The 55,740-nt window shown below is 59.4% G+C and carries 54 protein-coding genes and 7 pseudogenes (2 of these 61 only partly in view); 37 read left to right on the forward strand and 24 right to left on the reverse strand.

Translation table 11 applies throughout. The features are described from left to right. Both E3W21_RS30690 and E3W21_RS30695 read left to right on the forward strand, forming a co-directional pair. Positions 1–453, forward strand: the 3' portion of a protein-coding gene (locus tag E3W21_RS30690) for a response regulator transcription factor (RefSeq protein WP_134423528.1). It extends 216 nt beyond the left edge of the window; the window shows 453 of its 669 coding nt (coding positions 217–669); its start codon lies beyond the left edge, outside the window; the stop codon is at positions 451–453. Further along, positions 450–1,763 carry a sensor histidine kinase gene (locus E3W21_RS30695; protein ID WP_134423530.1) on the forward strand — a complete coding sequence of 438 codons (1,314 nt, stop codon included), beginning with the start codon at positions 450–452 and terminating at the stop codon, positions 1,761–1,763. Before E3W21_RS30690 ends, E3W21_RS30695 begins: the two co-directional genes overlap by 4 nt. Before the next feature lie 125 nt (positions 1,764–1,888). Here the strand turns inward: E3W21_RS30695 and E3W21_RS32480 are convergent, their stop codons facing one another. Together E3W21_RS32480 and E3W21_RS32485 are read right to left on the reverse strand one after the other, a co-directional pair. Beyond that, positions 1,889–2,644 (reverse strand): methyl-accepting chemotaxis protein, encoded by a 756-nt coding sequence (locus tag E3W21_RS32480; protein WP_371927187.1) that lies wholly within the window; start codon positions 2,642–2,644, stop codon positions 1,889–1,891. 102 nt (positions 2,645–2,746) lie between these two features. Then, positions 2,747–4,036: pseudogene (locus E3W21_RS32485) on the reverse strand (HAMP domain-containing protein); the annotation flags it as partial. Positions 4,037–4,359: 323 nt separating this feature from the next. Here E3W21_RS32485 and E3W21_RS30705 point away from each other — a divergent pair. The 3 genes and pseudogenes from E3W21_RS30705 to E3W21_RS32495 all read left to right on the forward strand — a co-directional run. Further along, positions 4,360–5,676, forward strand: a complete 1,317-nt coding sequence (locus E3W21_RS30705; protein WP_166793889.1) for a Na+/H+ antiporter family protein — start codon at positions 4,360–4,362, stop codon at positions 5,674–5,676. Positions 5,677–5,887: 211 nt separating this feature from the next. Beyond that, positions 5,888–6,658, forward strand: a pseudogene (locus E3W21_RS32490) (cache domain-containing protein); the annotation flags it as partial. Positions 6,659–6,976: 318 nt separating this feature from the next. Beyond that, positions 6,977–7,564 (forward strand): annotated as a pseudogene (locus E3W21_RS32495) (methyl-accepting chemotaxis protein); the annotation flags it as partial. 82 nt (positions 7,565–7,646) lie between these two features. Here E3W21_RS32495 and E3W21_RS30715 read toward each other — a convergent pair. Further along, positions 7,647–8,582, reverse strand: coding sequence for a LysR family transcriptional regulator (locus E3W21_RS30715; protein WP_134423536.1), 936 nt, complete (start codon positions 8,580–8,582; stop codon positions 7,647–7,649). Between the two features lie 240 nt (positions 8,583–8,822). Between E3W21_RS30715 and E3W21_RS30725 the strand changes: the two genes are divergently transcribed. From E3W21_RS30725 to E3W21_RS30740, 3 genes are all read left to right on the forward strand, one after another. After that, the gene (locus E3W21_RS30725) at positions 8,823–9,317 is read left to right on the forward strand and encodes a DMT family transporter (protein ID WP_129437074.1); all 495 of its coding nucleotides are present in this window, start codon (positions 8,823–8,825) and stop codon (positions 9,315–9,317) included. Continuing rightward, positions 9,317–9,772, forward strand: coding sequence for a DMT family transporter (locus tag E3W21_RS30730; RefSeq protein WP_134423538.1), 456 nt, complete (start codon positions 9,317–9,319; stop codon positions 9,770–9,772). The genes E3W21_RS30725 and E3W21_RS30730 overlap by 1 nt, the downstream gene beginning before the upstream one ends. Before the next feature lie 154 nt (positions 9,773–9,926). Beyond that, positions 9,927–10,091: a metallothionein gene (locus E3W21_RS30740; RefSeq protein WP_129437072.1), complete on the forward strand. Its 165-nt coding sequence runs from the start codon at positions 9,927–9,929 to the stop codon at positions 10,089–10,091. Positions 10,092–10,138: 47 nt separating this feature from the next. Here E3W21_RS30740 and E3W21_RS30745 read toward each other — a convergent pair whose 3' ends face one another. Further along, the gene (locus tag E3W21_RS30745; protein ID WP_129437071.1) at positions 10,139–10,366 is read right to left on the reverse strand and encodes a DUF6555 family protein; all 228 of its coding nucleotides are present in this window, start codon (positions 10,364–10,366) and stop codon (positions 10,139–10,141) included. Between the two features lie 146 nt (positions 10,367–10,512). Here E3W21_RS30745 and E3W21_RS30750 point away from each other — a divergent pair, with 146 nt between their 5' ends. The 3 genes from E3W21_RS30750 to E3W21_RS30760 all read left to right on the forward strand — a co-directional run bounded on the left by E3W21_RS30750 (position 10,513) and on the right by E3W21_RS30760 (position 12,713). Then, a complete protein-coding gene (locus tag E3W21_RS30750; protein WP_134423540.1) occupies positions 10,513–11,298 on the forward strand; it encodes a helix-turn-helix domain-containing protein in 786 nt (261 codons plus the stop codon). A gap of 256 nt (positions 11,299–11,554) precedes the next feature. Further along, positions 11,555–11,728 (forward strand): DUF1427 family protein, encoded by a 174-nt coding sequence (locus tag E3W21_RS30755; protein ID WP_134423542.1) that lies wholly within the window; start codon positions 11,555–11,557, stop codon positions 11,726–11,728. 28 nt (positions 11,729–11,756) lie between these two features. Further along, a complete protein-coding gene (locus tag E3W21_RS30760; protein WP_134423544.1) occupies positions 11,757–12,713 on the forward strand; it encodes a zinc-binding alcohol dehydrogenase family protein in 957 nt (318 codons plus the stop codon). 118 nt (positions 12,714–12,831) lie between these two features. Here the strand turns inward: E3W21_RS30760 and E3W21_RS30770 are convergent. Then, a pseudogene (locus tag E3W21_RS30770) lies at positions 12,832–13,110 on the reverse strand (purine nucleoside permease); the annotation flags it as partial. Next, positions 13,111–14,067: a nucleoside-specific channel-forming protein Tsx gene (locus E3W21_RS30775; RefSeq protein ID WP_134423546.1), complete on the reverse strand. Its 957-nt coding sequence runs from the start codon at positions 14,065–14,067 to the stop codon at positions 13,111–13,113. A 242-nt stretch (positions 14,068–14,309) separates the two neighbouring features. Here E3W21_RS30775 and selD point away from each other — a divergent pair, with 242 nt between their 5' ends. Beyond that, a complete protein-coding gene (gene selD, locus E3W21_RS30780) occupies positions 14,310–15,344 on the forward strand; it encodes a selenide, water dikinase SelD (RefSeq protein WP_134423548.1) in 1,035 nt (344 codons plus the stop codon). Further along, positions 15,344–16,447, forward strand: a complete 1,104-nt coding sequence (gene mnmH / locus E3W21_RS30785) for a tRNA 2-selenouridine(34) synthase MnmH (protein WP_134423550.1) — start codon at positions 15,344–15,346, stop codon at positions 16,445–16,447. Before selD ends, mnmH begins: the two co-directional genes overlap by 1 nt. Positions 16,448–16,577: 130 nt before the next feature. On the opposite strand, the gene E3W21_RS30790 is transcribed toward mnmH, so the two are convergent. Further along, complete coding sequence (locus tag E3W21_RS30790) at positions 16,578–17,252, reverse strand: histidine phosphatase family protein (protein WP_134423552.1); 675 nt, start codon at positions 17,250–17,252, stop codon at positions 16,578–16,580. A 369-nt stretch (positions 17,253–17,621) separates the two neighbouring features. On the opposite strand from E3W21_RS30790, the gene E3W21_RS30795 reads away from it, so the two are divergent. The 3 genes and pseudogenes from E3W21_RS30795 (at position 17,622) to hemB (ending at position 20,310) form a co-directional block, all read left to right on the forward strand. Further along, entirely contained in the window at positions 17,622–18,335 is a 714-nt protein-coding gene (locus E3W21_RS30795; protein WP_134423554.1) for a glutathione binding-like protein, read from the forward strand. Positions 18,336–18,353: 18 nt separating this feature from the next. Next, positions 18,354–19,187 (forward strand): annotated as a pseudogene (locus E3W21_RS30800) (PhzF family phenazine biosynthesis protein); the annotation flags it as partial. Between the two features lie 148 nt (positions 19,188–19,335). After that, positions 19,336–20,310, forward strand: a complete 975-nt coding sequence (hemB, locus tag E3W21_RS30805; protein WP_129437062.1) for a porphobilinogen synthase — start codon at positions 19,336–19,338, stop codon at positions 20,308–20,310. 89 nt (positions 20,311–20,399) lie between these two features. Here the strand turns inward: hemB and E3W21_RS30810 are convergent, their stop codons facing one another. Next, entirely contained in the window at positions 20,400–21,929 is a 1,530-nt protein-coding gene (locus tag E3W21_RS30810; protein WP_134423556.1) for an FAD-dependent oxidoreductase, read from the reverse strand. A gap of 183 nt (positions 21,930–22,112) precedes the next feature. On the opposite strand from E3W21_RS30810, the gene E3W21_RS30815 reads away from it, so the two are divergent. Further along, a complete protein-coding gene (locus E3W21_RS30815) occupies positions 22,113–23,204 on the forward strand; it encodes a DUF1615 domain-containing protein (protein ID WP_134423558.1) in 1,092 nt (363 codons plus the stop codon). A 204-nt stretch (positions 23,205–23,408) separates the two neighbouring features. On the opposite strand, the pseudogene E3W21_RS30820 reads toward E3W21_RS30815, so the two are convergent. Further along, positions 23,409–23,612 (reverse strand): annotated as a pseudogene (locus E3W21_RS30820) (hypothetical protein); the annotation flags it as partial. Between the two features lie 238 nt (positions 23,613–23,850). Between E3W21_RS30820 and E3W21_RS30825 the strand changes: the two are divergent. Beyond that, positions 23,851–24,474, forward strand: a complete 624-nt coding sequence (locus E3W21_RS30825; RefSeq protein WP_134423560.1) for a glutathione S-transferase — start codon at positions 23,851–23,853, stop codon at positions 24,472–24,474. Position 24,475: 1 nt separating this feature from the next. Here E3W21_RS30825 and E3W21_RS30830 read toward each other — a convergent pair whose 3' ends face one another. Beyond that, entirely contained in the window at positions 24,476–24,916 is a 441-nt protein-coding gene (locus E3W21_RS30830) for a CBS domain-containing protein (protein ID WP_134423562.1), read from the reverse strand. A gap of 354 nt (positions 24,917–25,270) precedes the next feature. Between E3W21_RS30830 and E3W21_RS30840 the strand changes: the two genes are divergently transcribed. Then, positions 25,271–27,631 (forward strand): DNA polymerase II, encoded by a 2,361-nt coding sequence (locus tag E3W21_RS30840; protein WP_166793890.1) that lies wholly within the window; start codon positions 25,271–25,273, stop codon positions 27,629–27,631. Here the strand turns inward: E3W21_RS30840 and E3W21_RS30845 are convergent. Together E3W21_RS30845 and E3W21_RS30850 are read right to left on the reverse strand one after the other, a co-directional pair. Beyond that, on the reverse strand, positions 27,596–28,066 hold the full coding sequence (locus E3W21_RS30845; RefSeq protein ID WP_129437057.1) for a DUF1810 domain-containing protein: 471 nt from the start codon (positions 28,064–28,066) through the stop codon (positions 27,596–27,598). The two genes, E3W21_RS30840 and E3W21_RS30845, sit on opposite strands and share 36 nt — an antisense overlap. Before the next feature lie 29 nt (positions 28,067–28,095). Further along, a complete protein-coding gene (locus E3W21_RS30850) occupies positions 28,096–28,917 on the reverse strand; it encodes an aldo/keto reductase (RefSeq protein WP_134423564.1) in 822 nt (273 codons plus the stop codon). A gap of 188 nt (positions 28,918–29,105) precedes the next feature. Here E3W21_RS30850 and E3W21_RS30855 point away from each other — a divergent pair, with 188 nt between their 5' ends. Both E3W21_RS30855 and E3W21_RS30860 read left to right on the forward strand, forming a co-directional pair. Beyond that, positions 29,106–29,855, forward strand: a complete 750-nt coding sequence (locus tag E3W21_RS30855) for a hypothetical protein (RefSeq protein WP_129437055.1) — start codon at positions 29,106–29,108, stop codon at positions 29,853–29,855. A gap of 134 nt (positions 29,856–29,989) precedes the next feature. Further along, the gene (locus E3W21_RS30860) at positions 29,990–30,775 is read left to right on the forward strand and encodes a sulfite exporter TauE/SafE family protein (RefSeq protein ID WP_046047606.1); all 786 of its coding nucleotides are present in this window, start codon (positions 29,990–29,992) and stop codon (positions 30,773–30,775) included. Positions 30,776–30,812: 37 nt separating this feature from the next. Here E3W21_RS30860 and E3W21_RS30865 read toward each other — a convergent pair whose 3' ends face one another. Then, the gene (locus E3W21_RS30865) at positions 30,813–31,181 is read right to left on the reverse strand and encodes a VOC family protein (RefSeq protein ID WP_008148348.1); all 369 of its coding nucleotides are present in this window, start codon (positions 31,179–31,181) and stop codon (positions 30,813–30,815) included. A 179-nt stretch (positions 31,182–31,360) separates the two neighbouring features. Between E3W21_RS30865 and E3W21_RS30870 the strand changes: the two genes are divergently transcribed. Beyond that, a complete protein-coding gene (locus tag E3W21_RS30870; RefSeq protein ID WP_134423577.1) occupies positions 31,361–31,933 on the forward strand; it encodes a DUF4174 domain-containing protein in 573 nt (190 codons plus the stop codon). Between the two features lie 318 nt (positions 31,934–32,251). Continuing rightward, a complete protein-coding gene (locus tag E3W21_RS30875) occupies positions 32,252–32,620 on the forward strand; it encodes a DUF6124 family protein (protein WP_134423579.1) in 369 nt (122 codons plus the stop codon). Between the two features lie 173 nt (positions 32,621–32,793). Here E3W21_RS30875 and ampC read toward each other — a convergent pair whose 3' ends face one another. The 3 genes from ampC to E3W21_RS30895 all read right to left on the reverse strand — a co-directional run bounded on the left by ampC (position 32,794) and on the right by E3W21_RS30895 (position 36,782). Next, on the reverse strand, positions 32,794–33,951 hold the full coding sequence (gene ampC, locus E3W21_RS30885) for a class C beta-lactamase (protein WP_371927186.1): 1,158 nt from the start codon (positions 33,949–33,951) through the stop codon (positions 32,794–32,796). A gap of 116 nt (positions 33,952–34,067) precedes the next feature. Then, a complete protein-coding gene (gudD, locus tag E3W21_RS30890; protein ID WP_134423583.1) occupies positions 34,068–35,411 on the reverse strand; it encodes a glucarate dehydratase in 1,344 nt (447 codons plus the stop codon). Between the two features lie 24 nt (positions 35,412–35,435). After that, positions 35,436–36,782 carry an MFS transporter gene (locus tag E3W21_RS30895; RefSeq protein ID WP_134423585.1) on the reverse strand — a complete coding sequence of 449 codons (1,347 nt, stop codon included), beginning with the start codon at positions 36,780–36,782 and terminating at the stop codon, positions 35,436–35,438. A gap of 281 nt (positions 36,783–37,063) precedes the next feature. Between E3W21_RS30895 and E3W21_RS30900 the strand changes: the two genes are divergently transcribed. Beyond that, positions 37,064–37,777 (forward strand): FadR/GntR family transcriptional regulator, encoded by a 714-nt coding sequence (locus tag E3W21_RS30900; protein ID WP_129437049.1) that lies wholly within the window; start codon positions 37,064–37,066, stop codon positions 37,775–37,777. Positions 37,778–38,017: 240 nt separating this feature from the next. Here E3W21_RS30900 and E3W21_RS30905 read toward each other — a convergent pair whose 3' ends face one another. Continuing rightward, positions 38,018–38,926 carry a DMT family transporter gene (locus tag E3W21_RS30905; protein ID WP_134423587.1) on the reverse strand — a complete coding sequence of 303 codons (909 nt, stop codon included), beginning with the start codon at positions 38,924–38,926 and terminating at the stop codon, positions 38,018–38,020. Between the two features lie 96 nt (positions 38,927–39,022). On the opposite strand from E3W21_RS30905, the gene E3W21_RS30910 reads away from it, so the two are divergent. Beyond that, a complete protein-coding gene (locus E3W21_RS30910; protein ID WP_134423588.1) occupies positions 39,023–39,886 on the forward strand; it encodes a LysR substrate-binding domain-containing protein in 864 nt (287 codons plus the stop codon). A 25-nt stretch (positions 39,887–39,911) separates the two neighbouring features. Here the strand turns inward: E3W21_RS30910 and yegQ are convergent. Then, positions 39,912–41,235 (reverse strand): annotated as a pseudogene (gene yegQ, locus E3W21_RS30915) (tRNA 5-hydroxyuridine modification protein YegQ). Between the two features lie 163 nt (positions 41,236–41,398). On the opposite strand from yegQ, the gene E3W21_RS30920 reads away from it, so the two are divergent. Then, complete coding sequence (locus tag E3W21_RS30920) at positions 41,399–42,460, forward strand: AI-2E family transporter (protein WP_134423590.1); 1,062 nt, start codon at positions 41,399–41,401, stop codon at positions 42,458–42,460. Here the strand turns inward: E3W21_RS30920 and E3W21_RS30925 are convergent. From E3W21_RS30925 to E3W21_RS30935, 3 genes are all read right to left on the reverse strand, one after another. Continuing rightward, positions 42,457–42,639 carry a hypothetical protein gene (locus tag E3W21_RS30925; protein WP_134423592.1) on the reverse strand — a complete coding sequence of 61 codons (183 nt, stop codon included), beginning with the start codon at positions 42,637–42,639 and terminating at the stop codon, positions 42,457–42,459. The genes E3W21_RS30920 and E3W21_RS30925 overlap by 4 nt on opposite strands. A 100-nt stretch (positions 42,640–42,739) precedes the next feature. Then, positions 42,740–42,934: a hypothetical protein gene (locus tag E3W21_RS30930; protein WP_003179723.1), complete on the reverse strand. Its 195-nt coding sequence runs from the start codon at positions 42,932–42,934 to the stop codon at positions 42,740–42,742. Positions 42,935–43,168: 234 nt separating this feature from the next. Beyond that, a complete protein-coding gene (locus E3W21_RS30935) occupies positions 43,169–43,540 on the reverse strand; it encodes a hypothetical protein (protein WP_046054168.1) in 372 nt (123 codons plus the stop codon). Positions 43,541–43,785: 245 nt separating this feature from the next. On the opposite strand from E3W21_RS30935, the gene E3W21_RS30940 reads away from it, so the two are divergent. Continuing rightward, positions 43,786–44,640, forward strand: a complete 855-nt coding sequence (locus E3W21_RS30940; RefSeq protein ID WP_134423594.1) for a shikimate 5-dehydrogenase — start codon at positions 43,786–43,788, stop codon at positions 44,638–44,640. A gap of 8 nt (positions 44,641–44,648) precedes the next feature. Then, positions 44,649–45,167, forward strand: a complete 519-nt coding sequence (locus E3W21_RS30945) for a cupin domain-containing protein (protein ID WP_129437041.1) — start codon at positions 44,649–44,651, stop codon at positions 45,165–45,167. 63 nt (positions 45,168–45,230) lie between these two features. Here E3W21_RS30945 and E3W21_RS30950 read toward each other — a convergent pair whose 3' ends face one another. Beyond that, positions 45,231–45,878 carry a YceH family protein gene (locus E3W21_RS30950; protein ID WP_134423596.1) on the reverse strand — a complete coding sequence of 216 codons (648 nt, stop codon included), beginning with the start codon at positions 45,876–45,878 and terminating at the stop codon, positions 45,231–45,233. Positions 45,879–46,184: 306 nt separating this feature from the next. Here E3W21_RS30950 and E3W21_RS30955 point away from each other — a divergent pair, with 306 nt between their 5' ends. The 6 genes from E3W21_RS30955 (at position 46,185) to E3W21_RS30980 (ending at position 51,349) form a co-directional block, all read left to right on the forward strand. Further along, positions 46,185–47,162, forward strand: coding sequence for an NAD-dependent epimerase (locus tag E3W21_RS30955; protein ID WP_134423598.1), 978 nt, complete (start codon positions 46,185–46,187; stop codon positions 47,160–47,162). 48 nt (positions 47,163–47,210) lie between these two features. Then, positions 47,211–47,951, forward strand: a complete 741-nt coding sequence (locus E3W21_RS30960; protein ID WP_129437038.1) for a glycosyltransferase family 2 protein — start codon at positions 47,211–47,213, stop codon at positions 47,949–47,951. After that, entirely contained in the window at positions 47,948–48,226 is a 279-nt protein-coding gene (locus tag E3W21_RS30965) for a lipid-A-disaccharide synthase N-terminal domain-containing protein (protein WP_008148397.1), read from the forward strand. The genes E3W21_RS30960 and E3W21_RS30965 overlap by 4 nt, the downstream gene beginning before the upstream one ends. A gap of 3 nt (positions 48,227–48,229) precedes the next feature. After that, positions 48,230–49,750 (forward strand): glycosyltransferase family 39 protein, encoded by a 1,521-nt coding sequence (locus E3W21_RS30970; protein WP_134423600.1) that lies wholly within the window; start codon positions 48,230–48,232, stop codon positions 49,748–49,750. Continuing rightward, a complete protein-coding gene (locus E3W21_RS30975; protein WP_134423602.1) occupies positions 49,747–50,685 on the forward strand; it encodes an SdiA-regulated domain-containing protein in 939 nt (312 codons plus the stop codon). The genes E3W21_RS30970 and E3W21_RS30975 overlap by 4 nt, the downstream gene beginning before the upstream one ends. 154 nt (positions 50,686–50,839) lie before the next feature. Beyond that, a complete protein-coding gene (locus E3W21_RS30980; RefSeq protein WP_008148402.1) occupies positions 50,840–51,349 on the forward strand; it encodes a DUF1993 family protein in 510 nt (169 codons plus the stop codon). 163 nt (positions 51,350–51,512) lie between these two features. Here the strand turns inward: E3W21_RS30980 and sstT are convergent, their stop codons facing one another. Next, complete coding sequence (sstT, locus tag E3W21_RS30985) at positions 51,513–52,745, reverse strand: serine/threonine transporter SstT (RefSeq protein ID WP_134423604.1); 1,233 nt, start codon at positions 52,743–52,745, stop codon at positions 51,513–51,515. A gap of 280 nt (positions 52,746–53,025) precedes the next feature. Between sstT and E3W21_RS30990 the strand changes: the two genes are divergently transcribed. Then, on the forward strand, positions 53,026–54,180 hold the full coding sequence (locus E3W21_RS30990; protein WP_129437034.1) for an MFS transporter: 1,155 nt from the start codon (positions 53,026–53,028) through the stop codon (positions 54,178–54,180). A gap of 4 nt (positions 54,181–54,184) precedes the next feature. On the opposite strand, the gene nhaR is transcribed toward E3W21_RS30990, so the two are convergent. Beyond that, positions 54,185–55,084: a transcriptional activator NhaR gene (gene nhaR / locus E3W21_RS30995; RefSeq protein WP_033057311.1), complete on the reverse strand. Its 900-nt coding sequence runs from the start codon at positions 55,082–55,084 to the stop codon at positions 54,185–54,187. A gap of 249 nt (positions 55,085–55,333) precedes the next feature. On the opposite strand from nhaR, the gene E3W21_RS31005 reads away from it, so the two are divergent. Next, complete coding sequence (locus E3W21_RS31005) at positions 55,334–55,576, forward strand: hypothetical protein (RefSeq protein WP_008148410.1); 243 nt, start codon at positions 55,334–55,336, stop codon at positions 55,574–55,576. Positions 55,577–55,604: 28 nt separating this feature from the next. Continuing rightward, positions 55,605–55,740, forward strand: the beginning of a protein-coding gene (locus tag E3W21_RS31010; protein WP_129437033.1) for a TerC family protein. Its footprint extends 614 nt past the window's final position; the window shows 136 of its 750 coding nt (coding positions 1–136); it begins with the start codon at positions 55,605–55,607; its stop codon lies off the right edge, out of view.

Genomic DNA, 55,740 nt, shown 5'->3' on the forward strand with positions numbered 1-55,740 from the left:
ACGCCCGTGCTGATTCTCACTGCCCGTGATTCCTGGGCCGAACGGATCGAAGGTCTCAAGGCCGGCGCCGACGATTACCTGACCAAGCCCTTCCACCCCGAAGAGCTGCACTTGCGCGTCCAGGCGCTGTTGCGCCGTTCCCACGGCCATGCCAACCAGCCGACGCTCAAGGCTGCCGGGTTGCACCTGGACGAAGGCCGCCAATGCGTGACCCGCGACGGCGCCGACATCCAGCTCACCGCCGCTGAATTCCGCCTGCTGCGTTATTTCATGCTGCACCCCGAGCAGATTCTTTCCAAAAGCCACCTCGCCGAACACCTCTACGACGGTGAAACCGAGCGCGACTCCAACGTGCTCGAAGTCCACGTCAACCACCTGCGGCGCAAACTCGGGCGCAGCGTCATCGAAACCCGTCGCGGCCAGGGTTACCTGTTCGGCGGACAAGCCCGGTGAGGTCGATCCAGCGCCGTTTGAGTCTGGGGTTGATCAGCGTGATGGTGATCGTCGGCCTGGCGCTGGCGCAAATCAGCCTATGGTGTTTCGAGCTGGGCTTGCAGAGCTACCTTGAAGCCGGGCTGCGCAACGACAGCGAAAACCTGCTGGTGGCGCTGGTGCGCGGGCCGCAGGGTTTGCAGCTGGATGAGCGACACCTGTCGCCGGCCTATCAGCGACCGTTTTCCGGGCATTACTTCCGCATCGATTTTGCCGACAGCCATTGGCGCTCCCGTTCGCTGTGGGATCAGGAACTGCCGCACCTCGACCATGCCGGCCTGCACAGCAACCTGGAATTGGGGCCGGAAGGGCAGCAACTGCTGGTGCTGCGTTCAGACTATCGACGGCTCGGCCAATCGATTTCCATCAGCGTGGCCCAGGATTACACGCCGGTGCGCGAGAGTTTCCAGCGCATGCGTCAAGTCGGATTGGGCCTTGGACTGACGGGACTGCTGCTGATTCTGCTGCTGCAACGCATTACCGTGCGCCGCGCCTTGCGCCCGCTGGAAAAGGCTCGTGAGCAGATCGCCCAGTTGCAGCAGGGGCAGCGCTCACAGCTCGATGATCAGGTGCCGGTAGAGCTTGAACCGCTGGTGGCGCAGATCAACCATTTGCTGGCGCACACCGAAGACAGCCTCAAGCGTTCGCGCAATGCGCTGGGCAACCTCGGCCACGCCTTGAAAACCCCGATGGCGGTATTGTTGAGCCTGGCCTCAAGCGAGAAGCTCGATGCGCAGCCGGAACTGCGCAAGGTGATTAAGGCGCAACTGGAACAGGTCCAGCAGCGACTCAATCGCGAACTCAATCGCGCCCGGTTATCCGGCGATGCGTTGCCGGGGGCGTTGTTTGATTGCGATGCGGAATTGCCTGGGTTACTGGCGACGTTGAACATGATTCATGGTGAGCATCTTGATCTCAGCTACCGTGCACCGGCCGGTTTGCAACTGCCTTGGGATCGCGAGGACTTGCTCGAACTGCTCGGTAACTTGCTGGACAACGCCAGCAAATGGGCGGATGCCGAGGTTCGGTTGAGCGTGGTCGAGACGGCCGAAGGGTTTGAGTTAAGCGTGGAAGACGATGGGCCGGGGATTCCCGAAGACAAGCGCGATCAGGTGTTCAGCCGGGGTACGCGGCTTGATGAACAAACGGATGGGCATGGGTTGGGATTGGGGATTGTGCGCGATATCGTTGATACGTGGGGCGGGGTATTGAAGCTGCAGGAAAGCGAGTGGGGCGGCCTGAAGGTAGTCATCCAATTACCCAAACGCTGAGTACCCTGTGGGAGCGGGCTTGCTCGCGAATGCGGTGTGTCAGTCGACATCGCTGTTACTGACACACCGCATTCGCGAGCAAGCCCGCTCCCACATTTTGATCTTCAGAGGACGCAATAACTGCGTTAAACGCGGAACTGATCCATCAAACTCTGCTGCTGATTCGCCAGGCTATTGAGCGACTGACTCACCCGCGCCGATTCATTGGCCTGCCCCGACAACGACTCCGTCACATCCCGAATCGTCGCCACGTTGTTGTTGATCTCCTCAGCCACGGCGCTTTGCTCTTCCGCGGCACTGGCGATCTGCAAGTTCATGTCGCTGATCACCGTCACCGCCTCACCAATCTGGCGTAGCGCCGTCACCGCCTGACCCACCTGTTCGACACTGCCCTGAGCCTGACGATGGCTGTTGTTCATCGAGCCGACCACGTCCTGAGTGCCAGTCTGCAACTGCTCGATCACCAGACGGGTTTCTTCGACAGACTCCTGGGTCCGGCGTGCCAGGTTGCGCACTTCATCGGCCACGACGGCAAAACCGCGTCCGGCCTCACCGGCGCGAGCGGCCTCGATGGCGGCGTTAAGCGCAAGCAGGTTGGTCTGTTCGGCGATGGCCCGAATCACTTCCAGCACAGAACCGATCTTCTCGCTGTTGGCCGCCAGGCCTTCGACTTGGATCATCGCCGCGCTCATGTCGGCGGCGAGGTTGTCGATGCTGGCGGTGGTGCGGTCGATCACGGTCAGACCGCGACGGGTGGCCTGATCCGCATCCCGCGCCGCCTGTGCCGCTTGCGCTGCACTGCGAGCAACGTCTTGAGCGGTGGCGCTCATTTCGTGGGAAGCGGTAGCGACCTGATCCACCTGACGGTATTGCTGTTCCATGCCGGCGCTGGTCTGGGTGGCGATGGCGGACGACTGATCCGCCGTGCTGCGCGCGTCCTGCACCGAGCGTTTGACCTCGGCGATGATCGGTTGCAGCTTGTCGAGGAAGCGGTTGAACCACCCAGCCAATTGGCCGAGTTCGTCCTGCTTGTCGTAGGCCAGGCGGCGGGTCAGATCGCCTTCACCGCTGGCAATGTCTTCGATCATGTGCGCCACACCCAGGATCGGCCTGGTCACGCTGCGGGCCATCAGCCACACCAGCAACAGGCCAATCAACGCGGCCAGCACACCCAGGCCGAGTTCGACCAGGGTGCCGGCGGTGTTGCTTTCATCGAGTTGTTTTTTCAGCGCTTCAGCGGGGCCGACCAGGACTTTCTCCGGCACCTCAAGCAACACGCCCCAGGACTTGCCACCGGGAATCGGCTGGAACGGCGACAGCACTTTGAGTTGTTGATTGTTGTGCAGGCTTTCGGTCTTGCTGCTGGCGGCGAGCATGCGGATCAGCTCGGCACCGTTGGTCTTGTCCACGGTGTCCAGGCGCTGGCTGAGCTTGCTGGCGTCCGGGCTGTAACCGGCCAGCAAGCCGACCGGGCTGATGATGCTGACGTTGGTCTGGCCATCATAGAGCTTCTTGCTCGCACCCTGGCTTACGGCTTGCAGGCTGTTGAGGTTGATGTCCACCGACAGCGAAGCGATGACCTTGCCGTTGACCATCAGCGGGAAAACGATACTAGTCATCAGCACGTTCTGGCCGTCGATCACGTAGAAGTAGGGTTCGATCACGCAGGGCTTGAGGGTCGTGCGCGGGCAGGTGAACCAGGCGTTGGCCGGTTCGCCGCTGGGGCCGGTGCTGGTGTCGGCCATGTCGCTTTCCGGTAGTGCCATCGACGTCACCTTACCCGGTGTCGGCTGCGACCAATAGAGCGCGAAACGGCCCTTGTCGTTGCTGCCCAACTCGGCCTGGCCGGCGAACAGATCGTCCTTGCCGTCCAGCGCGTTGGCTTCGAACACCAGCGAGAGGCCGAGCAGGTCCGGGTTGGCTTGCAGGGCCGACTTGACCTGACGTGTCAGGTCTTCACGCAGGTCAAAGGCATCGAGAAAGCGCTTCTCGGCCTGGTCGCGCAGGAACAGCACCTGGCGCGAAAAGCCGTGGCCATATTGATAGGCGTCCATGAACTGCTGGCGAATCCCCAGCGCCTGGTTTTCACCCTGGGATTCGATCCGGGCCTGGGCCGCTTCGGTGAGCATCTCCATGCTGGATGCTTTCACCATTTCGGAGCTGTGCTCCATGCGATACAGCGAAAGACCCACCAGCAGGGTCACGATGCCGGCCAGGCACAGCCCGGCCAGCAGGGTGATTTTCCATTGAATGGAAAGTTCTCTGAGCGACATGGAGACGTCCTTTATTCGATAAATATCTGAGACTTTGCACTGTAACGGCCGCGATTCGGCTTTCTTTATGATCCCTGACGAATAACCATTTCTCCCTGAGCTGCCGAAGGCTGCGATCTTTTGATCTTTACGTCCTTGATGGCGCCGGAAGATCAAAAGATCGCAGCCTGCGGCAGCTCCTACGGGGATTTGCGTTGGCTTTGACAAGGTGGCAGCGGTCCGGCACAGTGCGCGCCCTCTAATAAAACCCTCTCATTTAATCCGCTGGCGGCTCTTTGCAGACTGCCGGCCGGACTCTTTCCGTTTGCCTTGAGGTAACGATGATTAATGCTGTAATTGCCGCGGTCGGCGTCATGCTGATCCTCAGCCTGTCCCGCGTGCACGTTGTAATCGCGCTGATCGTGGGCGCCCTGGTGGGTGGTTTGACCGGTGGCCTGGGGATCGACGCAACATTAAAAGCCTTCAACAGCGGCCTCGGTGGTGGCGCGACGGTCGCGTTGTCCTACGCATTGCTCGGCGCTTTCGCCGTGGCCATTGCCAAGTCCGGCCTGGCGCATGCCCTGGCAGACAAAGCCTTGCTGATGGTCGACCGTCAGCACGTCAGCGGTGGCCGTCAGGTCAAATGGCTGTTGATCGGTTTGCTGTGGGTGGTGGCCATCGCTTCGCAGAACATTCTGCCGATACATATCGCCTTTATTCCACTGCTTGTGCCGCCACTGTTATATGTGCTGACCAAGCTGCAACTGGACCGCCGGTTGATTGCCTGTGTCATGACCTTCGGCTTGATTACGCCGTACATGTTCTTGCCCGTGGGCTTCGGCAACATCTTCCTTAATGAAATCCTGCTGGCCAACGTCGCCCGTAGTGGTGTGGACATCAGCGGCATCAACGTCACTCATGCCATGGGGATTCCGGCATTGGGCATGTTCGTCGGGCTCGCGGCAGCGTTTGTCAGCTACCGCAAGAAGCGCGTCTACGATCTGGAAAAGATCGAGCAAGTCGAACAGGTCGCGGTGCAGTACAACCCGCTGAGCCTGATGGTCGCCGGTCTGGCCATTGCGGTGGCGTTCATCATTCAGCTGTTGCTGGATTCGATGATCATCGGTGCGTTGGCTGGCTTTCTGATTTTTTCGGTGTCGGGGATCGTGAAGTGGCGTGAAACCGACGATCTGTTCACCGAAGGCATGAAGATGATGGCGATGATCGGTTTCATCATGATCGCCGCGTCCGGTTTTGCCGAGGTGATGAAAGCCACTGGTCAGGTGCAGACACTGGTCGAGGCCTCGGCCTCGTGGATCGATCACAGCAGAGGCATTGGCGCGTTGCTGATGTTGCTGGTCGGACTGTTGGTGACCATGGGCATCGGTTCGTCGTTTTCCACAGTGCCGATCCTGGCAGCGATTTTTGTGCCGTTGTGCGTGCAACTGGGCTTTAGCCCGATTGCCATTGTTTGTATCGTTGGGACTGCCGGCGCCTTGGGTGACGCCGGTTCGCCAGCCTCGGACTCGACCCTCGGCCCGACCTCGGGCCTGAACATCGACGGCCAGCATCACCACATCTGGGACACCGTGGTCCCGACCTTCCTGCACTACAACCTGCCGCTGCTGGCGTTCGGCTGGGTGGCGGCGATGGTCTTGTAACCCATTGCTCACTGGTCAACCCGGAACAAATGTGGGAGCGGGCTTGCTCGCGAAGACGGCGGCACATCCAGCATTGATGTGACTGACATACCGCTTTCGCGAGCAAGCCCACACATTTGATTCGGGTGACCCTTCACTCAACTTTTGGCCTGGCGTGCCGTTAAAGCCTTTAACCACGCCAATAAAATCAAAAGAGTGAACCGTCATGCGCATGAGCCTGAAGGCTAAAGTCCTGTCCCTTGCCGTCCTCCCGGTGTTGCTCTTTGCGCTGGTCATCAGCCTGACCACGTTGTTCATTCTGCAGGAGCAGGCCCGCAAGGAAGTCGAGGAAACACGCCAGCGCCTGCTCAGCGATGCCAAGGCGACGCTACAAAGCTACGTCGCCGTGGCCATGACGACGATCAAACCGCTCTACGATGCGGCCGCCCCCGGTGATGACGCGGCGCGGGCCCAAGTGGTCAAGTTGCTGTCGAGCATCACCTACGGCAAGGACGGCTACTTCTTCGGCTACGACTCCAACACCGTGCGCCTGTTCAAGGCCAACAGCCCTGAAGGCGTGGGCCAGAGCTTCAAGGACAACCGCGATCCGAACGGCGTCTACGTCAACCGCGACCTGGTGAAAGTCGCGAAGGACGGCACCCACTATCTGCAATACAGCTCACCGCTGCCCGGCAACACCCAAGTGCTGGTGCCGAAACTGGGCTACACCGAATACCTGCCGAAGTGGGACATGGCGGTCGGTACGTCGGTCAACCTCGACGGCATCGAAGCCCAAGTGGCACTGGTCGAAATCAAGGTCCAGGAGCGCATGCAAGGCGTGGTGCTAAGCATCGTCGGGATTGCCGCCGTGGTGCTGTTGGTGATTGCCGCCGCCGGGATGCTGCTGGCCAACACCATCCTGCGTCCGCTGAACCTGATGAAAGCCAACCTCGATGACATCGCGGCGGGCGAGGGCGACCTGACGCGTCGCCTGACCATCACCAGCCAGGACGAGCTCGGCGAACTGGCCGGCTCGTTCAACCGTTTCGTCGACAAGATCCACGGCCTGGTGCGCCAGATCACCGAAATGACCTCGCAACTGACCGGGCTGGTGAATCAGGTCTCCGATCAGGCCCAGCGTTCGGATCAGGCCATGGAACGTCAGCGTCACGAGACCGATCAGGTCGCCACGGCGATCAACCAAATGTCCGCCGCCGCTCAGGAAGTGGCGAAAAGCGCTCAAAACGCCGCGGTGGCTGCCCAGCAGACCGACGAAGAAGGCCAGGCTGCCAAGCGTGTGGTGGCCGGCAGCATTGTGAAGATTCATGCATTGGTGGACGACATTCGCAGCAGTGGCGTGTCTCTGGACAGTCTGCAAAAAGACGTGTCGTCGATTGTCAGCGTGCTTGGGGTGATTCGTTCGATTGCCGAGCAGACCAACCTGTTGGCACTCAACGCCGCCATTGAAGCCGCTCGTGCCGGTGAGGCCGGGCGTGGCTTTGCCGTGGTGGCCGATGAGGTTCGAGCGCTGGCCAGTCGTACACAAATCAGCACCCAGGAAATCCAGGGCATGATCGATCGCTTGCAGGCCGGCACCCAATCGGCCGTGGAAGCGATGCGCCGTTCCAGCGAGGCCGGCGACGGCACTTCGGCTCAGGCCAACGAGGCCGGCGCTTCGCTCGATACCATGGCCCAGCTGATTGGCACCATCAACTCGATGAACGCGCAGATCGCCAGCGCCGCCGAAGAGCAGACCGCCGTGGCCGAAGAGATCAATCGCAGCGTGCATCAGATCGCCGTGGCCGTGGACAGCGTCGCCGACGAAACCCAACTCGGCGCCCAGACTTCCCGCAGCCTCGCCGACCTCGGTCAGCGCCTGGGCAAACTGGTGGGGCAGTTCCGTATCTGACTTTATTCACCGAATATTGGAGGCAAGCACTGAACCTGTGGGAGCGAGCTCGCTCCCACAGGGATTGTGGTGCCGACAGACATTACGGTCTGTCCCAGTAGGGCACCGTTCCAAAACACTCGACAAAAAAATCAATCACCGTCCGCACCTTCACCGACAACCGTCGGCTGCCCGGCCACAGCACCGCAATCTGCTGCGGCTCAAGGCTGTTGGACACCTGATACGCCCCCAGCACCGGCACCAGCGTGCCATTGCGCACCGCCTCACCAATCAGCCACGACGGAAACATCACCAGCCCCAAGCCTTGTTCGGCGGCTTGGGTCAGGGTGTCGGCGTGGTTGCCGGTGATCGGCCCCTTCACCGACCAAGGCGTCCAGTCCTGCTGGTCCTTGCGGAAAAACCAGCGCTGCTGGCCGGTCACGCCCTTGTAGGCCAGGCACTGATGCGCGGGCAGTTCTTCGGGATGTTGCGGCGTGCCGTGACGTTCCAAATAGGCCGGGCTCGCGGCGACTTGAAAACGATGGGGCGCCAGAATCCGCGCCTGCATGCTCGAATCGTGCAGCGGGCCGATGCGAAACAGCAGGTCGGCGCCTTCCTGTAGCGGGTCGACGTAGCTGTCGGTCTGCTGGATATCCAGTTGCAGTTTCGGGTAGCGCTCGCAGAGCCGTCCCAGCCACGGCGTCAGGTGCCGTTGGCCAAACACCACTGGCGCATTGATCCGCACCAGTCCGCTCGGTTCGCTTTGCTGTTCCTGCAAGGCCTGTTCGGCCTCTTCGAGTTGCACCAGCACCAGCCGCGCGTGATGACCGAGCATGCGCCCGGCTTCGGTGGGCGAGACGGCGCGGGTGTGGCGATACAGCAATTGCTGGCTCAGGGCTTGCTCCATCAATTGGATCTGCCGGGAAATCGAAGAGGGTGCCAGGCCTTCGCGGCGGGCGACTTCGGAAAAACTGCCGTGGTCCAGCACCGCTACAAACAGCCGAAGTGCCTTGAATCCCAGTTCGTTGAGGCCATGCATGACGAATCCTGCTGTGCGAGTTACGCAAAAGTGTTGTCAGGATGCTCCCATTTATCGCAAAGGATCGCCAGCCGATAATGCGCGCCTATTCCACTGAGAACACAAAACCCTGTGGGAGCGAGCTTGCTCGCGAAAGCGGTCTTCCAGCCAATATTTGTATCGACTGACACACCGCTTTCGCGAGCAAGCTCGCTCCCACAAGGTCCCGTGTTTTATCTGATGACTGGCAGGTGTTTCTCTATGCAATCTTCTTCAATCGACGACGTTGGCGTTGTTGCCACGCCGACCACCCAACCGGGGCTGCGACTGTTGCTGCTGCCGCTGGTGATTCTGGCCGGCATGGGCCTGTCCGTGGAGGCCGGTTTGCTCGGGCCGCTCGGGGTTCAGGTCGGGCACTTGTGGGCGACCTTGAGCATCTTCGGTGTCGGCTCGGCGATTCTGTTTTTATTGTTGCTGTTCAGCGGTCGGCAACAGGGACCGGCCTTGAATGAGCTGCCGCGCTGGCAGTTGATCGGCGGTTTTTTGGGGCCGATGTACGTGATCGTGCTGACCTTGGCCACGCCGCACATCGGCATTGCCATGACCATGATCGCCATCCTGTCCGGGCAGGTCGGAAAAAGCGTGTTGATCGACCACTTCGGCTGGTTCGGCGCCACCCGCAAAAAGGTCAACGGTGAACGTTGGCTGGCCTTGCTGCTGATTGTCGCGGCACTTGTTCTGATCGCTCGGGGTTGATGATGAATCTGATTATTTTGTTGGCGGTGGTCGTGGCGGCCGGTGCGGTATTGAGTGTTCAGGCGGCGATCAATGGGCGGTTGGGCGAAACGGTGGGCGTGTTGCGCAGCAGTTTGTTGACCTTCGTGGTCGGTGCCGTGACCACCGGGTTGCTGATTCTGTTTTTCGAACCGGCACATGCCGTGAGTTTGCTGGACGTGCCGAAATGGCAGCTCAGCGGTGCACTGTTCGGAGTGGTGTACATGATGGTGATGGTTGGCGCGGTGCCGCGGGTCGGCGCGGCAGTGGCGACGGTGGCGGTGATCGTCGGGCAACTGGGGATGGGGATCCTGATCGATAACTTCGGCTGGCTGGGCAACCCGGCGATCGAGTTGTCGAGTAGCCGGATGCTGGCGATGGTGGGTCTCGCGTTGGCGTTGCTGTTCATGTATCGCAGCAGTACCCGGCAGGCATAACGCTGACCCTCATGTAGGAGCTGCCGCAGGCTGCGATCTTTTGATTTTTTGTTTCAAAAGCAAGATCAAAAGATCGCAGCCTGTGGCAGCTCCTACACTGGTAAGACGGTGCACATCGGCGGCACCAGACGACCATAACCCTGGAGTCAGACTCATGATCGACAGTGAAAGTATCTGCGACTGCCCAAAATGCTCCTGCAAACTGGGCGAACATCCGATCGCGCGCCACGGCAAGCACTATTGCTGTGAAGCCTGCGCCAAGCACCACGAACATGGCGAAGAATGTGCCAGCAAGGGCTGCAAGTGCGCCAAACGCTGACCACTCATCCAAAAAAAGGTGGAGCCTGATCGGGCTCCACTTTCATTTCAATTTGCCGGCCGCCACTTGACGTTTTCCACGCCGAACTTCTCCGCCATCGGCTTGCTGGTTTTTTGCACCTTCTCTCGGCCGAAGCGAGGGATTCGTCCGACTCCCGCGTCGCAACTTGCCCAATGCCAGGCCTCCGCACTATCCATCTTGTCCAGGCGGATGATGAAAGACTTGGGCGCGCCATGAAGGGTGTATTCAATGACGAAAAGTTTTGCGTTGTTCATAAAGCCCATATTCCTCCTTGTGGTAATACAAGGATCGTTGGCGTTACGGAAAATTCACTCGAATTGTCAGATGGAGGCCGCCAGTGGCGACAAGGCCGGTGGCTCGTTACCATGCAATATCTGAAACTCCCCAATGATTGCTGCCCATGGCCCTTGCCGCGCCCCCAGACCTGAGTGACACCGATGTGCCCGTGCAACCGCTGGCGCGCACCTATCCGCGCGGCTTGTACATCGAGCCGCATGAGCATGTCTGGGGGCAGTTGCTGTATGCGATGAGCGGGGTGATGTGGGTCGAGACGCCCCATGAAGCGCTGGTGGTGCCGCCGCAACGAGCGGTGTGGCTGCCGCCAGGTATGCCCCACGGGATTCGGGTGGTTTCGGATTTACAGATGCGCAACATCTATTTGCGGCCCTCATTGGCGGCGACGCTGGACGACACGGTTCAGGTGATCGAAGTCGGCGGACTGCTGCGTGAGCTGATCGTCGGGTTGGTGGAGCAGGGCGACGATGGCGCGCCCGAGTATTACGAAGCGCTGGTCGGCCTGGCGCTGCTGGAGCTTAGGCGAGCCAGGCGCTCGCTGCTGAAAATCCCCTTGCCGGATGATTCCGACCGACGCCTGATGAACCTGTGCCAGGCGGTCATGGCCGCGCCATCGCTGGACATTGCCTTCGAACAACACGCCGAAAACGCCGGTGCCAGCGTGCGTACGCTGGCGCGGTTGTTCAAGGACGGTTTGGGCATGGGCTTCGCCGAATGGCGGCGCCAGGTGCAACTGGCGACGGCGGTGGCGGAGTTGATCCAGGGCGTGCCGGTCAGTGCGATTGCCCGGGAGCTGGGTTATTCACCGAGCAGCTTCAGCGACATGTTCCGACGGGAATTGGGCGTCGCGCCTTCGCAATTTTCCGCGAGCCAATGCCAGGCCGAGGCATAACAAAACCTGTAGCAGCTGCCGAAGGCTGCGTTCGGCTGCGCAGCAGTCGTGAAATCAGGTAACGCGGTGCTTCAGTAATATCGTGCACACAGGTTTTACGACTGCTGCGAAGCCGAACGCAGGCTGCGCCAGCTGCTACAGGTTTGACTTGCCTCCGGCATTAGCGCTTTGGCCGATATTCAGAAGCACTTGGCCGGTGCTCGTCGCTACCGATCTTTAGACTCCGGGCATACCTTAATTAGCCACGGAGTCTGCCATGAGCTACCTCATCTCATTGGTCATCGGTCTGGGCGTCGGTCTGCTTTACGGCGTTCTTGATTTTCGTTCCCCCGCACCGCCGGCCATCGCGCTGGTAGGGCTGCTCGGCATGTTGGCGGGTGAGAAGGTGTGGCCAATGGGCCGGCAGCTGGTCACTGGCTGGATCTCCTGAACCGTTTATTCATTCGAGGGAAACGCTCATGAAAGCACTGCAATTCGACAAGACCGGTGACCTCTCGGCCCTGCGCTACGTTGAGGTTCCAACCCCCGTCCCCGGCGCCGATGAAGTACTGATCCAGATCAAGGCCGCCGGCCTCAACCCCAGCGATGTGAAGAACGTGCTCGGGCGTTTTCCCTACACCACACTGCCGCGGATTCCCGGTCGTGATTTCGCCGGTGTAGTCGTTGAAGGCCCGCAGGCGCTGATCGGTCAGGAAGTCTGGGGCACCGGCCGTGAATTGGGATTTTTCGCCGATGGCTCGCACGCGCAATTCGTCAAACTACCGGCCAGTGGCGTGGCGCAAAAGCCGACCCATCTGAGTTTTGCCCAGGCTGCAAGCCTCGGCGTGCCGTACACCACGGCGTGGGATGCGTTGGAGCGCAGCCTGGTGACGGCCAGCACTCGCGTGTTGGTGATCGGTGGCGGGGCGGTTGGCACTGCGGCGCTGGCGCTGGCCAAGGTGCGTGGCGCTCAAGTACTGGCAGCGGCGCGGCGGCCGGAACAGGTCAAGGATTTGCAGGCCCAGGGGTATCAGACGCTGCAACTGAATAAACCCGAGGATCTCGGTGCTCAGGTGAACGCCGTGTATGCCGGCGGCGCCGATGTGATTTTCGACACCACCGGTTTCTGGCTGCCGGCCTCGGTCCCGGCGCTGGCCGCGTTCGGTCGAATCGCGATCATCGCCGCGCCGGTGGACGGCATGGTGCAATTGCCGGCCCTGGCGCTGTATCGCAAGGGCGGTTCGGTGGTGGGGATCAACTCGTTGTTGTACGGCGTCCAGGCGTGTGCGGCGATGCTTGAGCAATTCGGCACGTTCTTCGATCAGGGCTTGTTGCCGTTGCCCGAGGGTTTGTTTGAATCGCCGTTGGAGGAAGGGCTGGCGCGGTATGCCGAGGTGAGTCAGGGCGGCAGTGACAAGGTGATTTTGTTGCCGTAACCCCAATCAATGTGGGAGCGAGCTTGCTCGCGATGAGGGCATGACAGTCAATGGAAATGTTGAATGTGATGGCCCCATCGCGAGCAAGCTCGCTCCCGCAAGGTTTTGTATTGTCAGATCAAACCTCGGGAACACCGTTCTCCCACGCCGACCAGTTCTTCAAAATCTCCTGCACCAACGGATTCCCCGTCCGGTACAGGTTCTCCAGCGCCGGCACAAACCCTCCTTGATCCGCATACTTGAGCAGGTTATCCACCTCACTCTGGCCCGGGGCCGGCCGATCAAAATCGGAACCGGCACGCACCACCGCCAGTCGCTGGACATCCACCAAACCTTTACGACTCGCCCGCAGCAGCGCTTCATAAGTGGAGTTGTCTTCCTGCTGCGTCGTGCAGTACTAAAACTGATAACCGACGCCGGCGTAGTAACCCCAGCCGTCGGAACGGGCGCGGAAGTTACCGTCGCCAAAATTCAACTCGCTGCCATCCTCCCAGTTGCCGCCGTTGTGGAAATAACGGCCGACCAGGGTGAAACGCAAGTGGGTGAACGAGTACAGCAACACGTTGGTGGCGACGGTGGCGTTGGCGGTGCGAGCCAGGTTGTCCTTGTGCAAATCCGAGCCGAAGTCGAAGTTGGTGAACCCGATGTAGGTCAGTGACGCGCCGTTGCTGAAGCTACTGATCGGCACGATGTATTTGAGTTGGGCGCGATAGCCGTCCCATGAATACTCGTTGCTGGCACCGTAGTTTTCCCACTGGTAACGCCCATAGAAGTTGGCCGACAGGTTGACCCGCGAATGGGTGTCGATGTCGGTGCCCAAACCGCTGTACAGCGTATTGGCGCGGTTGGCGCTGTTGCTGCCGTGGTCGTAGATCCAGTCGAAGGCGACGTACCATTCCTTGAACGGCCCGATGGCCAGGCTGCGGCCGGCGAGGTAATCGATGGAGATCCGCGGTTCGTGCTCCATGAACACCGGCGAGCCGTGGTCCCATACGCCTTTGTCATGGCTGTTGCCGATATCGAAAATCTTCGGGATGTCGATGTAGCCATACAACTCGAACGGCCCCTTGCGCCCGAAGTACTCGTATTCCAGATAAATATCGTCGGCCGGTTGCGGGCCGAAACTGATGTCTTTGCTGCCGATGACGGTCAGGTCCTGGTTGAACCAGTCCGAGAGGTACACGCCTTTTTTCGGTGGGCTCGCTTCGGGGCTGAGGGTTTCGCCTTGGGCGGATTCTTCGGCGGGATCGGGTTGCGCCAAAACGGTGCTGCTGAGTAGTCCTGTAACGCTGGCCAGCAGCAAGGAAACAGCAAAAGTGCGCGAGCAAGTCACGCGGCTGGACGTGCGGTGCATTAAAAGTCCCTTTTCGTGCGGATCGAAGGCCCGGTTCTGCGGGCTTGCGCGGTTATGTAGCGAAAACGCCTGCATTAGCGACACGCAAACGTTTGCACAAGGCATACCAATCTTGCTCAAGGTATGGAAAAGGTTAGGGAGTTGGTGGTTTAACTGTCCTTTCGGTCAACGATTCGTGGGACCTCGGGGGAGACGACGTTGATGTAGACTCTTCGGCACTGACTTCACGAGGTATGCCCCCCATGACCGAACCGATTCGTCTGACCCAATACAGCCACGGTGCTGGATGTGGCTGCAAGATTTCTCCCCAGGTGCTGGAGGTGATTCTGGCCGGCAGCGGGGCGCAGAACCTTGACCCGAAACTCTGGGTCGGCAACGCCTCACGCGATGACGCGGCGGTGTACGCCATTGATGAAGAACGCGGCGTGGTGTCGACCACCGACTTCTTTATGCCGATCGTCGACGACCCGTTCGATTTCGGTCGCATCGCCGCCACCAATGCCATCAGCGACATCTATGCCATGGGCGGCGATCCGTTGATGGCGATTGCGATCCTTGGCTGGCCGGTCAACATACTGGCCCCGGAAATTGCCCGGGAAGTGATTCGCGGCGGGCGTTCGGTCTGCGATGAAGCCGGTATTCCGTTGGCCGGTGGGCACTCCATCGACGCGCCGGAGCCGATCTTCGGCCTCGCCGTGACCGGTCTGGTGGAAAAGCGCCACATGAAACGCAACGACACCGCCACCGCTGGTTGCCTGCTCTACCTCACCAAACCGCTGGGCATTGGCATCCTCACCACCGCTGAGAAGAAGGGCAAATTGCGCGACGCCGACATCGGCCTGGCTCGCGACTGGATGTGCACCCTGAACAAACCCGGCAGCCGTTTCGGCAAACTCGAAGGCGTCACCGCGATGACCGACGTCACTGGTTTTGGTTTGCTGGGGCATTTGGTGGAAATGGCCGACGGCAGCAACGTGACCGCTCGCATCGAATACGACCGTGTGCCGCGTCTGCCGGGTGTCGAGTATTACCTCGACCAAGGCTGCGTGCCGGGCGGGACGTTGCGCAACTTCGACAGCTACGCCAGCAAGCTTGGGCGTCTTCAGGAAATGCACAAACGCGTGCTCTGCGATCCGCAGACCAGCGGTGGCCTGCTGGTTGCGGTCACCCCCCAAGGCAACGAACACTTCCTCAAAGTAGCCGCCGAGCTGGGCCTGCCCCTTGAGCCGATCGGTGAACTGATCGAGCGACAGACGAACGCGGTTGAGGTGTTTTGATGTCCATCGAATTCACCGATTACCGCGACATTTTTCTCAACGACCGACCGATGATGGATGCCCGTGCGCCGGTCGAATTTCTCAAAGGCTCATTCCCCGGCGTGATCAACCTGCCGCTGATGAATGACCATGAGCGGCAACGGGTCGGCACTTGTTACAAGCAACACGGCCAGCAAGCGGCCATTACGCTGGGGCACCAGTTGGTGTCCGGCGGGATAAAAGCCGAGCGTATCCAGGCCTGGGCCGATTTTGCCCGGGCTCATCCTGATGGGTATTTGTATTGTTTTCGCGGCGGTTTGCGTTCGCAGATCGTCCAGCAATGGCTCAAGGACGAGGCGGGCATCGACTATCCACGAGTGGGTGGCGGCTACAAGGCGATGCGCACCTTCTTGCTCGACACGCTCGATCAGGCGGTTGCCCAGTGTGATTTTGTCTTGCTGGGCGGCATGACCGGCACCGGTAAAACCGAAGTGCTCACGCAGTTGCGCAACGGGCTGGACCTTGAAGGTCACGCCCATCATCGCGGCTCCAGCTTCGGTAAACGCGCCACCGGCCAACCCTCCAACATCGATTTTGAAAACCGCCTGGCAGTGGACGTGCTGAAGAAGCGCGCCCACGGCATCGAGCAGTTTGTACTGGAAGACGAGAGCCGCGCGATCGGCAGTTGTGCGCTGCCGTTGCCGCTGTTTCAGGGCATGCAACAGTTCCCGATGGTCTGGCTGGAAGACAGCCTGGAAGGGCGGGTCGAACGGATTTTGCGCGATTACGTGGTGGACTTGTGTGCGGAGTTCATCGGCGTGCATGGCGATGAAGGCTTCGCGCTGTTTTCCGAGCGCTTGCTGGAGAGCCTGAACAATGTGCAGAAACGTCTGGGCGGTGAGCGCCATCGGCGGATGTTGATGTTGATGGAAGACGCGCTGGCGGAGCAGGCGAGCAGCGGGGCCGTGGACTTGCACCGGGGCTGGATCGAAGGGTTGCTTCGCGAGTATTACGACCCGATGTATGCGTTTCAGCGGGAGAAGAAGGGGGGGCGGATTGAGTTTGCCGGGGAGCGGACAGCGGTCCTTGAGTATCTGCGAGCGCGCGTTTCCCAGCGAGGATAATGTGGTATTTGCCGACCCCTTCGCGAGCAAGCCCGCTCCCACATTTGATTTTCAGTGAACCCAGATTTTTGTGTACTACCAAGATTCAGTGTGTGGGGCTTGCTCGCGAAGGGGCCCTTGCAGACACTATTTATGTTGGACAGGTCTGCGAACTGTTATTCAGGCCTTGCTTGTAGCTGTGGCTCACCACACTGGCCTTGCCGTTGTGCCAGGTCAGGGTGAGCACGTACAGCGAGTCGTAATCGTTGGATTCCCAGTCATCGGCGATGGTCTGTTTCTTGCCGACGGCTTCTCCAGCGACCTTGTTGATCAGTTCGGGCAGATAGCCGTGGGACCAGGCGGTGTAGATGACCGAGTTGTGATACTTGTCCTGAAGCAACTCATCCGCGAGGTCGCTGGTGTCGTTGGCCGAGAAGTTGATGTTCACCGGCAAACCGAGCTTGATCGCGCTGGGGCTGATGGTTATCAGGGGGCGGATGTAACTGTAGGAATTGTCCTGTTCGCCTTCCTCGACATTGCGCGTCGGGTTGGCGGCAAACACGTAGTTGGCCTTGCCGAATTTTTCCGGCAGCAAGGTGGCCAGGTCGATGGCGCGGTTCAGGCCCTGGCAGTTGAGCTGGCCGAGGCCACCCTCTGGTTTTTCCGCGTGACGCAGGAACACCAGCGTCTGAGTGCCGTCTGCCGGTTGGGCGCGGCTTTCGCGGGAGTCCAGCGCCAGAAACAACGCGCCCGCCGCCAGCAGGGCGGGCAGTAACAGATAAGCGCGATGTTTGAAGCGGTTGGCGAATTTCAGAGGGTTCATCATTGAGTTAAGGGGTCTTCAGCGCATTCGGTTAAGGCTGACAAACCTTTACACCGCGAAATTCCTGCGTCGGGTGTTTTCCATGTCATTAAGCCGGTTCGTTTCAAAGGGGTAGTGCTCAGAGTCCCCTGATACTCATTTGGTTCGATTCCGGCGAGTGCGCAGCAATGTACCGGTAACCTTGAACGGGTTGGAGCTTAGGTTATCGACAGGATGTTGCGAATTTGTGGACACGTTACACGTAGCTGGGCAGACGCAGGCTGCAATCTTTTGATCATGTTCATCAGCGATATCAATCACGCCAAAAGGTCGCAGTTCTTCGGCCGCTGACATTATGATCGTCACTCTCAATTTTCTCGTGGATCCTTTCCCATGACCGATCTGTCCGCGTTCCCGATTACCCAAAAATGGCCGGCTCAATACCCCGAGTGGATTCAGCTTTACTCCTTGCCGACACCCAACGGCGTCAAGGTGTCGATCATGCTCGAAGAGATCGGGCTGCCCTACGAACCGCATCGTGTGGGCTTCGACACTAATGATCAGATGTCCCCCGAATTTCTTTCGCTGAACCCCAACAACAAGATCCCTGCAATCCTCGACCCCCACGGTCCGGGGGACCAACCCATGGCGCTGTTCGAGTCCGGGGCAATTCTGATCTACCTGGCCGACAAGAGCGGGCAACTGCTGGCCCAGGAATCGGCGGCGCGATACGAGACCCTCCAGTGGCTGATGTTTCAGATGGGCGGTATCGGGCCGATGTTTGGCCAGCTCGGTTTTTTCAACAAATTTGCCGGCAAGGACTACGAGGACAAACGTCCCCGCGACCGCTACGTCGATGAAAGCAAACGCCTGCTTAATGTCCTCGATAACCGCCTGGAAGGGCGTGACTGGATCATGGGCGAGCGCTACACCATCGCGGACATCGCGACCTTCCCCTGGGTGCGCAACCTGATCGGCTTCTATGAGGCCGGCGAGCTGGTGGGCATCAACGACTTCCCGAACGTCACGCGAGTGCTGGAGCGCTTTCTGGCGCGGCCGGCGGTGATGCGCGGGCTGGAAATTCCCAAGCAAAACGCCTCAATTTGATCAAGACCAAGGCAGGCCATGCACTCATTCGATTTCAAGCAAGTAGATGTCTTCAGTCGTGTTGCGCTCAAGGGCAATCCGTTGGCGGTGGTGTTCGGCGCCGATGAGCTCAGCGATGAGCGCATGGCGGCGTTCGCCAGCTGGACCAATCTCAGCGAAACCACATTCATACTCGAACCGCGCGACCCTCGCGCCGATTATCGCGTGCGGATCTTCACCACCCTGAACGAATTGCCGTTCGCTGGTCATCCGACACTGGGCACCTGCCATGCGTGGCTGGAGGCCGGTGGCGTGCCCAAGGGCGAAGAGATCATTCAGGAGTGCGGTGTGGGGCTGGTGCGGGTTCGTCGACAAGGGTCAGAGCTGGCCTTTCTCGCACCGCCATTGCTCAAAACCGGGCCGGTGGAGGCGGTGGAACGGGTGCGGCGGGGGCTAGGGCTGGAATCGGACGCGATTGTGCGCACTCAGTGGGTCGACAACGGTGCCGGATGGTTGGCCGTGATGGTCGAGGATCGTCAGCAGGTGCTGGACCTGCAACCGGATCATTCGCAAATGCTTGGCCTGGCCGTCGGTGTCATCGCGCCATGGCATCCCGAGCGCGATGGCGATGACGCACAATTCGAAGTGCGCGCGTTCATCTCCGGCGACGGCATGCCGGAAGACCCCGCCACCGGAAGCCTGAACGCCGGGATTGCCCAATGGTTGCTCAGCGAAGGACTGGCGCCGGCGTCCTATGTGGTCAGCCAGGGCCTGACCATGGGCCGCGCCGGACGCATTCAGGTCGAGCAAGTGGGCGACGAGATCTGGATCGGCGGCGCGGTGGTGACCTGCATCAGCGGAACCTTGACGCTCCCACAGGGTTCTGTGCTGGATACGGGTGATTATTGCCGAACCGGTAAGGGCTTATTCCGCGTCTGAGGTTTGTGCCCAGCGCCTTGCAGGGCATAAGCTTTGGCCCCCTACGACTTTCGTCTCGTCCTCTGTTTTTCAGGAACCCCTCATGTCCAGTCAGTTCCCCGAAGCACGTCCACGCCGTCTGCGCCGCAATGCGAGCCTGCGCAGCCTGTTCCAGGAAACCGAGTTCAGCTTGAATGATCTGGTGCTGCCGATTTTCGTCGAGGAAGAGATCGACGACTTCGTACCGATCAAAAGCATGCCCGGCGTGATGCGTATTCCAGAGTCGAAACTGGCGGGTGAGATCGAGCGTTATGCCCGGGCCGGGATCAAGTCGGTGATGACGTTCGGCGTGTCGCACCATTTGGACGGCAACGGCAGTGACACCTGGAGCGAAAACGGTCTGGTGTCGCGCATGTCGCGCATTGCCAAGGATGCGGTGCCGGACATGATCGTGATGTCCGACACCTGCTTCTGTGAATACACCGACCACGGCCATTGCGGCGTGCTGCACAACCATGAGGTCGACAACGACCAGACCCTGATCAACCTCGGCAAACAAGCGGTGGCCGCGGCCCGTGCCGGCGCCGATGTGATCGCCCCGTCGGCCGCGATGGACGGGCAGGTCCAGGCCATTCGCCGGGCGCTCGATGAAGCGGGTTTCAACCAGACCGCGATCATGGCCTATTCGACCAAGTTTGCCTCGGCGCTCTACGGTCCATTCCGTGAAGCCGGCGGCAGCGCGCTCAAGGGCGACCGCAAAAGCTATCAGATGAACCCGATGAACCGCCGCGAAGCCGTGCGCGAATCCCTGCTGGACGAGCAGGAAGGCGCCGACGCGCTGATGGTCAAACCGGCCGGCGCGTATCTGGACATCATCCGCGACATCCGTGAAGCCTCGCGTTTGCCACTGTCGGCGTATCAGGTGAGTGGCGAGTACGCGATGATCAAATTCGCCGCCCAGGCCGGGGCGATCGATGAGGATCGCGTGGTGCGTGAGAGTCTTGGCGCGATCAAGCGGGCCGGGGCGGATCTGATCTTCACTTACTTCGCGATGGACCTGGCGCTGGCCGGGATCTGATCAAGATCAAAAGATCGCAGCCTGCGGCAGCTCCTACAGGAAATTGAGTACACCTGTAGGAGCTGCCGCAGGCTGCGATCTTTTGATCCTCAGCCGAAAAACGGCCTGATCCCGTGGTCCCGGAAGTACCGCTCGATCACATTGGGATCGGCAGAGTTGTCGGCAATCGCCACATAGGTATCCGGCCGCAACAGGTAAAACCCGTTACGCCCCAGGCCAGCCGCTTCAAACGCCGGCCGCCAGTCAAAAACATGCAACGGCAAATGATGTTCGTGGCACCAGGCGATCATTTCGTCGCTGGTGTCGCCATACACATGCACCTGCCAGGTCGAACACTTCAACGATTCGAAATTGTCCCCCTCTCCGTCGTGAGCCCAGGGCAGGCGGTCGCCACCGTGAACATGACCGGCAACGCCCGTGCTCAGCGGCATCCCGCGATAATTCAAGGTGATCTGCGACACCGTGCGAAACAGGAATTCGCGGGACGCCTCAAACGATGCCATTTTCGGAATCACGAACGGCGCCAGACGCGTGCGCAGCAAATCGGCCATGCGCCCTTCGGCCGTGACAAAACTGAACACCCGATCGGTGGTGGCGACCAGTTTTCGGGCAAAGGCGATGCGTTCAGTTTCGTAAGTATCGAGGAGTTTGGCCTCAGCGGCGCCACTCAGCACCGCCGCGAGTTTCCATGCGAGGTTGATGGCATCGCCAATGCCGGTGTTCATGCCCTGGCCACCGGCGGGGCTGTGGACGTGGGCGGCGTCACCCAATAGAAACGCGCGCCCGGTGCGAAAATGATCCGCCACCCGATGATGCACGCGGTAGGTCGAGAACCAGTTCAGTTGCTCGATCTTTACTTTCATATGTTCGATGGCCCGGCTGCTGACGTCTTCAAATTGCAGGGTTTCGGCCTGGTCGGCACGTTCGTCGCGTACGGTGCCGATCAGACGGGCGCGGCCTTCACCGGCCAAGGGAAACACCGCGAGAAAATCCGCTTCATCGAGATCCACATGCAGTTCGCCATTGAACGTCGGCCCGCTGGCTTGCACGTCGGCGACGTAGAAAATCTGCTGGTAGGTGCCGCCGGGAAATCCGGTGTCCAGGGTCTTGCGCACGATCGACCGGGCACCGTCGCAACCTGCCAGATAGCAGGCCTGGCAGGTTTCCTCCTGACCATCGGCCAAGCGCAGATAGGCGGTGATGCCGTCACCGGTTTCCAGGAAACTCTCCAGCGCCGTGTTGCGCTCCACTTTGATGCCAAAGGTTTCGAGGCGGTCTATCAGCAGCCGTTCGTGTTCGTCCTGAGGAAAGATTTCGAGAAACGCATAGGGTGTCAGGCCTTCGCCGATGCGGCTCAGCGGCAAGCGCGCCACGGGTTCGCCCTTGACCCAGAAGTTCGCTGCGGCCACACGATGGCCGTTCTGCACCACCGCATTGCTGAGGTCGAGCTGGCGATACAGCTCCAGCGTCCGCGCCTGCACGGCCAGCGCCCGCGAAGTGGTTCCGGGTGCCGACGTCTTGTCGATGATGCGCACTTGCACGCCAAGCTTGCTCAGCCACAACGCCAACACCAGCCCGGTCGGGCCGGCGCCGATGATCAGAACGTCGCTACGGTTCATGAGACTGTCCTCCTCGGTGTGTGGCTCAAGTATGGTTCAGCCGCGACAGACGGGCAGGTTGTCTGCCAAACGGAAAAAGGCCCCGCGCTGCTATGGGGAACAGCAGTGGGCGGCGAGAGTCATAGCCTGCGCCAGGCCATTGATCGTATGGTTACCCCGGCTCAACGGATTTGATGGAGCAACATGCAAGCCAATCGATTGATGATGAGCGTCGCCGCGCTGCTGGTGCTGGCCGGTTGCGGCACTCAGCGCACGCAAGAGCTTCCTGCGCGCAAGCCTGCCGAGGTCAAGGCCGAGATCGTGCGCCTGCTGCCGGCCAAAACCACCGATCGCCAGGGCTGGGCTACCGATATTTACGCAGCATTTGCTGCCCAGAATATTTATCCATCCACCCAAAACCTGTGCTCGGTACTGGCGGTCACCGAGCAGGAGTCGACCTTTCAGGTGGACCCGCCGGTACCGGGCCTGGGCAAAATCGCCCGCGAGGAGATCGACCGCCGTGCCGACAAAGCCCACATTCCCGGCCTGCTGGTGAGCGGTGCGCTGCAGGTGAGTTCATCCAACGGCAAAAGCTACAGCGACCGACTCAATGCGGCGCGCAGTGAAAAAGAACTCAGCGCGATCTTCGATGACTTCATCGGCATGGTGCCAATGGGCCGGACGCTGTTCGGTGGGTTCAATCCGGTGCACACCGGTGGGCCGATGCAGGTCAGCATCGATTTCGCCGAGCAACAGGCGAAGGCGTATCCGTACCCGGTGGAAGGCTCGATCCGTCATGAAGTGTTCAGTCGTCGCGGCGGCCTGTACTTCGGTATCGCCCACTTGCTCGGTTATCCGGTGAGCTACAAACAACCGCTGTATCGCTTTGCCGATTTCAATGCCGGTTGGTACGCCAGTCGCAATGCCGCGTTTCAGAACGCGGTGAGTCGCGCGTCGGGCATACCGCTGGCGCTGGATGGTGACCTGGTCCGGTACGATTCGATCATGCCTGGCACCACGGAATTGGCGGTGCGCACACTCGGCAAGCAACTGGGCATGCGCAATCCGACCATTCGGGACCAATTGGAGGAGGACAAAAACTTCGAATTCGAGGACACCCAGCTCTATGCACGGGTTTTCGCCCTGGCCGAAGAGGCGGAAGGTCGGCCATTACCGCGCGCGGTGTTGCCGGGGATTGCGCTGCAAAGCCCGAAAATCACCCGCAAACTCACCACGGCGTGGTTTGCCAAGCGGGTCGATGAGCGTTATCAGCGTTGCATGGCCAAGGGTGGTTGAAGATCAAAAGATCGCAGCCTCGTTGCACTCGACAGCTCCTACAAGGGTTTTGCATTCCTCCTGTAGGAGCTGTCGAGTGCAACGAGGCTGCGATCTTGGCGCAAACCCAGACACCGCATGAGTTCCGGATAATCGCAGGCATAAAAAAAACCGGCTGATGAGGCCGGGTTTTTCATTGAGTACCGTGGTAAAGCCAATCATTTATGCCGCGCGGCTTTCGATCAGACGATCCGAGCCACCTTCGGCAACGCGGTTTTCGATCAAACGATCCGAACCACCTTCGGCCACACGACTTTCAATCAGACGATCCGAGCCGCCTTCGGCGACAACCGGGTGAACAGAGGTAGCGGCGAAAGCGTTAACTGCAAAAACCGAGAAAGCGATGCTGAGGAGGATTTGGCGTTTCATGATGGTGTGCTCCGGGGTGTAGTTGTTGGGGCTGGAGCTGATGTTACGCCGCGGATTTTTTATGAGAACTTCATTGCCGTGATGATGAACATCGACGGCAATGATAGGAAGGACGAGGCACCTCACGCGAGCATGGCTCAGCCGCGCCCTTGTTCACCGACTAGACTGGCCGATGACGGGAACGTGCCTCGTGCTCACTCGTCTACTGACTCTGTTCGTTTCGCCAGGAGCGCGCGATATGTACCAGCTATACGGACACCAGAACTCCGGCGCTGCCGCGATAGAAGCGGCACTGGAGCTTTGCGAAATCCCTTACCGCTTCATCGACGTTGAAACCTCTCCCGAGGCGACCCACGCGCTGGAAAAACTCAACCCGCTCAAGCAGATTCCGACACTGCAATTGCCCGACGGCAGTGTTCTCACCGAGAGCGCGGCGATTCTGATTCACCTGGGGCTCACGTTCCCCAAATCAAACCTGTTGCCGAAAAACACCGCTGCGCGTGATCAGGTCATTCGAGGCCTGGTGTACATCGTCAGCAATTGCTATTCGGCGATTGGCATCATCGATTACCCCGAGCGCTGGTTGGCCGAAGCGGATGAACCGTCCAGGCAAAACCTCATGGCCGGCGCCCGCGCGCGACTGCACAGGAGTTGGGAGGCGTTTGCCGATCAGTTTTCGGGCGATTTGTACCTGGGCGACGAGACGCCGGGAGCCTTGGATGTGCTGGCGGCGGTGGTTTCCAGATGGGCGGGCAGCCGGGAACATTTACGCAGTGCAAGGCCCGGGTTTTTCGCGTGGCTTACGCGCATCGACCGGCACCCGACATTGGCACCGGTCTTTGCGCGGCATTGGCCGGATTGATCTATTCGCCGCGAATGTACTGCTCTAACTGGCGAATCAGCTCAGCCTGTTCGGCAATGGCTTCCTTGACCAGGTCGCCGATCGACAGCAAACCGATCAATGTGCCGTTTTCCACCACGGGCAAGTGGCGCAGGCGTTTGTCGGACATGATGCCCATGCAGGTTTCGACGGTTTGATGGGTGTCCACGGTGATCACCGGCGACACCATGATGTCTTCGACCGGCGTACCGACGGAGGAACGGCCCTTGAGCACGAGTTTGCGCGCATAGTCACGCTCGCTGATGATGCCGACGACCTCGCCATTCTTCAGGACCGGCAAGGCGCCGACGTTTTTGGCGGCCATGACCATCAGCGCTTCCAGCACCATTTGATGCGGCGCAATGGTGTGGACTTCATGATTCTGTTCAGCCTTTAACTTCAGCAGTTGGGCGACGGTTTTCATGGCAGTTTCTCAGGTGTTGTCGTTGTCCTTGAAGAATCGTAGACACAGGCGCTGAGGGCAAGGGAGAAAGCGGCAGATAACACGCAAAAAACGCCATTCAGCGGTTTTTCTTCCGTAAACCTGGAGTATTCCATAGTTATTCACTCATCCATGGGCTCCATCAACCCCCTGTGGGAGCGAGCTTGCTCGCGATAGCGGTGGATCAGTGGACACCTGTATTGACTGACACACCGCTATCGCGAGCAAGCTCGCTCCCACAGGTTCCGGGTCTGTCCGAGACGTTGGAGCCAGACGGGCTATCGCCTTCGATGACGCGTAGAATTGCGCCTTGAATCAAATCTTGAGGTTGCAGTGGTGGATTTACAGCGGGGCTTCGTCCTGACCCGGCATTGGCGTGATACCCCGGCCGGTACGGAAGTCGAGTTCTGGCTGGCGACCGACACCGGTCCCCAGCGGATCCGCCTGCCTCATCAACCGTCGGTGGCGTTCATCCCCGCAGCCCAGCGTGAGCAGGCCGAAGCGCTGCTGCGCGGCGAAAAGAACGTCGAGCTGCGGCCGTTGGCGTTGCTGGATTTCGAGCACCGCCCGGTGCTCGGTCTGTATTGCCAGCAGCACGGCCAGTTGATACGCCTGGAAACCGCGCTGCGCAAGGCCGGCATCGACATCTTCGAAGCCGACGTGCGCCCGCCGGAACGCTACATGATGGAGCGTTTCATCACCGCACCGGTCCGGTTCAGTGGCACGCCGAACGCCGAGGGCCTGCTGCTCGATGCGCAGATGAAACCCGACCCCGACTATCGCCCGAGCCTCAGGCTGGTCTCCCTGGACATCGAAACCACCGCTCAGGGCGAGCTGTACTCCATCGCCCTGGAAGGCTGCGGCGAGCGCCAGGTCTACATGCTCGGCCCGCCCAATGGCGACGACAGCGCAGTGGATTTCCAGCTCGAATACTGCGATTCCCGAACCCTGCTGCTGAAAAGACTCAACGAATGGTTCGCCCGCCATGACCCCGACGCGATCATCGGCTGGAACGTCGTGCAGTTCGACCTGCGCGTACTCCACGAACACGCCCGGCGCCTGGCGGTGCCGCTGAAACTGGGGCGTGGCGGCGAAGAAATGCAGTGGCGTGAACACGGTAGCCGCAACCATTACTTCGCCTCGGCCGCCGGCCGGCTGATCATCGACGGCATCGAATCCTTGCGCTCGGCGACCTGGAGTTTCCCCTCGTTCAGCCTGGAAAACGTCGCACAAACCCTGCTTGGCGAGGGCAAGTCGATCGACAATCCGTACCAGCGCATGGACGAAATCAACCGCATGTTCACCGAGGACAAACCGGCCCTGGCCAAGTACAACCTCAAGGACTGCGAGCTGGTGACGCGGATTTTCGCCAAGACCGAGCTGCTGACCTTCCTGCTGGAACGGGCCAGCGTCACCGGGTTGCCGGCGGATCGCAGCGGCGGCTCGGTGGCGGCGTTCACGCACCTTTACATGCCGCTGATGCATCGCCAGGGTTTCGTTGCGCCGAACCTTGGGAACAAGCCTGCGCAGGCCAGCCCCGGCGGTTTTGTCATGGACTCGCAACCGGGCCTGTACGAGTCGGTGTTGGTGCTCGACTACAAAAGCCTCTATCCATCGATCATCCGTACCTTCCTCATCGACCCGGTGGGCTTGATCGAGGGGCTTAAACATCCCGAGGACAGCGAGTCGGTGCCAGGCTTTCGCGGTGCGCGTTTTTCCAGAACCCGGCATTGCCTGCCCGCCATCGTCGCCCGGGTCGCCGAAGGTCGCGAAACCGCCAAGCGCGAACACAACGCGCCGCTGTCCCAGGCCCTGAAGATCATCATGAACGCCTTTTACGGTGTGCTCGGTTCCAGCGGTTGCCGCTTCTTCGATACACGCCTGGCGTCGTCCATCACGCTGCGCGGTCACGAGATCATGCTGCGTACGCGACAGCTGATCGAAGCCCAGGGCCACACAGTGATTTACGGCGACACCGACTCGACCTTCGTCTGGCTGCGCCGTGCGCACGGTCAACAAGAAGCCGCACAGATCGGCCGCGCGCTGGTGGATCACGTCAACCAGTGGTGGCGCGAGCATGTGCGGCAGGAATACGGTCTGGAAAGTGCGTTGGAGTTGCAGTTCGAAACCCACTACAAGCGCTTTCTGATGCCGACCATTCGCGGCGCCGAGGAGGGCAGCAAGAAACGCTATGCGGGGCTTGTGACCCGCGCCGATGGCACCGACGAAATGGTCTACAAAGGCCTGGAAACCGTGCGCACCGACTGGTCGCCGCTGGCCCGGCAATTCCAGCAGGAGCTGTACCTGCGCATCTTCAATCGCAAACCCTATCAGGATTATGTGCGCGACTACGTGCGCAAGACGTTGGCGGGGGAGTTCGACGATCGCCTGATCTACCGCAAGCGCCTGCGCCGCACCCTCGATGACTATCAGCGCAATGTGCCGCCGCATGTGCGGGCTGCGCGGATTGCCGATGATTACAACGACCAGCAGGGCCGTCCGCGGCAATACCAGAACGGTGGCTGGATCAGTTACGTGATCACCGTCGCCGGGCCCGAGCCGCTGGAAATCCGCAGCGCGCCCATCGACTACGACCACTACGTCACCCGGCAACTGCAACCGGTGGCGGACGCCATTCTGCCCTTCGTGGACGACGACTTTTCAACCTTGATTGGTGGGCAGTTGGGCCTGTTTTGAGTCGAGCAGCAACAACGTCCAGTCATCCAGGATGCCATGGAAATACTGGTCAAGTGCTCGATGAAAGTCGCTGTTAGCGCCGGCAACCTGGGCGAACAGCGTCATGGAAGAGTGGAACTTGAGATCGTCGGGATGGCCGAATATGCCGGCAATCGAGCTTTTTTCGATGTTCAGCACCAATTGCGTGCAGGTGCGCAACCGTGAACCCAGCAGCGGATGGTTGAGGTACGCCGCGGCTTCCTCTTTGGAACGAATGGCAAAGTGGCGGGACATCTCGCTGCCGCCCAATCCTGAGAGTTGTGGAAAGATGAACCACATCCAGTGACTGCGCTTGTGACCGGCGTTCAGCTCGGCCTGGACCCGTTTGAACACCGGGTCCTGTGCCTGGATAAAGCGTTGCAGATTAAAGGAATCGTCCTGATCAGTGCTTCTCATGCCGAAGCCCTCTGACAGACTGCGATGGCTCAGACCATGGCCAACCGCTGTTTGCGTTGTGGCGCGCGAAACGCCTGGTCCAGCGCCTCCAGATCCCCAGTTTCCAATTGCAATTGCGCGGCTTGCGCGTTGAGTTGCACGTGCTCGGGCCGAACCGCTTTGGGGATGGCGATCACGCCTTCCTTACGCAGCATCCATGCCAGCGCTACCTGGGCAGGCGTCACACGGTGACGGGCGGCTATTTGTTTGAGCATTGTATGGTTCAGCATAGGCCCACCCTGACCGATCGGACAGTAGGCCATGACCGGCATTTGATGCTGGCGGCTCCAGGGCAACAGATCAAACTCGATGCCGCGTTCTTCCAGGTTGTAGAGCACCTGATTGGTGGCACAGGCCGGTGAGGCCAGTTCCTCCAGGTCGTCGACATCAAAATTGGAGACGCCCCAGCGACCGATCTTGCCTTCTTCGCGCAGGCGCTCGAAGGCTTCGACCGTTTCTTCGAGGGGGTACTGGCCGCGCCAGTGCAACAGGTAGAGATCGATGTAATCGGTATCCAGCCGCCGCAGACTGCGTTCGCACGCCTGGGGGATACCTTTGCGGCTGGCGTTGTGCGGGTAAACCTTGCTGACCAGAAACACTTCGTCACGCCTGCCGGCGATGGCTTCACCGACCACTTCCTCAGCGCCGCCCTCGCCGTACATTTCAGCGGTGTCGACGAGGGTCATGCCCAATTCGATGCCCAGGCGCAATGCCGCCACTTCCTGGGTGTGCCGGGAACGATCTTCGCCCATGCGCCAGGTGCCTTGGCCGATGACCGGTACGTTGACGCCGGCCAGTTCGAGGGTCCGCATTCAAACCTCCTTTCTGAATTTCGATCGATACTTTAGTGGGCAGCAGAATAGCCCGGTGGTTCCGTCGAGCACGTGCTTGCCAACGCTTACGGACCGTCGGCACTGCACTTTTTCAGGAATCACGGCTCTATCCTTGGCCAGCCTGCGGCGAATCCCCACCGCCGGCCCATGCCCAAGTTCAAGAACCCATGGCTCGAGTTTTACCCCGCACCACCCCGTCAATCCGCCGCCGTTGCCTGCTGTTGGCCTGCTTGTCGATGCTCGCAGCCTCCGGGTGCAGCCAGCAGCAGGGCAACGAGATCGTCAGCCAGTTCCGCGAAGGCAAACCCCAGGAGTTCCTCCAGACCAGCGTCGACCGCATAGCGACCCTGGCGATGCGCGACAACCTCGACAGCCTCTACCTGCTGATGAGTAAGCTTTACCTGCGCAACCCGGACGAGCTGAAAAAATCCGGTTTCCTCGACGCCCGCACCGCTGGCAAGCAAGTGCGCATGGCCATCGAACAGCAACAACCGCTGCCGACCCTAGGTGGCAAAAAAGACCTGGCTGCGCTGAGTTATGCCATGAGCCCGGAGTTTCTCGGCGACCGGGTCGGTGCCTTCATCTATGCCATCGGCAGCATGCTCGTCACCGCCCACGGCAATCGGCTCGAGTTCTACATGACGGATGCGATCAACCCGACGTTCGTCAGCAACGCTGCCCGCAACATAGAGAAAGCCACCTGGATACTCAGCCAGCGGCAAAGCAAGAACGGCGAGCCTTTGCTGTTCTCCAACGAAATTTCGGAGGAGGGCAGCAACCTGAGTTTTGCGGTGGAGTTCGGCAAGATCGTCGCGCGGCTGGACCTGCTGACGCAGATGCTGGACGAACGCTACCGACGGATCGGCTTGAATTACGCCCAGAGCCTGCTATTCCTCAACTTCCTGCCCGTGCAGTGAGTTTTGTCCAACTCAGCAGATCCCACAGGGGGTGTGTTTAGGGAATAAAGATAGATCGCATCGATATAACTGGTTATAAGAAAAATCGCTATGCTGCGGGGCAGATTTTTCATGCGTTTTTTGTGGGCGTGTTAATGGAATTCGGTAATTTCGGTTTAGTCGTGGCAGGTCTGGTGGTCGGCTTTATTGTCGGGATGACCGGGGTCGGTGGCGGTTCGTTGATGACTCCCATTCTGTTGTGGTTCGGGGTCAATCCGGCCACCGCAGTGGGGACGGATTTGCTGTACGCGGCGATCACCAAGTCCAGTGGTGTGCTGGTTCATAGAAAGAACAAGAACATCGACTGGGCCATTACCGGTTGGCTGACCCTTGGCAGTGTGCCGGCAGTGGCGCTGACGCTGTGGTTCCTGAGCACCTTGCAAACGTCGCCCGAGGCGATGAATGCGGTCATCAAACAGGCCTTGGGTTTTGTCCTGTTTGCCACGGCGCTGGCGATTTTTTTCAAGAAGCGCCTGCTCGATTTCGCCCACAAACGCGCGGGCGGTCATTACAACCCCAGCGGCAACCGCTTGAATGCGCTGACCGTGATCACTGGCTTGGTCCTCGGCACCATGGTTGCCCTGACCTCCATCGGCGCTGGCGCCCTGGGCACCGTCGCGTTGTTCATTCTCTATCCGCTGTTGCCGACCCGCCGCCTGGTGGGCACGGAAATCGCGCACGCCGTACCGCTGACCCTGGTTGCCGGCCTTGGCCATGCGAGCATGGGCAACATGGATTGGCACGTGCTGGGTTATTTGCTGATCGGTTCGCTGCCGGGGATTTACCTGGGCAGCCACCTGACGGGCCGCATCTCCGATGAAGTGCTGCGGCCTTGCCTGGCCACGATGCTGGTGCTGATCGGGTACAAACTGGCCTTTTAATCGGGTAGAGGCTCCAGAAACAAACCAGCTCCCCGGCTTAGGGCCGGGTCAGAATTTCCAGCAGATGCCCGTCCGGGTCATCGAAGTAAACTCGCCGGCCACCGCCGTAATCGTTGATCTCGTTCGGTCGTTGTTTGCCGGGGTCGGCCCACCAGGGTTGCTGTCTGGCTTGCAGGCGGGCGAAGGCCGCATCGAAATCGTCGTCACCGATCAAAAACGCGTAGTGCTGGGAGGCAATCGGCGGGTCATTGTCGTAGAAGTCCAGCGACACACCGTTGTCGAACTTGACGATCAGCATCGGTCCGAAGGGTTCGGGGCTGGGCAGGCCGAGGATGTCTGCCAGATAGTTGGCTGATGTCTGCTTGTCGCGACACCAGACGATGGTGTGGTTCAACTGAGCGCTCATGCACAGGTCCTCACGGCGAATCAGGGCGTTGTTTTTGAGCTATGAGATTAGCTCAGCCTGTTGCGCAATGACCGCCCTGACCTAAGCTTGGGGCAAGGCGAGACATAATTGCGAGCGTCACCCGGAACGAACGCCGCGATGCGCAATCATTAGAGCGTGGATATCAAAAGGAGATGCGCATGCTCATCAGGTCATTGACCCTGACTACCCTGCTGGCTTTCACCGGCCCCTTGTTCGCTGCCGATGACGGCTCACCGCTGGATATGGACAAGGGCAGGTCCCGGCCATTGATTGTCATCGCTCCAAGTACGGTCGATCCCACGTGGGTCAGCCTGAAAAAGTCGCTGGATGAGCCGGCCAACCGCAAGGGGTTCACCGAGCGAAACATGGTTCTGTACACCGTGCTCAATTTGATGGGCCAGCGCGAGGGCAAAGACCTGGGGCCACAAGACACGGCGGCATTGATCCGCTCGCTCAAGTTGGGTGCCGGCGCGAAGAGCAAAGTCATCCTGGTGGGCAAGGACGGCGAGAAGAAGTTTGAGAGTTCGGGGGATGAATCAAAATCGGTCGATTTGAAGAAAATTTTCGACACGATCGACGCCCTGCCAGCGACCGAAAAAGAAGCCGCAGCGCCGACGGTCGCGACCCCTATTGAAGCGGCTGAACCGGTCAATGGTGCAAAGGGCGCCAAGGGCGCAAAACCAGGCAAACCGGCGAAGCCCGCCAAGCCGCCTGAAATGCCGGATGATTAAACGCAGACTTTTGTAGCAGCTGGCGCAGCCTGCGCCAGCTGCTACAACAATGAAAAATGGGCGACCTCAAGAGGTCGCCCATTTTGTTTGCTCGGCAGCTGCTACAAAAAAAATCGGGTGTTTCGGGGTGAGATGTACTGGCTTCTATTGGTCTCGGAAGTTTCCTGCAAGTCCTGTCGGTCTTGATGAACTGGTTTCTGTCAGAGCGCCCAGCTAGCCTTCGTCAGCCACTGCAAAATCGCGGTCGGACGTGGGAATCCGCGACACTGAGGGATCCAGGGACGAAAAACACCAATGGCACAAAAAGGAGCCTCGTCTGTGAAAAAGTTCAGCAAGCATCAACCGCAAACCCTAACCGACGCCGATCATCTCGATCCCGCGAAGCTGTGTGAAACCGCAAAAGGCGCAATCACCCGAAGCCCCAGGCGTACCGCCACGACCCAGCAGATTTTCACTGTTGCTCCTGGTGTTGACACACTAACCCTGCTAAATCAGGCCTGCGAAAACCTTGCCACCCTGAATGTCCTGATTGCGAGTTTTGCCGGAAAACTGGAAGGCTCGAACCGCAAGGTGCTGCTGTCGATTCAACAATTGGCGGCGGTCGCCGAGTTGTTGGTGAATCAGGCACGGGAAAATCTTGATCCGAGAAGCGATGCACCTGACGCTCAGCCGCCGACTCGGCATTGAGTTGACGCAGTAACGACAATGGGTGACCTCAAAGGGGTCGCCCATTTTTTTTGTCACTGCCAAACCCTGTGGGAGCGAGCTTGCTCGCGATAAGGCCATCACATTCGACATCTATTTCGACTATCAGACTGCTATCGCGAGCAAGCTCGCTCCCACAGGTAAGGGGTACTAGATTACTTCGCCAGTGCGCTCAATATCGTATGAGCAATCTTGATTCGCTCAGGGTTCGGGTAGTTTTTGTTGGCCAGGATCACGATGCCAATGTCTTTCGACGGCACATACGCCACGTAGGCACCGAAGCCGCTTGTTGAGCCGGTTTTGTTGATCAATACGTTTTCTGGTTGAGGTTGCGGCGGGGTCAGCCACTGGACTTCGTGAGCCTCCATCGCCATCTGCGTCGAATTGCCAGCAAGCAACGTATCGAGGGTGACCGGATAGTGGTAGAACTCCCATCCCAGGCCTTGGGTCATGTCGCCGACCCTGTAATACCCGTTGTGAGTGATGGCGACGGCCCGCTGCATCGGCGTTTCAAGTCCCGACGGTTTCATGTTCACTTCAACATAACGAATCAGGTCCGCAGCGCTGGTTTTGACGCCATAAGCCTCCGAATCCAGTGCCCCCGGCCCAACCCGCACAGGCTTGTCATCCTTGTTGTAACCCTGAGCGTAAAGCCCCATTTGAGCCTGCGGCACCGTGAGGTAGGTGTGCTTCAGTCCGAGTTTCGGCAGCAGGGTTTTTTCCATCACGTCATCAAACGGCGCGCCCATGCTTTGGGCGGCGAGGTAGCCAAACAACCCCAGGCTCGGGTTCGAATACTGCCGATGGGTGCCGGCGATGTAGGTCGGTTTCCACTGCTTGAAATAGCCGAGCATCTTGTCCGGTGCATCGGCATCGTCGGGGAATTGCAGCGGCAGGCCACCGGCGCTGTAGGTGCCCAGTTGCAGCACGCTGATGGTGTCGAACGCGCTGCCACGCAGATCCGGCAGCACGTTGCTGGCCTTGTCCGACAGGGACAGTTTGCCGGTGGCCTGAGCGTAGGCGGCGAGGGTGGCGGTGAAGGTTTTGCTCACCGAGCCGATCTCGAACAGGGTGTTTTCAGTGACGGGTTGTGCGCTCTCTTTCGAAGCTACCCCGTAGTTGAAGTAATACGGCTTTCCGTTGACGGTCACGGCCACGGCGATTCCAGGAACGGCGTGGGCTTGCATGACCGGTCGTACGGCGGCATTCACCACCGTCTCGATTTGATCCTGTGCGACGCATTGGCCGGTGGCGAGCAGCGCCACGCAAACGGCGAGAGTTTTCAGCCTATCCATGTTGGTTTGGTCCGTCATTGATTCGATTGCGCGCCATTTTAGGGGGTTAAACGCTACGCTCCGAGCGTTTTTTAAACCCGGCCGCCCATAGGCGGGTCGGGCTGATAGTTAACAGGCCAGGCGCGACCGCGGACTCAGCGCACCAGACACGGCCGCTTGTTATCGAATTTCCATCCCGGAATCAGAAACTGCATCGCCACGCTGTCATCCCGGGCGCCCAGTCCCATGCCTTTATACAGCTCATGGGCCCTGGCCAACTGATCCATGTCCAGTTCTACGCCCAGCCCGGGTTTCTTCGGCACTTGCACGCAGCCGCCGACGATTTGCAGCGGCGCTTTGGTCAGGCGCTGGCCGTCCTGCCAGATCCAATGCGTGTCGATGGCGGTGATTTCACCCGGCGCGGCGGCCGCGACGTGGGTGAACATGGCCAGGGAAATATCGAAGTGGTTGTTGGAATGCGAACCCCAGGTCAGGCCCCACTCATGGCACATCTGCGCCACGCGGACCGAACCCTGCATGGTCCAGAAGTGCGGGTCGGCCAGGGGAATGTCCACTGATTGCAACTGGATCGCGTGGCCCATTTCCCGCCAGTCGGTGGCGATCATGTTGGTGGCGGTTTTCAAACCCGTGGCGCGACGGAATTCAGCCATGACTTCACGTCCGGAATAACCGTTTTCCGCACCGCACGGATCTTCGGCGTAAGCCAGGACGTGATGCTGATCCCGGCACAGGCGAATGGCTTCTTTCAGTGACCACGCGCCATTCGGATCGAGGGTGATGCGCGCATCGGGGAAGCGTTCGGCCAGGGCGGTAACGGCTTCGATTTCGTCATCGCCACTGAGCACGCCGCCCTTGAGTTTGAAGTCCTTGAAACCGTAGCGCGAGTGAGCCGCTTCGGCCAGACGCACCACGGCATCGGCGGTCATGGCTTTTTCGTGACGCACGCGGAACCAGTCGTTGTCGGCGTCCGGCTCGCTGCGGTAGGCCAGGTCGGTTTCGTTGCGATCACCGACGTAAAACAGGTAACCGAGCATCTTCACTTCATCGCGCTGCTGACCTTCACCGAGCAAGGCCGCGACCGGCACGTCCAGGTGCTGGCCGAGCAGATCGAGCAGGGCAGCTTCAAGGCCGGTGACGGCGTGGATGGTGGTGCGCAAATCGAACGTTTGTAACCCGCGACCGCCGGCATCGCGATCGGCGAAGGTCTGGCGCACTTGATTGAGGATCTTCTGGTAGGTGCCGATCGGGCTGCCGACCACCAGGCTGCGCGCATCTTCCAGGGTCTGGCGAATGCGCTCGCCGCCCGGTACTTCACCGACGCCGGTGTGACCGGCGTTGTCCTTGAGGATCACGATGTTGCGGGTGAAAAACGGCCCGTGGGCGCCGCTCAGGTTGAGCAACATGCCGTCGTGGCCGGCCACCGGAACAACCTGCATGCTGGTGATGATCGGGGCTTTGGCGGTTTCTTGTGTGTTCATTGTTATGTCCTTCAAAACAGATGTTCAGGCGTGGTTGGGCGCTTGTTTGGCCGATGCAACGGCAGGTGCGGATTTCGGTTTATTGCGTGCGGCGAAGACGATGATCGCGGCAATGATCGAGGTCGCGGCCAGGCCGTACAGCCCGCCCTGAATCGAGCCGGTTCGTTCTTCCAGCAGGCCGAACGTCGTCGGCGCGACGAAGCCACCGAGGTTGCCCACCGAGTTGATCAGCGCGATCACGCCGGCAGCGATCCGCGCATCCAGATAGGCCTGTGGAATCGGCCAGAACAGCGACGACGCCGATTTGAAACCCAACGCAGCAAAGCAGATCGCAACGAAGGCGAAGATCGGCCCGCCGGTGGTGGACATGAACATCCCGGCCGCCGCGATCAGCAGGGCCGCGGCGACCCACGCTTGTTGATGCTTCCATTTGGCCGACAGCGAAGCGAAGGCGTACATGCCGACGATCGACAGCAACCATGGAATCGAGTTGAACAACCCGACCTGAATATCGCTCAGGTCACCCATCTTTTTGATGATGCTCGGCAGCCAGAAGGTCGCGGCATAGATGGTCAATTGGATGAAGAAGTAGATCAGGCAGAACAGGATGATCGGGCGATCCTTGAGCAGCGTGCCCAGTGACGGTTTGATCGGCGTCGCGGCTTCGCGGGCGAGTTGTTCGTCGTCGATGGCCTTGACCAGCGCGTCCTGTTCTTCACGGCTTAGCCATTTGGCGTCGTGGGGTTTGGAGTCCAGCCAGAACCAGACGAACACGCACAGCCCGACCGAGAACATCCCTTCGATGAAGTACATCCACTGCCAGCCGTGCATCCCGAAACCGCTGATTTGCAGCAGTAACCCGGACAGCGGGCCGGAGATCAGCGAAGCAATCGCCGAACCGCTGAGGAAGATGGCAATCGCCTTGCCGCGATCAACGCCAGGCAACCAACGGGTGAAGTAATAAATCACTCCGGGGAAGAACCCTCCTTCGGCCACGCCCAGCAGAAATCGCAAGATGTAGAAGTGGGTTTCGTTCTGGATGAACGCCATGCAAGCGGCGACCAGGCCCCAGGTCAGCATGATGCGGGTCAGCCAGATTCGCGCGCCGACTTTTTGCAGGAGGATGTTGGAGGGTACTTCGAACAACGCGTAACCGATGAAGAACAGACCGGCGCCGAGGCCGTAGGCGGCAGCGCCGATGCCCAGGTCATGTTCCATGTGGGCGCGGACGAAGCCGATGTTCACGCGGTCGATGTAGTTGACGATGAACATGATCACGAACAGCGGCAGAACATGGCGTTTCACTTTCGAGATGGCGGACTTAAGGACCGAATCGGCGCCATCGTTCATCCCGGATATGGATGTATTCACTGCGTTATCTCCCACTGATTATTTTTATGCGGGGTGTGACTGGGTGTTGCGATGTTGATAGACATCATACAACTACGTTTTTTCATCCCGCAAGAGTGGTTGTCCAACAAAATGGCGCTGTGTAGAGTATCTATTATTCTTTTGCGGTGATGCATGACCTTTATGATGGGCTTGAATACCTTGCTTGTTGAATGTTGTCATACAAGTTGATTGGCGTTTTCCTGAGATTCCCGTCGAGCGCAATGCTACGATTCCGGTAGCCCTGCTTTCGGATGATCGCCATGCAAGAAGACCTCGACGCGCCTGCCCGCAAGCGCACCCACAACCTGGCCCATGACCTGGTCGCCAAACTGACCCAGAGCATCTTGCTTGGCCAGATGCTGCCCGGGGACAAGCTGCCGTCGGAGAACACGATTGTTCAGGAGCACGGGGTCAGTCGCACGGTGGTGCGCGAGGCGATCTCGAAGTTGCAGGCGTCAGGTCTCGTGGAAACCCGCCACGGCATCGGCACCTTTGTTATCGAGCGAGCACCGGAGCAGGGGCTGCGGTTGAACGTCGATACCGCGCTGGGGGTGCGCAGCATTCTGGAGTTGCGCATGGGTCTGGAAACCCAGGCCGCCGCTTTGGCGGCAACCCGTCGCACGGACAATCAATTGGCGCAGATGCGCGAAGCGCTGGACGACTATCAAAGCCTGCTGGCCAACAACGACAGCTGCGTCGAAGCCGACAAGCGCTTCCACTTGCTGATCGCCGAAGCCACCGGCAACGTGTGCTTCACCGAAATCATGCAGCATCTGGGCAGCGCCATGATCCCGCGCACCCGCGTCAATGCCGCCGAGCGCGGCGCAGTGGACTTGAGCAAGCTCGGGCAACTGGCCAACCTTGAGCACGAGGCGATTCTCAATGCGATCAAACGCCAGGATCCGGACGCGGCGCGGGCGGCGATGTGGCTGCACCTGACCAATAGTCGCGACCGGTTTTCGGCCGATCGCTGACCACCGTTTGTCTACTCGATAGCACCTCATCCGCGGCCCTGCTTCCATCGAGTACGGCCCAGAACAGAACCCGGTCAGTGCGCCGGATTTTTTGTGAAGCAGGCTAACCCAGTCATCGTTCTTCGCGAGCAAGCCCGCTCCCACATTTGATTTCCAGTGTTCATGTGATCAGTGTGGGAGCGGGCTTGCTCCGGGCGGCGTTCCGACGAAGGCGCCTGACGCCTCACCACAAATCAGCGATCAGATGCTGGCCACCGGAACCACCACCCGCCGCTCCAGGTTCAATGCCAGCACACTGACCAGCACCACCAGTGCTCCTGCAACGATCATCAACGTCGGCCGCTCGCCCAGCGCAAAAGCGGCAATCGCCATGGCGGTCGGTGGAATCAGATACAGCGTCATCGTTGCACGGCTCAAATCCACATGAGCCAGCACATACGCCCAGGCGAGATACGCAAGGGCACTTGGAAAAATGCCCAACCCGATGACCGCAAGCTGCACTTCAACCGGAGCGGTGATGACCTGGCTCACCAGCCCCGGAAGATAAACCAACAGCAAAAGCGTCCCGAACCAAACCGTGTAACACACCAGCGTCAGCCCGTCGTAGCGCCGCGAATGATGCTTCTGCAAGGCAAAGTAAAAACTCCACGAAACCGCCGCCAACACAATCAGCCATCCATGAGCGTCGATGCTCCCCAGTCCGTTATCCCCGGCCACCACAATCACCACGCCGATCAATCCCAGTAAAACGCAGCCCCAGCGCCACGCGCTCACCCGGTCCTTGAAGACGAAACGCGCCAGCAACGTGCTGAACAACGGCGTCGATTGCGCCAACACACTGGAGGCGCCGGCGCTGACACTTTGCTGGCCGAAGTTGAGCGCGACATGGTGCAGGCTCACGGCAAAGAAACCGAGCGCGAACAGCAGCGGCAGGTCACGCCTGTTCGGCAGGCTGATGCCCCGGAGCACCGCGACCACCGCCATGAATGCCGATGCCAGCAGAAACCGCAGCAAGGCCAGATGACCAGGCTCATAGGCCTGCAAACCGATGTGAATGCCGGTCGGTGAGTAACCCCAGCAGCCGACCACAAATGCCATGGCCAGGAAGATTTTGACGGGCGAACCGGGGGAGGGCGTGAGTGGCTTCATGATCGGGCACCTGTAGGCGGATGCATCCAGTATCAGAAGCCTGACTGTTCTCCACAACTGACTTATAGTGCGTCAACTCTTCACTTTAGGTGATGTATGGAGCTGGCACAGATACGCATGTTCAAGACCGTCGCCGAAGTCGGCAGTATCGCCCGGGCGGCCGAGTTGTTGCATTGCGTTCCGTCGAACATCACGGCACGGATCAAGTCCCTGGAAGCGGAGCTGGGTGTCGCGCTGTTGCTGCGCGAGGGCCGAGGGCTGCGAATCAGCCCGGCGGGGCAGACCTTTCTGGCTTATGCCGCGAAAATTCTCGCCCTGACGGCGGAAGCCAAGCGCGCGGTGGACCCTTCGGCCGAGCCGTCCGGGCCGTTGCGCATTGGCGCCATCGAGTCGTCGGCGACCGGTCGATTGCCGCGTTTGCTGGCGAAATTCCACAAACGTTTCCCGGCGGTGGCACTGGAACTGACCACCGGCACCTGGGGCCAATTGCTCGACGACACACTCAGCCACCGGCTCGACGGCGCGATCGTCGCGGTGGATGTCGAGCGCGCACACCTCAAACGCACGCCGATGTACCGTGAGGAGCTACTGCTGATTGCCTCGACGTCCCTGGGGCCGGTGCGTGACATCGCGGATTTGCAGGACAAGACCGTATTCATGTGGCCTCAGGGTTGTCCCTACCGGGCGGCGCTGGAGCATTGGTTGCTGCGGCAGGGGCATGCATTGCCGATTGTCAGCCTGGCCAGTTACGGGGCGATTGTCGGCTGCGTCAGTGCCGGGGCGGGTGTCGCGCTGGTGCCTAAAGGCGTGTTTGATCAGTACGCCAAAGGCGCCGGTTGCGTGGGCTATGAGTTCCCCGAATTGACCGCCATCGACAACCTGTTTTATTGGCATGAAAACGCCGGGGTTCACCCGGCGCGGGAGGCGTTTGTGGGGATGTTGCGTGAAGAGTTCGCCTGAGTTCCTGTGTGTTCGTTCTTGTTGATCATGTGACGCTGACATCGCGCATCAACAACCCAAACTGCAAATCCACCGCATCCGGAATCGGCAGGTACACGGTGTACCCATCCCCCGGCGCCACCTCGATCTGCTCGCCTTTGACGTTTTGCAGATCATGCAAATCGAATTGGAAGTTGCCCTTGGGCGTCATCAGTTCCAGGTGATCGCCCAGGCCAAATCGATTCTTCACCTTGACCTCCGCCATCCGGTCACGCCGCTCGCCGGTCAGCTCGCCGACAAACTGCTGCCGCTCCGACACCGAACTGCCGTGCTGGTAGTTCTGGTATTCGTCATGCACATGCCGCCGCAGAAAACCTTCGGTGTAGCCGCGCTGGGCGAGGGATTCCAGGTCCGTCATCAGGTTGCGGTCGAACTCGCGACCGGCCACCGCGTCGTCGATCGCCCGACGGTAAACCTGAGTGGTCCGCGCGCAATAAAAGTGGGATTTGGTCCGGCCCTCGATTTTCAGTGAGTGCACGCCCATCTGCGTCAGGCGCTCGACATGCTGCACCGCGCGCAGGTCCTTGGCGTTCATGATGTAAGTGCCGTGCTCGTCTTCGAAGGCCGGCATCAATTCGTCGGGCCGATTGGCTTCCTGCAACAGGAACACCTGATCGGTCGGGGCGCCGATGCCCAGGGTCGGTTCGGGCTGGAAGGTCTGCACGATTTCGCCGAGCTGGTTTTCCGTGGCCTGCTGCGCCGAGTACTTCCAGCGACAGGCATTGGTGCAACTGCCCTGATTGGCATCGCGCTTGTTCATGTAACCCGACAACAGGCAGCGACCGGAATAGGCCATGCACAATTCCGTGGACGAACACTTCCAGTTCCATCGCCGGGACCTGCTCGCGGATTTCGGCGATTTCTTCCAGGGACAGTTCCCGCGACAGGATGATTCGGCTCAAGCCTTGTTGCTGCCAGAACTCGACACTGGCCCAGTTCACCGTGTTGGCCTGTACCGAAAGGTGAATCGGCATCTGCGGATAATGTCGGCGGACCAGCATGATCAGGCCTGGATCGGACATGATCAGCGCGTCCGGCGCCATGGCAATCACCGGCGCCAGGTCTTTGAGGAAGGTTTTCAGTTTGGCGTTGTGCGGGGCGATGTTCACCACCACATAGAAGCGCTTGCGTTGAGCCTGGGCCTCGTGGATGCCGAGGGCCAGATTGGCGTGATCGAATTCGTTGTTGCGCACCCGCAGGCTGTAGCGCGGCTGACCGGCGTACACCGCATCGGCGCCGTAGGCGAAGGCATATCGCATGTTTTTCAGGGTGCCGGCGGGGGCGAGCAGTTCTGGAGGCAGGAGAGTCATGGCAGAGTCGGTCACAAAAGCCGCCGAGAGTAAGCGGCTTGCCAGCGGGGTTCATTGATCTGGATCTATGCTTGATGAACAAACGGATGGCACTCGCGCGAACCGTGGCGGACTAAGCATCAGGACGCGACATTGTGTCCTTGCGGACTGACATGGATCGGACATGAACGAAGAGACAGTACAAAACAAATCACTGGTGATCTTGCTAGGGCTGGTCACCGCCGCGTTTATCTGGATTTTGCTGCCGTTTTACGGTGCAGTGTTCTGGGCGGTGATCCTCGGCATCCTCTTCGCGCCCCTGCAGCGACGACTGCAACTGAAGTTCGGCTGGGAGCGCAATCTGACGTCGCTGCTCACCCTGAGCATCTGCCTGGTGATCGCGATTCTGCCGGTGATTGTCCTCAGTATCTTGCTGGTTCAAGAAGGGGCCTCGGTGTACAAGAGCATCGAAAGCGGCGAGCTGGACATCGCCGGGTATGTGACGCATTTCAAACACAGCCTGCCGCCGTACTTCCAGCACTTGCTCGATCGGGCCGGGGTTGGCGAGTTGGACGGGCTGCGGGAGAAAATCATCAAGAGTGCAGTGACAGGCAATGAGTTTGTCGCCACGCAGGTCTTCAGTTTCGGACAGGGCACGTTTGATTTTTTGGTGAGTTTTTTCATCATGCTTTACCTGCTGTTCTTCTTTCTGCGGGACGGCGCCGAACTGGCCCGCAAAGTTCGCGCTGCAGTGCCGCTGCAGGAGCACCAGAAACGTCGTTTGCAACTCAAGTTCAATCGCGTAGTGCGGGCGACGGTGAAGGGCAACCTGGTGGTGGCGATCACGCAGGGTGCATTGGGCGGTTTGATTTTCTGGTTTCTGGATATTCCGAGCGCGCTGCTCTGGGCGGTGCTGATGGCGTTTCTGTCGCTGTTGCCAGCGGTGGGGGCAGGGATCGTCTGGGCGCCGGTGGCGGCGTTTTTCCTGTTCGCCGGAGCGATCTGGCAGGGCGTGGTGCTGGGGCTGTACGGGGTTTTTGTGATCGGCCTGGTGGATAACGTGCTGCGACCGATCCTGGTGGGCAAGGATACAAAGATGCCGGACTATCTGATCCTTATCTCGACCCTTGGCGGTCTGGCGGTCTTCGGCCTCAATGGCTTTGTGATCGGGCCGCTGATCGCTGCGCTGTTTATGTCGAGCTGGGCCATCTTCATTGAAACCAAGCCGCGGGTGCAGCTGCCTTAAGCGCTGATTTGGCCTTGGCAGATGCGTTGCGACAGTGCCTGGGCAGCCGGCAGCGAGGTGAGCGGACCGCTGATCGGTTCGCCGTCCTGCACCAGGTACCAACAGGCGAGCAATCCTAGCTCTCTGAGCGGTGCGGGAACGGCGCTGCCGATAACGGACATGATCTGAACCTGGGACATAAGTACCTCCATCAATCTATGGAGCTACCTTACGGACCTGACGCCTGAACGGACAATCAACGCTTTCGATAGTCGTCATTGATGCCAATGAGTCATCGATTCAGTCGACCACCAGATCCAGCATATGAACCACTTCCTGCTCGTTGAGCAGGCCTTTTCGCACCAGGTTTTCTGCCAGCAGCGAAAGAAACTTGGCGCTGCGATGGCCTTCCAGGTGCTTGAGTTCGGTCAGTGCGTTGTACACCTTGCTGGAAGTGCACAAGCCGACAATGCGGTGCGGGTTTTGCGTGGGCATGAGGTCGTCCTTGTTTTTATCAACCTGTTGTTAACGGACAGATCCAAGATTGCGGACCTGACATGACATAAATATGACCGTTTTCCCCAAAGCGGGGGAAGGGTGGCGAGTCAATCTTGCCAACTTGCACCGCAAAGACTGTCCCGACAGCGACCTTGGCGAGATTTATCCAGACCTTTGCCGACGGACGGTCACAAAAAGGCCCCGCTGTTGAGGCGGGGCCTGATGATTCCGTTACCAGCGGCCATAGCCGTGGGGAGGGCCGTAATAACCGCGCGGTGGACCGTAATAACCACGTGGCGGGCCGTAGTAAACCGGCGGCGGGCCGTAATAGACCGGTTGTTGCACGTAGACCGGTGCCGGCTGGTAATAAACCGGTGGCGGGCCGTAGTAAACCGGTTGTGGCTGAGCGTAAACCGGTTGCTGTACATAGACCGGGCGGTTGCTGTTGATGATGGCCGAACCGACGATGGCCGTGCCAACGATCGCGCCAAATACCGCCGGCCCTTCCCAACCGTGACCGCCGTGACCGCCGCCAGCTTCTGCCTGCCCTGCGATAGCAAGAGCACCGATCAGCAAGGCTACTGTGGGGATTTTACGGATCATGATAGTTCCTCGGTTCTTCGCCCCGGCGCTTGTGTCTGCAATAGACCCAAGGATTGTCGCGGGGATACTTCTAAGACAGCGTTTTTTTCAAAATCAGCACAGCCGTTGGGTAAATTTTGTGTAAGGTCTGTACTAGTTTCTTTACGGTTCAGTGGGGCCGCGTGCAGACACGCCGTTATGATCGATCAGACCCGATGGATTGGCTAATCCCGTCCATCTGAAAGTGCTATTCAAGGAGATTTTTCATGCAGATGAACCCCGACAGAGACACCCAGCTGTGCATGTCGCTTTCCGCACGTCCCGGGAACTTCGGTTTGCGGTTTCACAATCATCTGTATGAGCAACTGGACCTGAATTTTTACTACAAAGCCTTCAGCAGTCAGGATCTGCCAGGCGCCGTTGGTGGCATTCGCGCCTTGGGGATTCGTGGTTGCGGCGTGTCGATGCCGTTCAAGGAGGCCTGCATTGCGCTGGTCGATGAACTGGATCCCTCCGCTGCGGCCATTCAATCGATCAACACCATCGTCAACACTAACGGCCATCTCAAGGCTTACAACACCGACTACATCGCGATCGCCCAGTTGCTTGATACCCACCAGGTGCCGAAGGAGTTGACCTTTGCCCTGCGCGGCAGCGGCGGCATGGCCAAGGCTGTGGCCAGTGCCTTGCGCGATGGTGGCTACAAAAATGGCCTGATCGTAGCCCGCAACGAGCGTGCCGGATGTGCGTTGGCCGAATCGCTGGGCTATCGATGGCAAGTGGAGCTGGGTTCGGAGCGGCCGCAGATGCTGATCAACGTCACACCGATTGGCATGTCCGGCCCCGAGGCCGATCAGCTGGCGTTCGATGTTGAAACCATCGCTGCTGCCGAGATTGTCTTCGATGTAGTGGCAGTCCCCTCGGAAACACCGTTGATTGTGCGCGCTCGTGCTGAAGGCAAGCGAGTGATCACCGGGCTGGAAGTGATCGCGATCCAGGCGCTGGAGCAGTTCGTGCTGTACACCGGCGTGCGGCCGACCGATGAGCAGTTTCACAAAGCCGTGGAATTTGCCCGAAGTGGCGTTGGCTCTCCTGGTGCCCAGCAAGCAAACCGTGACTGAGGTGACTCATGCATCCTGCCATTCTTAATCTGGATCAGGCCGAACTTGAACCGCTGCCCGAAGCGTTTGCCCCGACGGGGGACACCGCCGACCGCTATCAGCAACGGCAGGCGCGCATCGGCCAGCAACTTGGCGCGCAGAAGCTGGGTTATCGCCTGTACGTGCTGGAACCGGGGATGCGTGGCAGCCCGTTTCACAGTCATCGGGTCAACGAGGAGATGTTTTACATCGTGGCCGGGGAAGGGGAGGTTCGCTTGGGCGCCGAGCGCTTTCCCGTTCGCGCCGGTGATGTCATTGCCTGCCCGCCGGGCGGTCCTGAAACCGCGCACCAGATCATCAACACCAGCAACGCTGAGCTGCGCTACCTGGCGGTCAGCACCCAACAATCACCCGAAATTTGCGAGTACCCGGATTCCGGCAAGTATGCGGTGATGGACGACTTCAAGGTCGACGCCGAGGGCAATGCCTCGGGCTTCGTCGCCGTCGCCAGGCCGGCCGACGGCGTGGATTATTGGGACGGCGAGTAGAAGCACCGCAAACCTAATGTGGGAGCAAGCTCGCTTCCACATTAATATGTGCGTTGCACCGGGTTATTCGAGGCGGGCCAGACGCTCTTCCAGCGCCGCAATTCGCGCCTCAAGCTCTTCGATCCGCTCAACCGATACGCCACCACCCGCGCCACGCTCGGTCGGGTTCTGCCGTGCCGCCAGGATCGTTTCGATGTCCGCCGGGTCCCCCAAGGCGTGCATGTAGCGGTCTTCCCGCTGCCCAGCCTGGCGCGGAATCAGCAGTGCCAGATCGCGAGCAATCAGCCGTTCCAGTTGATGCACCACCTGTTCGGCATCTTCGAAGTCATGCATGCGGCCGCTGCGAGTCAGCAGTTCATTGACCGTTTGTGGGCCGCGCAGGAACAACAGCCCTGTCAAAATCACCTGGGCGGGCACCAATTCCAGGGCCTTGTCGACCTTATGCTCCCAACGGTCCGCACGGGTGCCCATCACCAGTTTGGTAAAACCGCGGCCTTCGAGGGCGCGCAGGCTTTGGCCGACCTGACCCTGGGTCAGGTTCATCACCGGTTCACGGCTGGTTTTCTGATTGCAGGCAATCACTAGCGCATTGAGGGTCAGCGGATAGGTTTCCGGGCTGGTGGCCTGTTTCTCGATCAGCGAGCCCAGTATGCGGATTTCCGTGCTGTTTAGCCGCGGCTCGTCTAAGGTCATCTCTTGCTCAGTGCTCATGGTTCTTTATCCTTCCCGGGGGCAATTTTGTCTCCTGCTGGGATGCACTTTAGATTGACGTGTGTCAATGGCAACTGAATTCGTCACGCCATATTGGCAGCTGTCACAAAACTAAATGAATTATTGACGCTTTTTTGACAATCCGACGAGCAACCTATGCGTGGCTGAGAATTGCCGGGACTCCTTGTGGGCATCTGGTAGCTTTGCTATCGACGATACAAGCCATATTGACTGGACTAGGGAGCAAAGCATGAAGCTGACGTGGGTATTGGCCAAAAACAGTGCGCTGACCGGCGCGTACTCCCTATGACCGTTCTGGTCACTGGCGCTGCCGGTTTCATCGGGTATCACACTGTTAAGCGTTTGTGCCTGGAAGGTCTTGAAGTCATCGGTATCGACAACCTCAACGACTATTACAGCGTTGAGCTTAAACGCGCACGGCTCAACGAGCTTGCGTCCTTGCCAGGCTTTCGTTTTCAGACCCTGGATATCGTCGACAAACCGGCATTGATGACGTTGTTCAAAGAACATCGTTTTACCGACGTTGTGCACCTGGCGGCCCAGGCGGGTGTTCGCTATTCACTGGACAACCCGGACGTCTACGCGGAATCGAACCTGGTGGGTTTTCTGAATGTGCTGGAAGCGTGCCGTCACTATCGCCCCGAGCACCTGATCTATGCATCAAGCAGCTCGGTGTACGGTACCAACAGCAAAATGCCGTTCAGTGTCGAAGACGCTGTCGATCACCCCATTTCACTGTACGCGGCCAGCAAACGTGCCAATGAGTTGATGGCTCACAGCTACTGTCATTTGTATGGTCTGAAGGCCAGCGGCCTACGCTTTTTTACCGTTTACGGACCTTGGGGGCGCCCCGACATGGCGCTGTTCAAGTTCACCGAAGCGATCCTCAACGGCCTGCCGATCGATATCTATAACCACGGCCAGATGGCGCGCGACTTCACTTACATCGACGACATTGTCGAAAGCATCGCCCGTCTGCGCCCACGGCCGCCGATCCCGGACGGGGAGGGCGACGGCGTTAACCGGATTTTCAACATCGGGCGTGGTATGCCGGTAGCTCTGCTAGAGTTCGTCGATTGTCTGGAATCGGCGCTGGGGACCAAAGCGCAGCGCAACTTTCTACCACTGCAGCCTGGCGATGTGGTCAAGACTTGGGCTGACGTGTCGGCATTGACCCAATGGGTCGACTTCCACCCTCAGGTGACGGTGGAAGCGGGTGTAGCGGAATTTGTGAAGTGGTATCGCCACTTTTATGGGAGATGAAATGTTCGCCCTTGATAAAAAGAAACCAAGGAATAAAGGGGGGACCCTATGAGTCATGAAATTTTTGTATCTGTACTGATTCCGGCAAAAAACGAAGCGAACAACTTAAAGCCCTTGATTGAAGAAGTGCGCACGGCCTTGGCCGACGAGGCGTACGAAATCATCGTCGTGGACGATGGCAGTACCGATGCCACCTTGCACGAATTGCGGCAGCTCAAAAACAGCGGCCTGAGCACGCTGCGTATCCTGCGTCATGAGCGTTCGCTTGGGCAAAGTACCTCGCTTTACCATGCAGCACTGGCTGCCAAGGGGCAGTGGCTGGCCACGCTCGATGGCGACGGCCAGAACGATCCTGCGGACATCCCCGGGATGTTGGCCTTGGTGCGTGGTGGACAGGGGATGGACGGGCTTCAGCTGGTGGCCGGGCACCGGGTCAACCGCCGCGACAACGCGAGCAAGCGCTGGGCTTCACGGTTTGCCAATGGTTTGCGCAGCCGCATGCTCAAGGACCAGACACCGGACACCGGTTGCGGATTGAAACTGATCGAGCGGGCGGCGTTTCTGCGCCTGCCGTACTTCGATCATATGCATCGGTTCATTCCTGCACTGATCCAGCGCCACAACGGCCGAATGATCACCCATCCGGTCAACCACCGTCACCGCACCTCCGGGGTCTCCAAATACGGCAACCTCGACCGTGCCCTGGTGGGCATTCTCGACCTGATCGGCGTCTGGTGGCTGATCCGGCGCACGCGCCTGAACGCCAATGCGCAGGAAATCGAAGGATGAATCTCTCCCGTGAAACCCTGTGGCTGGTGGTCGGCTTCGCCGGCCAGATAGCCTTTACCGGTCGCTTCGTCTTGCAGTGGCTGTACAGCGAATACAAGAAACGCAGTGTGATTCCAGTGAGTTTCTGGTACCTGAGCATCGTCGGTAGCGCCCTGCTGCTCGCTTATGCCATTTACCGGGAGGACCCGGTGTTCATTGCCGGTCAAGCCTTTGGCTCGATCGTTTATCTGCGCAATTTGCAGTTGATTGCCCGCAGCAAACACTTAAAGGACTGAGTCATGCGCAGAACGTTATCACCCCGGGTCGAATGCCTGGGTTTGATGTTACTCGCCCTGGTTTTGATCGGTGCCGGGCTGGGGCTACGTCAGCCGCAGAATGTCGACGAGGAGCGATTCCTTGGCGTTGCGCTCGAGATGTTGCAGCACGGCTCGTGGCTGATTCCACACCGTGCGGCAGAGATCTACGGCGACAAACCGCCGATTTTCATGTGGACGGTGGCGTTCTTCGCCTGGCTCACCGGTAAACCCGCTATCGCCTTGTATCTGCCGGGTCTTCTATCGGCCGTGACGGTCACCGCAGTGGTCTATGATCTGGCTCGACGGTTATGGCATCAACGTGCCGGTCGGATGGCGGCGCTCTTGTACCTGGCGACTTATCAGACCTATAGCATCCTGCAGACCGGCCAGATCGATAGCTTTTTGATTCTGTTCACCTCCGTGGGTATGTACGGTCTGGCGCGGCACCTGTTGCTCGGGCCGGCCTGGCGCTGGTTTTACCTGGGTTGCGCCGCCATGGGTATTGGTGTGATCACCAAAGGGGTTGGCTTCGTCCCGGCCCTGATGCTGATTCCGTATGCCTACGCGGTGCGCAAAGGTTGGCCCGGTGTGGTGGCCATGCCGGGCGAGGCGCGCAAGTGGCTGCTGGGACTGTTGGTCATGCTGGGCGCCATCGCGATCTGGTTACTGCCCTTGGCCTTGTCCATCGCGATCAATGGCACTGCTGACGAAGTCGCCTATGCGCGAGAAATTCTGCTGCGCCAGACCGCGGGACGCTATGCCGCTGCCTGGGACCATCGCGAGCCGTTCTGGTATTTCTTCGTTCACGTGATCCCGCAATATTGGCTGCCGCTGGTACTCGCGTTGCCGTGGTTGGTGCCCGCTTGGCGCCGGCAACTGCACAAGCGCGACGGCCGAGTGCTGGTGCTGCTGGGCTGGGTCGTGCTGGTGGTACTGTTTTTCTGTATCAGCAGCGGCAAGCGCAAGTTGTACATCTACCCGGCGCAGCCTGGGCTGGTGCTGGTGGCTGCACCGCTGATTCCCTGGTTGCTCAAGCGCTGGTTCAGTCAGCGTCCGCGTGGTCGGCGAGTATTCCAGGCACTGGTCGTGACCTGGTTTGCGCTTTGGATTGCCCGCGGTTTCATCGAGCCGATCAAGGACGGTCCCAACCCTCATGAGGCGATCATGGCGCAGGCGGCGACCATGACTCAAGGCGCCGACCTGGTGTTGGTCAATTGGCGCGAGGGCCATTGGCTGTTCGCACGACAACCGATCGTGCACTTCGGGATGGTCGGCTCCACCGTCGAGCAGGCGGCACTGTGGCTGCGCGAACACCCTCAGGCATACGCCTTGGTCCCCGACGAGCTGTTGAGCCAGTGTTTCAATCCCCAGGCCGCGCATGAGTTGGGCGAAACCTCCCGTGCACACTGGTCGATCGTCGGCGCCGATGCCGATAACGGCCAATGCCGTCCGGGACAACCCGTCAATGTCTATCGATTTACTTGGGACCAGAAAAAAACATGAGTAAAACATGGAAGGCTGGAGTTCTGCTGATCGCCGCGCTGGTCGGCATTAGCGTGGTTTCCGTTCATTTTGGCTGGCACGGGCAGTTGTACGCGCACTGGCATAACAGCTGGTATGGCAATCAGGCGCCAGACAAAAATATCTGGCTGCCAGACTACAAGGTCGCGATCGACGGCAAACCGATCCCGGGCATCACCGATATCTCCGGTATCGCCTATGACCCTGAGCACGACCGCTTTTTGGGTATCACCAATGGTGTGCCTATGGAAATTCTGGCGCTGACCCGTGACGGCGATTTGCTCGAACGCTACCCCTTGATCGGTTTCCAGGACACCGAAGGCATTGCTTACATGGGCAAAGGGCGGGTGGTCATCGTTGATGAACGGTTGCAGCGGCTGCACATTTTTACCCTGCCGGACACCCCTGGCCCCATCCGTGCAGAGCAAACCCAATCTCTCGCCATTGAGATCAATCTGAGCGAGCATAACAAGGGGTTTGAAGGTGTGACCTATGACCCGGCCAATGACCGCATCTTCGCCATCAAGGAGCGTGATCCGCGGCAACTGTACTCAGTCACCGGCATGCTCGGCTCCATTGGCAACCAAATGCAGATCCGTATCAAGGACTTGACGACCTGGGTCGACCGCAGCGTTTTCAGCAAAGACCTTTCCGAGGGTTACTACGATCCTCGGACCGGCCACTTACTGTTGCTGAGCGAACAGTCCAGCAACCTGACCGAACTGGACCAGCAGGGTAACTTCGTCAGTATTCTCTCCCTGCGCGCCTTGGCGGGGGACCTCAAACATACGCTGCCGCAAGCCGAAGGCATGACCATGGACAGCGCAGGCGAGCTTTACATCGTGAGCGAGCCCAATCTGTTTTACCGGTTCACTCAATCGAAGGCTGGTCTGTCGGCGAGTGCAGAAAAACACTGACGAAGTTGAAGTTTTCATGCCGGCAAGGGGCTAACGTGCGCAGATCGTTCAGAGGTGCGCTGCGTTTCCCCACCGGATAAAAGACCCGCCGCAGGGGGGCCGCGCATGGCTATAATCGCCCCACGTTTCCCTCCTGTCACAACACGAGATTGCCATGACTATTTCCCTGTACGCCGCTTCCGTCCCGGTTTTCAAACAAATGCTCAACGCCCTGAGCGACGTTTTGAACAAGGCCGAAGCCCACGCCACTGCCAAGAACATCGATCCAAACGCTTTCCTGCAAGCCCGTCTGTACCCGGACATGTTCCCGCTGGTCCGTCAGGTGCAGATCGCCGTTGATTTCGCCAAGGGCGTTTCCGCGCGTCTGGCCGAAGTTGAACTGCCGAAATACGACGACACCGAAACCACCTTCGCCGAACTGCAAGCGCTGATCGCCAAAGTGCTGGCCTTCATCGGCGAGATCAAACCGGAACAGATCGACGGCAAGGAAGGCATCGAAATCATCACCCGTCAGGGCACGCCGAAAGAGAAGCGCTTCACTGGCCAGGCTTACCTGCTGAGCTACGGTCTGCCGCAATTCTTCTTCCACGTCACCACCACCTACGCACTGCTGCGTCACAACGGTGTGGAAGTGGGCAAGCGCGATTACATGGGCGCGTTCTAAACCTCCCAGCGTAAAAAAGCCCGCCAAGGTTCGCGCCTTGGCGGGCTTTTTTTTGGTGAATCAAAAGATCGCAGCCTCGTTTCACTCGACAGCTCCTACATTGAGATGCGTACCGCCTGTAGGAGCTGTCGAGTGAAACGAGGCTGCGATCTTTTGATCTTTGTTAAGCCAATCGCTGGGCTTTCTCGTCTTCACCCAGGCAAGCGGCGGCCGTAAACAGTACGTCGGTGGAGGAGTTCAGCGCGGTTTCCGCCGAGTCCTGCAGCACACCGATGATGAACCCGACGGCCACCACCTGCATGGCGATTTCACTGGGGATGCCAAACAGGCTGCACGCCAGTGGAATCAACAGCAACGAACCGCCCGCCACGCCCGAAGCGCCACAGGCACAGATCGCCGCGACGATGCTCAGCAGGATGGCGGTCGGAATGTCCACGGCGATGCCCAGCGTATGCACGGCGGCCAGGGTCAGCACGGTAATGGTGATCGCCGCGCCCGCCATGTTGATGGTCGCGCCGAGCGGGATCGAGACCGAGTAGGTGTCTTCGTGCAGGCCCAGGCGCTTGCTCAGTTCCAGATTGACTGGAATGTTCGCCGCCGAACTGCGGGTGAAAAATGCAGTGATGCCGCTTTCGCGCAAGCACGTGATTACCAGTGGATAAGGGTTGCGACGCAGTTTCCAGAACACGATGACCGGGTTCATCACCAGCGCCACAAACAACATGCAGCCCAGCAGCACCGCCAGCAGATGCACATAGCCGATCAAGGCACCGAAACCGGAGGTGGCGAGGGTCGAAGCCACCAGGCCGAAGATCCCCAGCGGCGCGAAACGGATCACCAAGCGCACGATCAGGGTCACGCCGTTGGACAAGTCGCCGAGCACCTCGCGAGTGGTGTCACCGGCATGGCGAATGGCAACGCCCATCCCAATCGCCCACGCCAGAATGCCGATGAAGTTGGCATTCATCAGCGCGCTGACCGGGTTGTCGACCACGCTCAACAGCAGGCTTTGCAGCACTTCACTGATACCGCCCGGCGCGGTGACCGCAACGTCGTGAGTCGCCAATACCAGGCTCGAGGGGAACAACGTACTGGCGACAACGGCCACCACCGCCGCCGCTAACGTTCCCAGCAGATACAGAAACAGGATCGGCCGGATGTGGGTTTCCTGGCCGTGCTTATGGTTGGCAATCGAGGCCATGACCAGCACGAACACCAGAATCGGCGCGACAGCTTTCAGCGCCGATACGAAGACTTTGCCGATAAACGAGGTGGACTTCGCTACCTCCGGTGCGAACAGGGCCAGGGCAATCCCGGCGATCAGGCCGATGATGATTTGTGTGACCAGGCTTAAGCGTTTCAGGCGTAACCATAGAGAAGGGGATGGAGCGGTCATAAAACGGCATCTCTGATTTTTTTAGGTGCGGGGGTATCGCGACATCAATGCCAATCAATGGCCGATGAACAGGGTGTACGTATCGCAGGGCGCGGACTTTATCACAGCGTGGCCTTTATCCTTCAGACCTGTGACGATCTGCCGCCCGTGGGCCAACGAGATCGGCAGGTTCGTGCAACCCTGATCGGAAACACTCTGTTAAGATTCGCCATCCTCATTTTCAAGTCATGCCAGTGGGCCTTCGGGCTATCGCTGGTGTCGTCGTTTTCTGGAGTTCTGCATGCTGTTGCCCATCCTTCTGTTGTCTGCCGCCGGTTTCACGGTGCTGACCACGGAATTCATCATCGTCGGCCTGTTGCCGGCGATCGCTCGAGACCTTGAAGTCACCATCCCGCAAGCGGGTTTGCTGGTGACCTTGTTCGCCTTCACGGTCGCCGCATTCGGGCCGTTCCTGACCGCGTATTTCGCCCGGTTCGAGCGCCGCAAATTGTTCATCTCGGTGCTGATCATGTTCGGCCTGGCCAACACCCTCGCGGCGTTTGCGCCGAACATCTGGGTGATGTCCGTCGCCCGATTGATCCCTGCGTTGGGGCTGCCGGTGTTCTGGGCGCTGGCCAGTGAGACGGCGGTAGACATCGTCGGCCCGGATTACGCTGGCCGCGCCATCGCCAAGATCGGATTCGGGATTGTCTGCGCCACGGTGTTCGGCATTCCGGTGGGTACACTGATCTCCGATGCGTTCGGTTGGCGCAGTGCCTTCGGCATTCTGGCGGTGATCGCGTTTGCCAAGGCATTGCTGCTGTTTATCTACCTGCCGAAAACCAATCTGCATCAGCATCAAGTGAGCTTCAGTTCGCAATTCAAAATTTTGCGCAGCCCGCTGATGGTGGGGCATGTGCTGCTGTCGATCCTGGTGTTTAGCGGCATGTTTACCGCTTACACTTATCTGGCGGACATTCTTGAGCGACTGGCCGGTTTCAGCGGGACGCTGGTCGGCTGGTGCCTGATGGGCTTCGGCGCGGTCGGCTTGATCGGCAACTCATTGGGCGGCCGCGCGGTGGATCGTCATCCGTTGATCGCCTCGATGATGTTCTGCGCGTTCATGATCGCCGGCCTGGTGGCATTGGTGCCGAACATTCATTCGCCGCTGGGTCTGGCAGCGGCGATGGGGATTTGGGGCGTGACTCAGGCGGCGTTGTTCCTGGTCAGCCATGTGCGATTGATGAAGGCTGCACCCGAAGCGCCGGCGTTCGCGGCATCGCTGAACATCGCCGGGGCTAACCTCGGGATCGGCCTGGGCGCCATGATCGGCGGTAGGGTCATCGACGGTGTAGGCCTGCAAGGTCTTGGTTTCGCGGCGGCCGCTTTTATCCTCGCCTCGATCCTCTTGGCCATCGCGCTGATGACCTTCAAGCCCCGCGAAGTCTGCGCCTGACACCTCACATCTCGGTGAACAGCTCGCGTCGGGCACCTTCGGTAATGGCGACAATGCCGGGGTGCTTGACCTTGCGTTCCACCGAAATGGCGTAGAACGACTCGGTCACCGCGTCGGTCTGGCCAATCAACTCCACACCGTATTGGCGTTTCACCTCGTCGGCAATCACGCTCGGGCCGATGAAGATCCCGCTACCGGATTGGCCGAAAGCCTGCATCAAGGCGCTGTCGTCGAACTCGCCGACGATGCGCGGCTGGATCTGCTGCTCGGCAAACCAGCGCTGCAAGCGACTGCGCACCACGGTCTCCGGCCCTGGAATCAGCAGCGGTGCGCCGTGCAGGCTGCGGGGGAAATCCTGACCGTATTGCGCCGCCAGTTCAGCAGTGGCGAAGAAGCTGATCCCGCATTCCCCGAGTTTCTGGCTGTAGCCCTTGATGTCCAGGTGCGAGGGCATCGGGCTGTCGGAGATCACCAGGTCGAGACGCTGGATCGCCAGATCGGCGAGCAAACGTTCGAGTTTGTCTTCGCGACAGGTGATGCGCAGCGGCTCGCTCAATTCCATGGTCGGCGCAATCAGCCGATAGACGATGGATTTGGGCACCACGTCGGCCACACCAACCCGAAACAGAATCTGCTGTTCGTTGGGCTGAGCTCGCAGCATCAGCTCCAGTTCGCCGCCCAGCTGAAACATTTGCTCGGCGTAGGGCAGGGTCTGACGGCCGGCTTCAGTGAGTTCCAGTTGTCGGCCAACTCGGCGAAACAGCTCAATGCCATAGGTTTGTTCGAGCAGGGAAATCTGCCCGCTGATGGTCTGCGGCGTCAGGTTCAGCTGCTCGCAGGCGCGCACGATGCTGCCGGTCTTGGCCACCACCCAGAAGTAATGAAGCTGTCGGTAATTCAACATGATGTTTATGACCTGTAGGAGCTGCCGCAGGCTGCGATCTTTTGATCTTGTTTGTAAAAGCGAAGATCAAAAGATCGCAGCCTGCGGCAGCTCCTACGTAAAGCGATCGGCGTACGCAGATCTGGATTCGTAAAAACCGAAGTATAACCGCTAGAAATACGAATTTTCCTGAAGTGTTTGACTCCCTAGAATGCCCCGCTATCGACGGGCGGCCTTTTCGGCCCTGTCTGTTCTATCGAGGAAAGCATCATGAAGCTTAAAACCACGGCACTGTTGATCACGTCTTTACTGGTATTGGCCGGTTGTGACCAGGCCGAAAAAAGCGCTCAGCAACTGATGGGCAAGGCTGCCGAAACCGCCAAACAAGCGATCGACGACACCCACAAAGCCGCAGAGCAGGCAATCAGTGACGCCACTGGCGGGCTGATCAGCAAGAAAGAACAGCCGGCCAAAGAAACGGACAAAACCGAATCTTCGTCCCAGGAAATCTAAACCGTCTTAAAAGAGTCAGGACTGACCCATGGAATACCTTTTAGAACTTGCTGCAAGCCCCACCGCCTGGGTTGCCCTGGCTACGTTGATCGTCATGGAAATCGTACTCGGCATCGATAACCTGATCTTCATTTCGATCCTGACCAATAAACTGCCCGAGCAGC

Source organism: Pseudomonas sp. F01002 (assembly GCF_004402115.1).
Taxonomy (GTDB): Bacteria; Pseudomonadota; Gammaproteobacteria; order Pseudomonadales; family Pseudomonadaceae; genus Aquipseudomonas; species Aquipseudomonas frigoris.

Coding starts and splice junctions, on each gene's coding strand:
- E3W21_RS30950 (WP_134423596.1), bottom strand. CDS start 45,878: ATGAGCACTGAGCAAGAGATGACCTTAGACGAGCCGCGGCTAAACAGC.
- E3W21_RS30865 (WP_008148348.1), bottom strand. CDS start 31,181: ATGAGCGCTCAGTTGAACCACACCATCGTCTGGTGTCGCGACAAGCAG.
- E3W21_RS30900 (WP_129437049.1), top strand. CDS start 37,064: ATGCAAGAAGACCTCGACGCGCCTGCCCGCAAGCGCACCCACAACCTG.
- E3W21_RS30930 (WP_003179723.1), bottom strand. CDS start 42,934: ATGCCCACGCAAAACCCGCACCGCATTGTCGGCTTGTGCACTTCCAGC.
- E3W21_RS30870 (WP_134423577.1), top strand. CDS start 31,361: ATGCTCATCAGGTCATTGACCCTGACTACCCTGCTGGCTTTCACCGGC.
- E3W21_RS31005 (WP_008148410.1), top strand. CDS start 55,334: ATGAAGCTTAAAACCACGGCACTGTTGATCACGTCTTTACTGGTATTG.
- E3W21_RS30730 (WP_134423538.1), top strand. CDS start 9,317: ATGATGAATCTGATTATTTTGTTGGCGGTGGTCGTGGCGGCCGGTGCG.
- sstT (WP_134423604.1), bottom strand. CDS start 52,745: ATGACCGCTCCATCCCCTTCTCTATGGTTACGCCTGAAACGCTTAAGC.
- E3W21_RS30920 (WP_134423590.1), top strand. CDS start 41,399: ATGAACGAAGAGACAGTACAAAACAAATCACTGGTGATCTTGCTAGGG.
- E3W21_RS30980 (WP_008148402.1), top strand. CDS start 50,840: ATGACTATTTCCCTGTACGCCGCTTCCGTCCCGGTTTTCAAACAAATG.
- E3W21_RS30945 (WP_129437041.1), top strand. CDS start 44,649: ATGCATCCTGCCATTCTTAATCTGGATCAGGCCGAACTTGAACCGCTG.
- E3W21_RS30815 (WP_134423558.1), top strand. CDS start 22,113: ATGCAAGCCAATCGATTGATGATGAGCGTCGCCGCGCTGCTGGTGCTG.
- E3W21_RS30960 (WP_129437038.1), top strand. CDS start 47,211: ATGAGTCATGAAATTTTTGTATCTGTACTGATTCCGGCAAAAAACGAA.
- E3W21_RS30935 (WP_046054168.1), bottom strand. CDS start 43,540: ATGATCCGTAAAATCCCCACAGTAGCCTTGCTGATCGGTGCTCTTGCT.
- E3W21_RS30755 (WP_134423542.1), top strand. CDS start 11,555: ATGAGCTACCTCATCTCATTGGTCATCGGTCTGGGCGTCGGTCTGCTT.
- E3W21_RS32480 (WP_371927187.1), bottom strand. CDS start 2,644: ATGGAACAGCAATACCGTCAGGTGGATCAGGTCGCTACCGCTTCCCAC.
- E3W21_RS30830 (WP_134423562.1), bottom strand. CDS start 24,916: ATGAAAACCGTCGCCCAACTGCTGAAGTTAAAGGCTGAACAGAATCAT.
- E3W21_RS30925 (WP_134423592.1), bottom strand. CDS start 42,639: ATGTCCCAGGTTCAGATCATGTCCGTTATCGGCAGCGCCGTTCCCGCA.
- E3W21_RS30795 (WP_134423554.1), top strand. CDS start 17,622: ATGACCGATCTGTCCGCGTTCCCGATTACCCAAAAATGGCCGGCTCAA.
- hemB (WP_129437062.1), top strand. CDS start 19,336: ATGTCCAGTCAGTTCCCCGAAGCACGTCCACGCCGTCTGCGCCGCAAT.
- E3W21_RS30910 (WP_134423588.1), top strand. CDS start 39,023: ATGGAGCTGGCACAGATACGCATGTTCAAGACCGTCGCCGAAGTCGGC.
- ampC (WP_371927186.1), bottom strand. CDS start 33,951: ATGACGGACCAAACCAACATGGATAGGCTGAAAACTCTCGCCGTTTGC.
- E3W21_RS30740 (WP_129437072.1), top strand. CDS start 9,927: ATGATCGACAGTGAAAGTATCTGCGACTGCCCAAAATGCTCCTGCAAA.
- E3W21_RS30940 (WP_134423594.1), top strand. CDS start 43,786: ATGCAGATGAACCCCGACAGAGACACCCAGCTGTGCATGTCGCTTTCC.
- E3W21_RS30750 (WP_134423540.1), top strand. CDS start 10,513: ATGGCCCTTGCCGCGCCCCCAGACCTGAGTGACACCGATGTGCCCGTG.
- nhaR (WP_033057311.1), bottom strand. CDS start 55,084: ATGTTGAATTACCGACAGCTTCATTACTTCTGGGTGGTGGCCAAGACC.
- E3W21_RS30975 (WP_134423602.1), top strand. CDS start 49,747: ATGAGTAAAACATGGAAGGCTGGAGTTCTGCTGATCGCCGCGCTGGTC.
- E3W21_RS30965 (WP_008148397.1), top strand. CDS start 47,948: ATGAATCTCTCCCGTGAAACCCTGTGGCTGGTGGTCGGCTTCGCCGGC.
- E3W21_RS30850 (WP_134423564.1), bottom strand. CDS start 28,917: ATGCGGACCCTCGAACTGGCCGGCGTCAACGTACCGGTCATCGGCCAA.
- E3W21_RS30760 (WP_134423544.1), top strand. CDS start 11,757: ATGAAAGCACTGCAATTCGACAAGACCGGTGACCTCTCGGCCCTGCGC.
- E3W21_RS30855 (WP_129437055.1), top strand. CDS start 29,106: ATGGCTCGAGTTTTACCCCGCACCACCCCGTCAATCCGCCGCCGTTGC.
- E3W21_RS30725 (WP_129437074.1), top strand. CDS start 8,823: ATGCAATCTTCTTCAATCGACGACGTTGGCGTTGTTGCCACGCCGACC.
- E3W21_RS30790 (WP_134423552.1), bottom strand. CDS start 17,252: ATGATGAACCCTCTGAAATTCGCCAACCGCTTCAAACATCGCGCTTAT.
- mnmH (WP_134423550.1), top strand. CDS start 15,344: ATGTCCATCGAATTCACCGATTACCGCGACATTTTTCTCAACGACCGA.
- E3W21_RS30990 (WP_129437034.1), top strand. CDS start 53,026: ATGCTGTTGCCCATCCTTCTGTTGTCTGCCGCCGGTTTCACGGTGCTG.
- E3W21_RS30775 (WP_134423546.1), bottom strand. CDS start 14,067: ATGCACCGCACGTCCAGCCGCGTGACTTGCTCGCGCACTTTTGCTGTT.
- E3W21_RS30715 (WP_134423536.1), bottom strand. CDS start 8,582: ATGCATGGCCTCAACGAACTGGGATTCAAGGCACTTCGGCTGTTTGTA.
- E3W21_RS30905 (WP_134423587.1), bottom strand. CDS start 38,926: ATGAAGCCACTCACGCCCTCCCCCGGTTCGCCCGTCAAAATCTTCCTG.
- E3W21_RS30860 (WP_046047606.1), top strand. CDS start 29,990: ATGGAATTCGGTAATTTCGGTTTAGTCGTGGCAGGTCTGGTGGTCGGC.
- E3W21_RS30810 (WP_134423556.1), bottom strand. CDS start 21,929: ATGAACCGTAGCGACGTTCTGATCATCGGCGCCGGCCCGACCGGGCTG.
- E3W21_RS30955 (WP_134423598.1), top strand. CDS start 46,185: ATGACCGTTCTGGTCACTGGCGCTGCCGGTTTCATCGGGTATCACACT.
- selD (WP_134423548.1), top strand. CDS start 14,310: ATGACCGAACCGATTCGTCTGACCCAATACAGCCACGGTGCTGGATGT.
- E3W21_RS30745 (WP_129437071.1), bottom strand. CDS start 10,366: ATGAACAACGCAAAACTTTTCGTCATTGAATACACCCTTCATGGCGCG.
- E3W21_RS30825 (WP_134423560.1), top strand. CDS start 23,851: ATGTACCAGCTATACGGACACCAGAACTCCGGCGCTGCCGCGATAGAA.
- gudD (WP_134423583.1), bottom strand. CDS start 35,411: ATGAACACACAAGAAACCGCCAAAGCCCCGATCATCACCAGCATGCAG.
- E3W21_RS30845 (WP_129437057.1), bottom strand. CDS start 28,066: ATGAGAAGCACTGATCAGGACGATTCCTTTAATCTGCAACGCTTTATC.
- E3W21_RS30970 (WP_134423600.1), top strand. CDS start 48,230: ATGCGCAGAACGTTATCACCCCGGGTCGAATGCCTGGGTTTGATGTTA.